The 56,949-nt window shown below is 72.6% G+C and carries 53 protein-coding genes and 1 pseudogene (2 of these 54 cut by a window edge); 19 read left to right on the top strand and 35 right to left on the bottom strand.

Annotation, left to right across the window (positions count from 1 at the left end):
- Together ABZ808_RS25525 and ABZ808_RS25520 are read right to left on the bottom strand one after the other, a co-directional pair.
- Positions 1-328, bottom strand: the beginning of a protein-coding gene (locus ABZ808_RS25525; RefSeq protein WP_357011132.1) for a sulfite exporter TauE/SafE family protein. It extends 590 nt beyond the left edge of the window; only the first 328 of its 918 coding nucleotides appear in the window; the start codon lies at positions 326-328; the stop codon falls past the left edge of the window.
- Positions 329-468: 140 nt separating this feature from the next.
- A complete protein-coding gene (locus ABZ808_RS25520) occupies positions 469-933 on the bottom strand; it encodes an Rrf2 family transcriptional regulator (RefSeq protein WP_357011130.1) in 465 nt (154 codons plus the stop codon).
- Positions 934-1,192: 259 nt separating this feature from the next.
- Here ABZ808_RS25520 and ABZ808_RS25515 point away from each other — a divergent pair, with 259 nt between their 5' ends.
- Entirely contained in the window at positions 1,193-1,855 is a 663-nt protein-coding gene (locus ABZ808_RS25515; RefSeq protein ID WP_357011128.1) for a YceI family protein, read from the top strand.
- Between the two features lie 80 nt (positions 1,856-1,935).
- On the opposite strand, the gene ABZ808_RS25510 is transcribed toward ABZ808_RS25515, so the two are convergent.
- The 3 genes from ABZ808_RS25510 to ABZ808_RS25500 form a co-directional block, all read right to left on the bottom strand.
- Positions 1,936-2,820, bottom strand: a complete 885-nt coding sequence (locus tag ABZ808_RS25510) for an acyl-CoA thioesterase II (protein ID WP_357011126.1) — start codon at positions 2,818-2,820, stop codon at positions 1,936-1,938.
- On the bottom strand, positions 2,817-4,265 hold the full coding sequence (gene pyk / locus ABZ808_RS25505; RefSeq protein ID WP_357011124.1) for a pyruvate kinase: 1,449 nt from the start codon (positions 4,263-4,265) through the stop codon (positions 2,817-2,819). Before pyk ends, ABZ808_RS25510 begins: the two co-directional genes overlap by 4 nt.
- Positions 4,266-4,625: 360 nt before the next feature.
- Positions 4,626-4,991 (bottom strand): YciI family protein, encoded by a 366-nt coding sequence (locus tag ABZ808_RS25500; RefSeq protein WP_357011122.1) that lies wholly within the window; start codon positions 4,989-4,991, stop codon positions 4,626-4,628.
- Positions 4,992-5,268: 277 nt separating this feature from the next.
- On the opposite strand from ABZ808_RS25500, the gene ABZ808_RS25495 reads away from it, so the two are divergent.
- Positions 5,269-6,141: an aldo/keto reductase gene (locus ABZ808_RS25495; RefSeq protein WP_357011120.1), complete on the top strand. Its 873-nt coding sequence runs from the start codon at positions 5,269-5,271 to the stop codon at positions 6,139-6,141.
- 57 nt (positions 6,142-6,198) lie between these two features.
- Here the strand turns inward: ABZ808_RS25495 and ABZ808_RS25490 are convergent, their stop codons facing one another.
- Both ABZ808_RS25490 and ABZ808_RS25485 read right to left on the bottom strand, forming a co-directional pair.
- Entirely contained in the window at positions 6,199-6,984 is a 786-nt protein-coding gene (locus ABZ808_RS25490) for an alpha/beta fold hydrolase (protein ID WP_357011118.1), read from the bottom strand.
- Positions 6,985-7,182: 198 nt separating this feature from the next.
- Positions 7,183-7,761, bottom strand: coding sequence for a helix-turn-helix domain-containing protein (locus ABZ808_RS25485; protein WP_357011116.1), 579 nt, complete (start codon positions 7,759-7,761; stop codon positions 7,183-7,185).
- Positions 7,762-7,981: 220 nt separating this feature from the next.
- Here ABZ808_RS25485 and ABZ808_RS25480 point away from each other — a divergent pair, with 220 nt between their 5' ends.
- On the top strand, positions 7,982-9,448 hold the full coding sequence (locus ABZ808_RS25480; RefSeq protein ID WP_357011114.1) for an MFS transporter: 1,467 nt from the start codon (positions 7,982-7,984) through the stop codon (positions 9,446-9,448).
- 94 nt (positions 9,449-9,542) lie between these two features.
- Positions 9,543-10,529 carry an SEC-C domain-containing protein gene (locus ABZ808_RS25475; RefSeq protein ID WP_357011112.1) on the top strand — a complete coding sequence of 329 codons (987 nt, stop codon included), beginning with the start codon at positions 9,543-9,545 and terminating at the stop codon, positions 10,527-10,529.
- A gap of 176 nt (positions 10,530-10,705) precedes the next feature.
- On the opposite strand, the gene ABZ808_RS25470 is transcribed toward ABZ808_RS25475, so the two are convergent.
- The 4 genes from ABZ808_RS25470 to ABZ808_RS25455 form a co-directional block, all read right to left on the bottom strand.
- Positions 10,706-10,969: a DUF6244 family protein gene (locus ABZ808_RS25470; protein ID WP_357011110.1), complete on the bottom strand. Its 264-nt coding sequence runs from the start codon at positions 10,967-10,969 to the stop codon at positions 10,706-10,708.
- 101 nt (positions 10,970-11,070) lie between these two features.
- Positions 11,071-11,988 (bottom strand): hypothetical protein, encoded by a 918-nt coding sequence (locus tag ABZ808_RS25465; protein WP_357011108.1) that lies wholly within the window; start codon positions 11,986-11,988, stop codon positions 11,071-11,073.
- A 2-nt stretch (positions 11,989-11,990) separates the two neighbouring features.
- A complete protein-coding gene (locus ABZ808_RS25460; RefSeq protein ID WP_357011106.1) occupies positions 11,991-14,546 on the bottom strand; it encodes an FtsK/SpoIIIE domain-containing protein in 2,556 nt (851 codons plus the stop codon).
- A gap of 157 nt (positions 14,547-14,703) precedes the next feature.
- Positions 14,704-15,501 carry an SGNH/GDSL hydrolase family protein gene (locus ABZ808_RS25455; protein ID WP_357011104.1) on the bottom strand — a complete coding sequence of 266 codons (798 nt, stop codon included), beginning with the start codon at positions 15,499-15,501 and terminating at the stop codon, positions 14,704-14,706.
- A gap of 201 nt (positions 15,502-15,702) precedes the next feature.
- Between ABZ808_RS25455 and ABZ808_RS25450 the strand changes: the two genes are divergently transcribed.
- On the top strand, positions 15,703-17,235 hold the full coding sequence (locus ABZ808_RS25450) for a M1 family metallopeptidase (protein ID WP_357011102.1): 1,533 nt from the start codon (positions 15,703-15,705) through the stop codon (positions 17,233-17,235).
- A 175-nt stretch (positions 17,236-17,410) separates the two neighbouring features.
- Here the strand turns inward: ABZ808_RS25450 and ABZ808_RS25445 are convergent, their stop codons facing one another.
- From ABZ808_RS25445 to gltB, 3 genes are all read right to left on the bottom strand, one after another.
- Positions 17,411-18,808, bottom strand: a complete 1,398-nt coding sequence (locus ABZ808_RS25445) for an MFS transporter (RefSeq protein ID WP_357011099.1) — start codon at positions 18,806-18,808, stop codon at positions 17,411-17,413.
- Positions 18,809-18,981: 173 nt separating this feature from the next.
- On the bottom strand, positions 18,982-20,517 hold the full coding sequence (locus ABZ808_RS25440; RefSeq protein ID WP_357011097.1) for a glutamate synthase subunit beta: 1,536 nt from the start codon (positions 20,515-20,517) through the stop codon (positions 18,982-18,984).
- Positions 20,510-25,246, bottom strand: coding sequence for a glutamate synthase large subunit (gltB, locus tag ABZ808_RS25435; RefSeq protein WP_357011095.1), 4,737 nt, complete (start codon positions 25,244-25,246; stop codon positions 20,510-20,512). The genes ABZ808_RS25440 and gltB overlap by 8 nt, the downstream gene beginning before the upstream one ends.
- 146 nt (positions 25,247-25,392) lie before the next feature.
- On the opposite strand from gltB, the gene ABZ808_RS25430 reads away from it, so the two are divergent.
- The gene (locus tag ABZ808_RS25430; protein WP_357011093.1) at positions 25,393-26,238 is read left to right on the top strand and encodes a GNAT family N-acetyltransferase; all 846 of its coding nucleotides are present in this window, start codon (positions 25,393-25,395) and stop codon (positions 26,236-26,238) included.
- A gap of 13 nt (positions 26,239-26,251) precedes the next feature.
- Here ABZ808_RS25430 and ABZ808_RS25425 read toward each other — a convergent pair whose 3' ends face one another.
- Positions 26,252-27,439: an FAD-dependent monooxygenase gene (locus ABZ808_RS25425; RefSeq protein WP_357011091.1), complete on the bottom strand. Its 1,188-nt coding sequence runs from the start codon at positions 27,437-27,439 to the stop codon at positions 26,252-26,254.
- A gap of 16 nt (positions 27,440-27,455) precedes the next feature.
- Positions 27,456-28,640: a prolipoprotein diacylglyceryl transferase gene (gene lgt / locus ABZ808_RS25420; protein ID WP_357011090.1), complete on the bottom strand. Its 1,185-nt coding sequence runs from the start codon at positions 28,638-28,640 to the stop codon at positions 27,456-27,458.
- A 100-nt stretch (positions 28,641-28,740) separates the two neighbouring features.
- Here lgt and ABZ808_RS25415 point away from each other — a divergent pair, with 100 nt between their 5' ends.
- On the top strand, positions 28,741-29,292 hold the full coding sequence (locus ABZ808_RS25415; protein ID WP_357011088.1) for an NUDIX hydrolase: 552 nt from the start codon (positions 28,741-28,743) through the stop codon (positions 29,290-29,292).
- A gap of 144 nt (positions 29,293-29,436) precedes the next feature.
- Here ABZ808_RS25415 and trpA read toward each other — a convergent pair whose 3' ends face one another.
- The 3 genes from trpA to trpC are packed head-to-tail and all read right to left on the bottom strand — an operon-like array spanning position 29,437 to position 32,321.
- Positions 29,437-30,240 (bottom strand): tryptophan synthase subunit alpha, encoded by an 804-nt coding sequence (gene trpA / locus ABZ808_RS25410; RefSeq protein ID WP_357011085.1) that lies wholly within the window; start codon positions 30,238-30,240, stop codon positions 29,437-29,439.
- 1 nt (position 30,241) lies between these two features.
- Entirely contained in the window at positions 30,242-31,480 is a 1,239-nt protein-coding gene (gene trpB / locus ABZ808_RS25405) for a tryptophan synthase subunit beta (protein WP_357011083.1), read from the bottom strand.
- A 37-nt stretch (positions 31,481-31,517) separates the two neighbouring features.
- Positions 31,518-32,321: an indole-3-glycerol phosphate synthase TrpC gene (gene trpC / locus ABZ808_RS25400; RefSeq protein WP_172862221.1), complete on the bottom strand. Its 804-nt coding sequence runs from the start codon at positions 32,319-32,321 to the stop codon at positions 31,518-31,520.
- A gap of 487 nt (positions 32,322-32,808) precedes the next feature.
- Between trpC and ABZ808_RS25395 the strand changes: the two genes are divergently transcribed.
- On the top strand, positions 32,809-33,081 hold the full coding sequence (locus ABZ808_RS25395; protein ID WP_357011081.1) for a hypothetical protein: 273 nt from the start codon (positions 32,809-32,811) through the stop codon (positions 33,079-33,081).
- Between the two features lie 50 nt (positions 33,082-33,131).
- Here the strand turns inward: ABZ808_RS25395 and ABZ808_RS25390 are convergent, their stop codons facing one another.
- From ABZ808_RS25390 to ABZ808_RS25375, 4 genes and pseudogenes are all read right to left on the bottom strand, one after another.
- The gene (locus tag ABZ808_RS25390; RefSeq protein WP_357011079.1) at positions 33,132-33,731 is read right to left on the bottom strand and encodes a Trp biosynthesis-associated membrane protein; all 600 of its coding nucleotides are present in this window, start codon (positions 33,729-33,731) and stop codon (positions 33,132-33,134) included.
- A gap of 55 nt (positions 33,732-33,786) precedes the next feature.
- Entirely contained in the window at positions 33,787-35,340 is a 1,554-nt protein-coding gene (locus ABZ808_RS25385; protein ID WP_357011077.1) for an anthranilate synthase component I, read from the bottom strand.
- 58 nt (positions 35,341-35,398) lie between these two features.
- Complete coding sequence (gene hisI, locus ABZ808_RS25380; protein ID WP_357011237.1) at positions 35,399-35,830, bottom strand: phosphoribosyl-AMP cyclohydrolase; 432 nt, start codon at positions 35,828-35,830, stop codon at positions 35,399-35,401.
- A gap of 168 nt (positions 35,831-35,998) precedes the next feature.
- Positions 35,999-36,829, bottom strand: a pseudogene (locus tag ABZ808_RS25375) (hypothetical protein); the annotation flags it as partial.
- A 29-nt stretch (positions 36,830-36,858) separates the two neighbouring features.
- Between ABZ808_RS25375 and ABZ808_RS25370 the strand changes: the two are divergent.
- The 6 genes from ABZ808_RS25370 (at position 36,859) to ABZ808_RS25345 (ending at position 41,003) form a co-directional block, all read left to right on the top strand.
- On the top strand, positions 36,859-37,629 hold the full coding sequence (locus ABZ808_RS25370) for an ABC transporter ATP-binding protein (protein WP_357011075.1): 771 nt from the start codon (positions 36,859-36,861) through the stop codon (positions 37,627-37,629).
- On the top strand, positions 37,626-38,381 hold the full coding sequence (locus ABZ808_RS25365) for an ABC transporter permease (protein WP_357011073.1): 756 nt from the start codon (positions 37,626-37,628) through the stop codon (positions 38,379-38,381). The genes ABZ808_RS25370 and ABZ808_RS25365 overlap by 4 nt, the downstream gene beginning before the upstream one ends.
- A gap of 53 nt (positions 38,382-38,434) precedes the next feature.
- A complete protein-coding gene (locus tag ABZ808_RS25360) occupies positions 38,435-39,031 on the top strand; it encodes a TetR family transcriptional regulator (RefSeq protein ID WP_357011071.1) in 597 nt (198 codons plus the stop codon).
- Positions 39,032-39,263: 232 nt separating this feature from the next.
- A complete protein-coding gene (locus ABZ808_RS25355; RefSeq protein WP_357011069.1) occupies positions 39,264-39,698 on the top strand; it encodes a hypothetical protein in 435 nt (144 codons plus the stop codon).
- A gap of 4 nt (positions 39,699-39,702) precedes the next feature.
- A complete protein-coding gene (locus ABZ808_RS25350) occupies positions 39,703-40,074 on the top strand; it encodes a sigma factor (protein ID WP_357011067.1) in 372 nt (123 codons plus the stop codon).
- A 71-nt stretch (positions 40,075-40,145) separates the two neighbouring features.
- Entirely contained in the window at positions 40,146-41,003 is an 858-nt protein-coding gene (locus tag ABZ808_RS25345) for an RNA polymerase sigma-70 factor (protein WP_357011065.1), read from the top strand.
- A 33-nt stretch (positions 41,004-41,036) separates the two neighbouring features.
- On the opposite strand, the gene ABZ808_RS25340 is transcribed toward ABZ808_RS25345, so the two are convergent.
- The 3 genes from ABZ808_RS25340 to ABZ808_RS25330 form a co-directional block, all read right to left on the bottom strand.
- A complete protein-coding gene (locus tag ABZ808_RS25340) occupies positions 41,037-41,786 on the bottom strand; it encodes a DUF2470 domain-containing protein (protein WP_357011063.1) in 750 nt (249 codons plus the stop codon).
- 75 nt (positions 41,787-41,861) lie between these two features.
- Positions 41,862-43,643, bottom strand: coding sequence for an ABC transporter ATP-binding protein (locus ABZ808_RS25335; RefSeq protein ID WP_357011061.1), 1,782 nt, complete (start codon positions 43,641-43,643; stop codon positions 41,862-41,864).
- The gene (locus ABZ808_RS25330; RefSeq protein ID WP_357011059.1) at positions 43,640-45,529 is read right to left on the bottom strand and encodes an ABC transporter ATP-binding protein; all 1,890 of its coding nucleotides are present in this window, start codon (positions 45,527-45,529) and stop codon (positions 43,640-43,642) included. The genes ABZ808_RS25335 and ABZ808_RS25330 overlap by 4 nt, the downstream gene beginning before the upstream one ends.
- 161 nt (positions 45,530-45,690) lie before the next feature.
- Between ABZ808_RS25330 and ABZ808_RS25325 the strand changes: the two genes are divergently transcribed.
- The 3 genes from ABZ808_RS25325 to ABZ808_RS25315 all read left to right on the top strand — a co-directional run bounded on the left by ABZ808_RS25325 (position 45,691) and on the right by ABZ808_RS25315 (position 49,365).
- Entirely contained in the window at positions 45,691-46,323 is a 633-nt protein-coding gene (locus ABZ808_RS25325; RefSeq protein WP_357011057.1) for a TIGR03085 family metal-binding protein, read from the top strand.
- A 322-nt stretch (positions 46,324-46,645) separates the two neighbouring features.
- Complete coding sequence (locus tag ABZ808_RS25320) at positions 46,646-47,401, top strand: terpene synthase family protein (RefSeq protein ID WP_357011055.1); 756 nt, start codon at positions 46,646-46,648, stop codon at positions 47,399-47,401.
- A gap of 137 nt (positions 47,402-47,538) precedes the next feature.
- Positions 47,539-49,365 carry a long-chain fatty acid--CoA ligase gene (locus ABZ808_RS25315; RefSeq protein WP_357011053.1) on the top strand — a complete coding sequence of 609 codons (1,827 nt, stop codon included), beginning with the start codon at positions 47,539-47,541 and terminating at the stop codon, positions 49,363-49,365.
- A 94-nt stretch (positions 49,366-49,459) separates the two neighbouring features.
- Here ABZ808_RS25315 and ABZ808_RS25310 read toward each other — a convergent pair whose 3' ends face one another.
- Positions 49,460-50,917 (bottom strand): PLP-dependent aminotransferase family protein, encoded by a 1,458-nt coding sequence (locus ABZ808_RS25310; protein ID WP_357011051.1) that lies wholly within the window; start codon positions 50,915-50,917, stop codon positions 49,460-49,462.
- Positions 50,918-50,976: 59 nt separating this feature from the next.
- Here ABZ808_RS25310 and ABZ808_RS25305 point away from each other — a divergent pair, with 59 nt between their 5' ends.
- Positions 50,977-51,732: a hypothetical protein gene (locus tag ABZ808_RS25305; protein ID WP_357011049.1), complete on the top strand. Its 756-nt coding sequence runs from the start codon at positions 50,977-50,979 to the stop codon at positions 51,730-51,732.
- A 101-nt stretch (positions 51,733-51,833) separates the two neighbouring features.
- The gene (locus ABZ808_RS25300; RefSeq protein ID WP_357011047.1) at positions 51,834-52,295 is read left to right on the top strand and encodes a hypothetical protein; all 462 of its coding nucleotides are present in this window, start codon (positions 51,834-51,836) and stop codon (positions 52,293-52,295) included.
- Positions 52,296-52,301: 6 nt separating this feature from the next.
- Here the strand turns inward: ABZ808_RS25300 and hisF are convergent, their stop codons facing one another.
- The 8 genes from hisF to hisH form a co-directional block, all read right to left on the bottom strand.
- Positions 52,302-53,069 carry an imidazole glycerol phosphate synthase subunit HisF gene (hisF, locus tag ABZ808_RS25295; protein WP_357011045.1) on the bottom strand — a complete coding sequence of 256 codons (768 nt, stop codon included), beginning with the start codon at positions 53,067-53,069 and terminating at the stop codon, positions 52,302-52,304.
- A gap of 76 nt (positions 53,070-53,145) precedes the next feature.
- On the bottom strand, positions 53,146-54,144 hold the full coding sequence (locus ABZ808_RS25290; RefSeq protein WP_357011043.1) for an NADP-dependent oxidoreductase: 999 nt from the start codon (positions 54,142-54,144) through the stop codon (positions 53,146-53,148).
- Between the two features lie 46 nt (positions 54,145-54,190).
- Positions 54,191-54,622, bottom strand: coding sequence for an organic hydroperoxide resistance protein (locus ABZ808_RS25285; protein ID WP_357011235.1), 432 nt, complete (start codon positions 54,620-54,622; stop codon positions 54,191-54,193).
- 5 nt (positions 54,623-54,627) lie between these two features.
- Complete coding sequence (locus ABZ808_RS25280; protein WP_357011041.1) at positions 54,628-55,074, bottom strand: MarR family transcriptional regulator; 447 nt, start codon at positions 55,072-55,074, stop codon at positions 54,628-54,630.
- 84 nt (positions 55,075-55,158) lie between these two features.
- On the bottom strand, positions 55,159-55,548 hold the full coding sequence (locus ABZ808_RS25275; protein WP_357011039.1) for a RidA family protein: 390 nt from the start codon (positions 55,546-55,548) through the stop codon (positions 55,159-55,161).
- Positions 55,545-56,270, bottom strand: a complete 726-nt coding sequence (gene priA, locus ABZ808_RS25270; protein WP_357011037.1) for a bifunctional 1-(5-phosphoribosyl)-5-((5-phosphoribosylamino)methylideneamino)imidazole-4-carboxamide isomerase/phosphoribosylanthranilate isomerase PriA — start codon at positions 56,268-56,270, stop codon at positions 55,545-55,547. The genes ABZ808_RS25275 and priA overlap by 4 nt, the downstream gene beginning before the upstream one ends.
- 14 nt (positions 56,271-56,284) lie before the next feature.
- Complete coding sequence (locus ABZ808_RS25265) at positions 56,285-56,608, bottom strand: hypothetical protein (protein WP_357011035.1); 324 nt, start codon at positions 56,606-56,608, stop codon at positions 56,285-56,287.
- Between the two features lie 36 nt (positions 56,609-56,644).
- Positions 56,645-56,949: the final stretch of an imidazole glycerol phosphate synthase subunit HisH gene (gene hisH / locus ABZ808_RS25260; protein WP_357011033.1), read on the bottom strand. Its footprint extends 328 nt past the window's final position; 305 of the gene's 633 nt are visible here — the last part of the coding sequence; its start codon lies beyond the right edge, outside the window; the stop codon is at positions 56,645-56,647.

The following is a 56,949-nucleotide window of genomic DNA, read 5'->3' as shown; positions in this document are numbered from 1 at the left end:
GCGTGAAGAGGATGCCGGCCATCCACGGCGCGGCCGCCTCGGTCGAGATCGAGCTGAGCAGGGTGGCGCCGGCGAACGCGCCGACCGCGCCGGGAAGGGCGATGCGGGTCACCACCCGCCAGTCGACGTTGCCGAAGCGCCAGTGCGCCACGCCCGCGGCCAGGGTGGTGCCGATCTCGGCCAGGTGCACCGAGGCCGACGCGGCGGCGGGGGCGACCCCGACGAGCAGCAGCAGGGTGGACGAGGTCAGCCCGTACGCCATACCGAGCGAGCCGTCGACCAGTTGCGCCGCGAGCCCGACCAGAGCGAGGACCAGCAGCTTGCGCACGAGCGCCCCCTAGCTTTTCGGCATCTCCTATCAACTTGGTCGACAATGCGCCACGAGGCAGCCGCGGTCAAGTGTCTGATCGGTGGATGGGACGTCGCCGAGCGGTACGGCGGCGCGGCGCGGCGCGACAGGAGCCGGAGTCAGATCCAGGCTCGGGGGTCGGCGACCAGCTCGGTGATCCGGGGAGGCAGGGTGCCGGCGGCCACATCGGCGACGCTGACCAGCTCCAGGATCTCCCGTTCGCTGGCCCGCAGCGCGATCCAGACCTCCTGCAGGGCACGGGCCGGGCCGTGGTAGCCGAGTTGCTCCGGGCGCTGCCCACGGACGTGCGCGAGCGGCCCGTCGATCACCCTGATCACCTCTGCGAGGGAGATCTCCTCGGCCGGGCGGGCCAGCCAGTAGCCGCCCTCCGGGCCGCGCTGGGCGTGCACGATGCCGCCCCGGCGCAGCTGAAGCAGGATGCTCTCCAGGAACTTCGGCGGGATCTCCTGAGCCCGGGCGATCTGGTCGGCCGTGACCGGCCGGCCACGCCCGGGGCCACTGGCCGTCGCGGCGAGTTCGGCGGCCGCGCGGAGGGCATAGTCGACCCGGGCGGAGAGACGCATGTCGGCAAGGTTAGCCCGCTGGTCGTCCGCCCGGACGGGCGGCCCTCGGCCAATCGGTCAGGCATCGACGCATATCTGACGGCGCGGGATTCCGAGGCCTATCGGTGAGATAGGTGACGATTCGCCGCCCTCGGGGGCCCGGGAAGCTGATTCGGCGCGTCCCTATGCTGGGTGGCACGCACGACTGTCTGACCGTATGCGGGGGCTCGGGCAGCACATTGATAAACACCCGGGTTCCATCCGGGGGGAAGGCAACACCATGACCGATGTCGCCACACGCATCTGGGATGGCATGACCATCCCGGTCGCCGGCACCTATCGCCTCGATCAGGCGCACAAGCGGATCGGTTTCCTGTCCCGGCACATGATGGTGAGCCCCGTGCGCGGCGAGTTCGCCGAGGCGACCGCGGAGATCTCCGTGGCGGAGGACCCACTGCTCTCCAGCGTGACCGCTACCATCCAGGCGGCGAGCATCACCACCGGCAGCGCGGATCGGGACACCCACCTCAAGAGTGCCGACTTCCTCGACGTGGAGCGCTATTCCACGCTCGAATATCGAAGCACGGGTATCAACTGGCAGAGCAATGAGGACCCGATTTTCTACTGGGCCCGCCTGCGCAGCAATCGACTCGGTGGACGAGGCAGAGGTCACAATCCGCCACCCCAGCCCGACGCCGGACGATTCGTACTCACCGGCGAATTGACTGTGAAGGGGATCACGCGGGCCGTTGACCTACAGGTGAATTTCGGCGGCGCCCGCCGTGACCCGTACGGACAGAACATTTTCGGTTTCAGCGCGAACGCCGAAATCAACCGGGAGGACTACGGTCTGCTCTGGAATGTCGCGCTGGAAAGCGGCGGTGTTCTGGTCGGCAAGACCGTCCAGATCGAGATCGCCGGCGAGGCCATCCACCAGGCGTGACCCGCGCGACGCCCAACGGTCGTCCCCGCCACGACGCCTCGTGTGTACGAGCGCACACCTGGCGGGGATGACCGCGAGCGTCAGTCGCCGACGCGGCGCAGCAGGCCCTCCTGCACGGCGCTGGAGATCTGCCGGCCATCGGTGGTGAACATCCGGCCGGTGGCCAGCCCTCGCGCACCGGACGCGGACGGGCTCCAGCAGTCGTAGAGGAACCACTCGTCGGCGCGGAACGGCCGGTGGAACCACAGCGCGTGGTCGAGGCTCGCGCCGACCACGCCGCCCGGCCCCCACACTTCCCCGTGCATGGAGAGCACCGAGTCCAGCAGGGTCAGGTCCGACGCGTAGGTGAGCAGGCAGGCGTGCAGCAGCGGATCGTCGGGCAGCTTGCCGTCGACGCGCATCCAGACCCGCTGGTGCGGGTCGGCCGGCCGATCGCCGGGACGGACCCAGCCGGGCTCGCCGACGTAGCGCACATCGATCGGGCGGGGAATCTGACCCCAGATGCCCAGGCGCTCCGGGTAACGGGCGAGCCGGTCCGACATCGTCGGCACGTCCTGCGGAGCCGGCACGTCCAGCGGAGACACGGCCTGATGGTCCAGCCCCTCCTCGGCCCGCTGGAAGGACGCCGACATGAAGAAGATCGGCTTGTCGTGCTGGAGCGCGACCGCGCGGCGGACCGAGAAGGATCGGCCGTCGCGGATGTTCTCCACCTGGTACTCGATGGGCTCGACGGGATCGCCAGGGCGCACGAAGTAGCCGTGCAGCGAGTGCACGAACCGCTCCGGGTCGACCGTGCGGCCGGCGGCGACCAGCGCCTGACCGGCCACCTGGCCGCCGTACACCCGCTGTGGGCCGACCCGGGGGCTCATCCCCCGGAAGGTCATCTCCCCGATCGGATCGAGGTCCAGCACCTCCAGCAGTTGGTCCACGGCGGCCTGGCCGACTGCGGCCTGGCCGTCGCTCACTGCAACGCCCGCGCAGACGCGGCGTCGACCAGCGAGCCCAACTGGTGGACGCGCAGCGTGTTGGTCGAGCCGGGGGTGCCGGGCGGGCTGCCCGCGACGATCACCACGTAGTCGCCCGGGTTGGCCCGGTTGAGGCCGAGCAGCGCCTGGTCCACCTGACGGAACATGTCATCAGTGTGCTGCACGAAGGGCATCAGGAAGGTCTCGACGCCCCAGCTCAGGGCGAGCTGGTCGCGCACCTCGGGGACCGGGGTGAAGGCCAGCAGCGGCAGGTCGCAGTGCAGTCGGGAGAGCCGTCGAACGGTGTCGCCGGTCTGCGAGAAGGCGACAAGCGCCTTGGCGTTGATGGCCCGGGCGATCGACGAGGCGGCCACGGTGAGCGCTCCACCGTGGGTGCGCGGGTCGTGCTGCAACCGGGGCACGCCGATCGAGCCGGACTCGGTCGTCGTGACGATCTTGGCCATGGTGCTGACGGTCAGCACCGGATACTTGCCGACGCTGGTCTCGCCGGAGAGCATCACCGCGTCCGCGCCGTCGAGCACGGCGTTGGCAACGTCGGAGGCCTCCGCCCGGGTGGGCCGGGAATTCTCGATCATGGAGTCGAGCATCTGGGTGGCCACGATGACCGGCTTGGCGTTCTCCCGGCACAACTGCACGGCCCGCTTCTGCACCAGCGGAACCTCGTCCAGCGGCATCTCGACACCGAGGTCACCACGGGCGACCATGACGCCGTCGAAGGCCAGCACGATGGCCTCGAGGTTCTCCACGGCCTCTGGCTTCTCGACCTTCGCCAGCACCGGCCGGAACACGCCCTCCTCGGCCATGATGCCGTGGACGAGCTTGATGTCCTCGGCCGAGCGGACGAAGGAGAGTGCCACCAGGTCGACACCCAGCCCCAGGGAGAAGCGCAGGTCCTCGGCGTCCTTCTCCGACATCGCGGGCACGCTGACCGCCACGTTGGGCAGCGAGACACCCTTGTTGTTGGAGACCGGGCCGCCCTCGGTGACCAGGCAGCGGATGTCGTTGCCGGTGACGTCGGTGACCTCGACGGCGACCCGGCCGTCGTCGATCAGCAGACGGTCACCGGCCCGCACCTCCTGCGGCAGCTTGCGGTACGTGCAGGAGACCCGCTCCTTGGTGCCGACGATGTCATCGCCGGTGATCACGACCGAGTCGCCGGTGCGCCACTCGTGGGGGCCGTCGGCGAACCGGCCGAGCCGGATCTTGGGCCCCTGCAGGTCGGCGAGGACGGCGACCGGCTTACCGGCCGCCTCGGACGCCTCCCGAACCAGTCGGTAGACCGCCTCGTGGTCGGCGTGGCTGCCGTGGCTGAAGTTGAGCCTTGCCACGTTCATGCCGGCCTCGACAAGACCCCGGATGCGCTCCGGGGACGAGGTGGCGGGACCAAGAGTGCAGACGATCTTCGCGCGGCGTGTCACGCCCATCAGGCTAGTCTCTCCTTCAGGTCGGACTCGGGGCCGACCCCTTGCAGGCAGTGGAACTTTTGTCCAACGACGCGTGGTTCGCGTCGGGCCGGCGGGCGGAACCGCACCGGGAACGTTGTGGCGACGGGCAACGGCGACCGCGCGCCGGGAATCGTACGCCTCCATCGGCACCCGCTGTCGGGGTGCTCCCGGCCGAAGCTCACCACCGGCGCACCGACGGCAGCCGGCTGGGCACCTCGGTGAGCAGGTCACGGGGGTCGGAGCGGTGCCGGATGCCCCGGCCCTCGCTGGGCGCGACCGTAGCACCGGCAGGCGGCCGAGCGCCGTCGCCATCACGACAGCCGCCGATGCGTCGGCCGCTCAGCTGCCGGTCTTGACCAGCGGAAACTCCAGCGACCCGGCCGGGCAGAGGAAGGTCAGCACGTCGATCCGGTAAAGGCCGGCCTGCACCGCCGGGTCGGCCTCCAGCACGCTGCGCACGTCGTCGACGCTGCCGGTGCGGGCCAGCCCGAAGCCGATCGGCGGCTCCGGGTTGCTGGTGGTCCCGTCGATCGAGCCGGCGACCAGGACGATGCCGCGGCGCTGCAACGCCTGCATGTGCTCGGCGTGCTCGGCCTGCAACCGCTGCACCGTCTCGGCGGGCAGGGCCCGTCCGGCCGCACCGGGATAGATCACGATGCACTCGTACGTGTCGAGCGCGAAGTCGACCTGCGGCACCTCCGCCATGGTGCTCCCTCCGCCGGCCCGCATCAGCCCGGCCGCCCGAGCCCGCCGCACCGGCACGCGCCCAGCGTCGCACGCCGGCAACGGCGACACCGGCCGCTCGGCGCAACTCACCCTGGTCGGTCCCCGGGTCGAGGGCGACGCCGGCCGGGGCGCGGGGGTGTCGTGTCGCCGCGCACAATCGACCGGGCGGCCGCATGACTCCCCCATCCCGGGGGATGATCACGTGGTGGGAGGGCGCGTCGTCCCCGCCACGACGAAGACGATTGGGGATCCGCGTATGGCGACCGATATCAGCAAGCAGCCCGCGAAGGCGTCCGGCACGTACCGGATCGGGGGCGACATCACCGTCAATCGACTCGGCTACGGGGCGATGCAGCTCACCGGGCCGGGCGTCTGGGGAGACCCGAAGGACCCGGCCGAGGCGCTGCGGGTGCTGCGCCGGGCCGTCGAGCTGGGCGTGACCTTCATCGACACCGCCGACTCGTACGGCCCGTTCGTCTCCGAACTGTTGATCCGTGAGGCCCTGCACCCGTACGCCGACGACCTGGTGATCGCGACCAAGGCCGGCCTGAGCCGCTCCGGTCCCGGCGACTGGCGCCCGCTGGGCCGCCCGGAGTACCTGCGCCAGCAGTGTGAGCTGAGCCTGCGCCACCTCGGCCTGGACAGCATTCCGCTCTACCAGCTGCACCGGATCGACCGGCAGGTGCCGCTCGCCGACCAGTTGGGCGAGCTGGCGCTGCTGCGCGAGGAGGGCAAGATCCGGCACATCGGGTTGTCCGAGGTGACCGTCGAGCAGATCGAGGAGTCCCGGGCGATCACCGAGATCGTCTCCGTGCAGAACCTGTACAACCTCGCCAACCGCAGCGCCGAGGACGTGCTGGAGTACTGCGAGCGCAACGACCTCGCGTTCATCCCGTGGTTCCCGATCGCCACCGGTGAGCTGGCCCGGCCGGGCGGCCCGCTGGACGCCATCTCCACCGGGCACGGCGCGACGCCCGCGCAGCTCGCGCTGGCCTGGCTGCTGCGCCGCTCCCCGGTGATGCTGCCGATCCCCGGCACGTCCTCGGTGGCGCACCTGGAGGAGAACGTGGCCGCGGGCGACGTGCGGCTCACCGACGACGAGTTCGAGGCGCTGAGCAAGGCGAGCTGAGCACCCGCTGCCGGGGTGGGGGTGGTCCCGGCCGGGGCCACCCCCACCCGGGCGAGGTCAGACCGCGAGGCAGTTGGGTCGCACCGGGCCGTCGACCAGGGCGCCGCGCACGAGGGTGTACGCGGTGCCGTCGAGCACCAGGCCGAGGTGCCCGACCACCCGCAACGGGCAGTACGTCTGGATGAGCACGTTCGTGGCACCGTCGTTGACGGCGGCGTTCCCGGTCGGCCGGACCAGCTCGTCCTGCAGGGTCCGGATGGTGGTGTAGCGCACCGCTCCCGGGGTGTCGTCGCCGGCGTTGAGGTCGGCGAGGAACGCGGAGCCGATGGTCATCTGTTGGCAGGCCACGACGCCGGCGCAGTTGCCCAGGCCGAGGAACGCCACGATGTTGGCGACGTACGTGCCGTAGTGCGGCGTGCCCAGGCTGACGTACCGGCCGATGCTGGCGGTGCCGCCGAGCCGTTTGAGGTAGTAGCGGCTGACCAGACCACCCTCGGAGTGTGCGACGACGTCCACGCTCGCCGCGCCGGTGCTGGCGCGCACCCGCTCGACGTAGCTGGCGAACGCGCGGGCCGAGGTGGGGATGTCGCCGAGGCCCAGCCCGGGCAGTTGATAGATGAAGGTCCGGTAGCCGTCGGCGCGCAGCCGGGAGGCGATCGGCTCGTACGCGACGGCGATGCCGCTGAGCCCGCCGACCACGATGACGGGGTTGGCCGCCGCCGCGCCGACCACGGCGGCCGGGGCGGGGGCGGTCGGGGCGGGGGCGGCGGTGGCCGCGGGGGCGGCCGTGAGCACGACGGCGGTGGCGAGGGACAGCACGAGGACGGTCTTTCGGAGCAGCATGGCCGCACCTCCGGGGGGAGGCACCCGGCGAACCGGGCAGGTGGGTGGGGGTGTCCGGTCGACCGTGCGACGATGATGCCCGCAACAATTTAGAAACGTCAATGACTTGTTACGCGCGGGTAACCCGTTGTTCCGACGAGGGTGTAAACGGGCATACCGCCGCGCTCCATATCGGACATGCGCGGGGCCGTCGCCTCGTCAGCCGGCAGCTCCGGCGCGCAGGCCGTCGAGGGCCACACCGAGCACCCGGTCACGCTGCTCGGACGACGGGAACTGGGCCATCGTGAGGCCGCTGATCAGCCGCACCACGTCGTCGAAGTCGATGTCGTCGCGGACCACCCCGGCGGCCTGGGCGCGCGCCATGAGCGGCTGGCCGGCGGCGTAGATCTCGGTGCGGCAGCTCCGGAAAATCTCGGAGTCCTGCAGCAACTGCTCGGCGAGCGCCCGCTTGGTGGCGACGTACGCGACGAACCGGTGCAGCCAGGCGACGAGGGCGTCCCACGGCGGCACCTCGGCGAGGTCCTCGGCGGAGCGGCTGAGGGCCCGGACCTCCTCGACGTAGACGGCCTCGAAGAGGTGCCGCCGGGTCGGGAAGTTGCGGTAGAGCGTGCCGATGCCCACCCCGGCACGCCGGGCCACGTCCTCCAGGGAGGCGGCGGCGCCGTTCTCGGCGAACGCGTCGCGCGCAGCGGCGATCAGGGCGTCGTAGTTTCGCCGCGCGTCGGCCCGCTTGGGTCGCTGCGCGAAGACCTCGGGCACCTGGCCGGCGCTGGTCATGACGTACGTCACCTCACCCTGGTTGCATCCGGAGGGAACCCTCCGCTAGCTTAGTGGAGGCACCCCTCCGGAATGCCGGAGGCCTGCCTCCGCTTAGCTTACCTCGGGAACCCGCCCGATCGCCGCCTGGCCACCCCGATCGCCCGGGACCCGACATCCGGCCCGTCGCGCACGACGGCCGACAAGCCTCCTTCCGTACGTCATCAGGGAGTTTCCTCTCGTGGCAGTGACCTCCCGACGCAGCTCGCGTCGGCTCACCTTCACCGTGCTCGCGGCCGGTGCCGGGTTCTTCGCGATGCTCCAGTCGCTGATCACCCCGGTACTACCGACCATCCAGCAAGACCTGCACACCTCGCAGAACACCGTGACCTGGGTTCTCACCGCCTACCTGCTGTCCGCGTCGATCTTCACGCCCATCCTCGGGCGGGTCGGCGACATGGTCGGCAAGGAACGGATGCTCGTCGTCTCACTCGCCGCGCTCGCCCTCGGCTGCCTGCTGGCCGCGGTCGCGCCGACCATCGGCGTCCTCATCGTCGCCCGGGTCGTACAGGGCATCGGCGGCGCGGTCTTCCCGCTGTCGTTCGGCATCATCCGCGACGAGTTCCCCGCCGCGCGGGTCGCTGGCGCCGTCGCCGCCATCTCGGCGATCGTCGCCGCCGGCGGTGGCCTCGGCGTCGTGCTGGCCGGCCCGATCGTCGCCGCGCTGGACTACCGGTGGCTGTTCTGGATCCCCATGGTCGTGGTCGGGTTGACCGCCGTGGCCGCCCACCTGTTCGTGCCCGAGTCGCCGGTGCGTACCCCCGGCCGGATCGACTGGCGCGCCACCCTGCTGCTCTCCGGCTGGCTGGTCGCGCTGCTCCTGCCGATCAGCCAGGGCGCCGCCTGGGGCTGGACCTCCGCCCGGGTGCTCGGACTGCTGGCGCTGGCCGTGGTGCTCCTGGTCGGTTGGCTGGTCGCCGAGGTGCGCTCGTCCAACCCGCTGATCGACATGCGGATGATGCGCCTGCCCGGCGTCTGGACCACCAACCTCGTCGCCCTGCTCTACGGCGCGTCGATGTTCTCCGTGTACGCCTTCCTGCCGCAGTTCGTGCAGACCCCCACCGTCGCCGGCTACGGCTTCGGCGCCAGCATCAGCCAGGCGGGCCTGCTCATGCTGCCGATGCTGGTCGCGATGTTCGTCGCCGGGCTCGTCGCCGGCCGCCTGCAGGCGGTGTTCAGCGCGAAGGCGCAGCTCGCCACGGGGGCCGCGTTCAACGTGGCCGCCTCCGCGATGTTGGCCGTCGCGCACGACACCCGCTGGGAGGTCGCCGTCGCCGGCGGTCTGGTGGGCCTCGGCATCGGCCTGGCCTTCGCCTCGATGGCCAACCTGATCGTCGGCAGCGTGCCCGCCAGCCAGACCGGCGTGGCGACCGGCATGAACGCCAATATCCGCACCATCGGCGGCGCGATCGGCGCCGCCGTGGTCAGCGGCGTGATCACCGCGAACCCGCAGGCCAACGGGCTACCCCGGGAGGCCGGCTTCACGGCCGGGTTTCTCGTCCTCACCGCGATCGCCCTGGCGGCCGCGCTCGCGGCCCTCGCCGTCCCGTCCGCCCGGCGGGCGTCGGCCGGTCGCCGGCCGTCCACCACGACGTTCGTCGAGTCGGAGCTAGCCGGCGAGTTCGCCGCCCTGCCCGCGACCCGTTGAGCAACACCGGAGCCCGGGGCGGTTCGCCGCCCCGGGTTCCGGCGTGTCCGGGAGTACGCTGGCCGCTTCCCCTTCGCGTCTTCAGGATGAGCCCATGCCCGAACTGCTGACCACCGACCGCATCGACGAGATCGGCGCCCTCGGATCGACCAGCCCGGACCCGGCCTCGCTGGCCGCCGAGCTGGTGAGCGCCGTCGACGAGGGGCGGGTTGCCGACCCCGACGACACCGGGTACGCGCTGCTGGTCGCCGCGGACATCCTGGAGCAGGCCGGCGACCTGGCCGACGCGCTCGCGCTGGCCACCCGCGCCATCGCCGAACAGCCCGACGAGGACGCGTACGCCCGATCGGTGCGCGGCGGCCTGCTGCTGCGCCTCGGCCGCGAGGACGAGGGCCTGGCCGAGTTGACCGACCTGCGGCCCCTGCTGGAGACCAACCCCGACGCCACGTACCTCGTCGACGAGCTCGCCGAATCCGGCCACGCCGAGACGGCGCTGGAATGGCTGACCGCCGCGCTGGACGCGATCCTGGAACGGACCCGGACCCAGCAGCACGCCTCCGAGGACGCGCAGGACGAGGCCGCCGCCATGATCTACGGCCTGACCCAGCGGCGACACGACCTGCGCGAGGAGATGGGCCTGCCGCACGACGAGTACGACAACCTCGCCGACCGGCTGCGCGCCGCGAGCAACCACGCGCTCGACGCGCTCGACGACGGCCCGGCGACGCTGCTGTTCTGGCCGCCGGCGGAGTTCACCGCGCTGCTGCTGCGCTGGCCCGCGCTGATCGACACCTACCCGACCACCTGGGACGAGCACCGCGCCCAGATCGAACGGGCCCTCGCCGAGGCCGCCAACCTGGGCGGCGCCGACCTGGGCGTGGTCGCCGGCACCGTCGCCGGTCTGGCGGCCTTCGCCGAACGCGCCGGCGGCGACCCCACCGACGAGGAAACCCTCGACGAGTACGCCGACAGTCTCGACGAGGCGGGCGTGACAGCCTGGCCGCCCGGCCGCAACGACACCTGCTGGTGTGGCTCGGGCAGCAAGTACAAGAAGTGCTGCCTGCCGCGCTCGCGCGCCTGACGTTCGCCGGAGCCCCCGGCTCCGGGCCATGTCCCTTGTGAGCGTGATGTCTGTGAGACATCTAGATGTCTCACAGACATCACGCTTCCCACCACATCCGGGCCGGACGGCGTCACTCTCCGTATCGGCGACCCGCTGCGCCGGAGGGGCCTGGCTGCGCTGCCACCACCCGTGGGTCAGTTTCCCAACGCGCGGACCTTCGCGATCGTCTCCTGCACGTGCTGCTTGGCCGGGTCGCCGCCCTGCGACGCCTGCGCGAGGGCCTGCCGGTACGCGTCGATCATGCCGACCAGCGGGCCCGCGGCCACGCCTTCCAGCGCTCCGGCGACGAGCGCCCGTGCCTCGGCCGCGTCCTGTGCCGCCGCTGCGGTCTTGGCCTTCGCCTCGTCGAGCTTCTGCGCCGCCGCCGCCAACCTCGCGATGATCTGTGCTGCGCTCACGCGCGCCCTCCCCTGGTCGACCATCGCCTCCACCACCGCACCGGCGGAGACCACATCGGAGCGTACGAGATCCACGCACCCGGCGCGACCAGGCGAGCGCCTCAGCGCAGGGCGCGGAACAGCAGCAGGTAACCGCAGTAGCCCAGCGGCACCAGCAGGAAACAGATCAGGAACCCCAACGGCAGGTAGCGCGGCGGCGTACCGGCGACCATGGCGGGCCTCCCCCACCGGCCGAGCACCAGATAACCGCCGAAGAACGCCAGCGCCGGCAGCCCCGCGCAGATCCACGCGCCGAGGGTGAACCCGTCGACCAGGCCCACCCCGGAGGCGAGCACCAGCGTCAGCATGAGCACCCCGGCGGCTGCCCCACACCCGGCGTAGACGGCGACCGCCCGCGCCAGCGGTGACCACGTCGGCAGGAGCGCCGGCCGCTGGGCCAGCAACTCGGCCTGCTGCCCGTGCCGGTCCGCCTCGTCGGCCATCCGCCGCGCCAGCTCCAGCTCCGTCGCCGGGTCGACCGCCGCCGCGCGTTGCGCCGGCACCCCGACGCCCGCCGGGCTCGTCGCCGTCGGCAGCGCCAGCCGCGCCTCCCCCGCCGGCAGCTCGGGGTACGCCTCGACACCCGACCGCCCCGACACGCCCGCTGCGCCGGCGGACCCACCGTCCCCGGATCCGTGCACCCCGACCGACCCGAACCCCGCGCCAGAGCCCCCGGTCGACCCGAAACGCGGAGCCGGCCCAAAACTCGACGACGGCCCGGAACCCGACGGCCCGGAACCCGGCGGCGGCCCGGACCCGGGCGCCGGGTCCGCGGCAGGGGCTGTCGGGGGCTGGTCGAGGCCGATCGCGCGGCCCAACTGGTCGAGGCGGTGCCCCTGGGCGGTCAACCGCTGGTGCAGGTAGTCGGCGGTGGCGTGCAGGTCACGGCGACGCTCGGACTCGGCCGCGGCGTCCCGCTCGCCGGTGCGGCGCTGCTCGGCGAGCTGTCGGGCCAGCGCCGCGTACTCCTCGAAGGACACCGTCAACGCTCCCCGTCCGGCTCGTGCCCGTCCCGGGCGAAGGGCACGATCAACCTGGTGCGCTGGTCGTGCCGGTCGACAAGCAGCGCCCGGTCGGCGCGCGGCGTGTAGGCCAGGTCGTGCACCCCGAGGTGCAGGGCCAGCTCGGGCCCGGGCACGTTGAGCGCGACGAGGCAGGCGACGTCGTCGCGGTTCTGCGTGCCGCCGAGGTCGTCGGCGAGCCGGCGCAGACCGCGCCACCAGCCGAGCAGGTGTATCCCCTGGGCCGGGCCGTGGCGCAGCAGGGTGCGCAGGTCGTCGAGGCCGGAGCGGAAGGTGACCGGGTCGACCGCTCCGAGGACCGGCGCGGCGGCGTCCATGCCGAACACCACCAGGTATTCGCGGCCGGCGGGCTCGGCGGCCAGCGCGGCGACCCGGTCGCGCAGCCCGGCCGCGTCCAGGCGGTGCACCGGGTGACCGGCGGCGCGCAGGGCGGCTGTGGTCTCGTCGGCGACCGGTTCGGCGGCGCTGACCAGCGAGGCGAGCTGGAACCGGGCGTCACCGGAGATGTGCTGGCGGGCCAGGCTGAGTGTCGCGGCACGCAGCACGTCGGCACCGCCCGGTGTGGTGCCGACGACGGCGAGGTGCCGGCCCGGGGTGCTGTCCATGAGGAAGAGCGCGGTGGTGCCGTGCACGTCGACCGTCCGCCCGACCAGGGCCATCGGGCGGCGGCCACCGGGGCGCAACCCGGCGAAGGTGGGATCGTCCTCGACCCGCGCCGCCTCGTACCCCCTGAAGACCGCCGGTGGCCGCGAGCCCGGCGGCCGGGCCTGCCACAGCTCGTGGCGCAGCGCGGCGAGGTCGGCGGATGCGGCGTGGGCGTCGGGGAAGCGCAGCACCGTGTCGGCGCCGACCGCGCCCGCGGCGGTGTTGACCACGGCGGAGCCGATCGGCAGGGCCGCCGCGGCGTCGTTGAGCGGGTCGAGCACCCCGCCCCCGCCGGGCAGCGCCACCCGGAGCGCGAACTGCCCGAAGATCGCCTCGGCCCGCCCGTAGAGAGCCTCGATGCCGGTCATGCTCTGACTGGCCAGCACCAGGTGTACGCCGTAGGAGCGGCCCTTGCGGGCCAACTCCTCCAGCAGGTCGACGGACTCGCGGGCCAGCGCGTCGTTGCCGGCGAGCAGCACGTGGAACTCGTCGATGACCGCCACGATGCGCGGCAACGCGTTGGCCGACTGCAGGTCGGCCAGCTTGGTGACACCGTGCCGTTTCAGGGTGGTGGCCCGGCGCTGTGCCTCCCGACGCAGCTCGCGCAGCACGGCGAGGCCGTACTCGCGGTCGGATTCGATGCCGACGGCGCGGGCGTGCGGCAGCCAGGACGGGTCACGCCCGGTGGGCACGAACTCGGTGAAGCTGACGCCCTCCTTGAAGTCGAGCAGGTAGAGCTGCAACTCGGCCGGCGAGTAACGCGCGGCCAGCCCGTAGAGGACGTCGAGGAGGAAGACGGTCTTGCCGGCGCCGGTGCGCCCGCCGACCAGCCAGTGTGGGGTGGCGTCGTCGAAGGCAACCGTCAGTGGCGTGTCGAAGGCGCCGGGCATCGGCGCGGAGCCGGCCCGACCGATGACGGTACGCAGCCCGTTGCCGGCGGACTCGGCCCAGCGCCGCTCGGGCAGCAGTTCGGCGAAGGGCAGCGCTTCGGAGCGGCGGGCGGCGGCGCCGAGGTGCTCGGCGAGCGCGCGTACCGAGGCCGGCGGCGGGTCGCCGTCGAGCTGCACCGGTGCGGCGAGGCCCCCGCCGTCGGCGCTGAACGGGGTGCCCGGCGGGTCGCCGACGTGCGCGTACCCCTCGAAGAGCCGGATGGCGGTGGTGCCGCCCAGCGGCGGCGAGGTCTCACCGGGCAGCCGGGACGGATGGCCGGCGAGCAGGACGCAGACGGCGGCGGCCGGGCCGGCGTGGGTGAGCGCGGCGAGCCGGGCCAGCTCGCGCGGCGGTGGGGCGGCGGTGGCCACCACCAGCAGAAGCTGCCGGGTGTGCGGCTCGGCGTGCTGCGCGGCGCGGGCGTGCCGTTCGGCGGCGTCCAGCAGGGCGGTCACCTCGGCGTCGCCGGTGGCCGGCGGGTCGAGCACGCCGGCGTCGAGCAGCGGGCGCAACGGCCCGAAGGTCGCGCCCAACGCGGCGGTGTCGATGCCGGCGACCCGGACCTGGCCGGGCGGCGCGGTGGCGACCAGCCGCAGCACCAGCGCCCGCAGCAGCGCGGCGACCCGGCGGTCCCGGGCGTCGGTGTCCAGCGCCAGGTGGTGCCCGCCGCCGAGCGGCACCAGCACCGGGAAGCCGCCGTCCGGGGTGGACGCCTCGCCGATCCGCACGGCGGCCGGCGCGTCGGTCAGCCCGGTGGCGCCCGGGGTGGGGGTGGCCAGCGCGCCGCCGAGGCGCGCGAGTCGGGCCACCAGGTCGCTCCCGCCGACCGGTGGGGTGGGAGCCGGTGCCGCGCCGAGCGCGCCCCGGGCGGTGTCGAGGTGGGCGCGGGCCGCCCGGTGGGCGGTGGCCGCCTGCCCGTACGCCGACGCGAGCCTGCCCACGCTCTGCCTCCCACGCCACGGCCGTCCGGTTCGCCGAAACCCTAACGGACGGCGGTGACACCGGCACAGTACCGACGCGGGTGTGGACGGGCCGGGTCGGCGCGCGGCGGCCGACGGTCCGGGGTGGACCGTCGGCCGCCAGGGCACGGTGTGCGGGTCAGCCGGTGACCGCGTTCAGCGCCGGCAGGTAGCCGTAGCGGTAGCCGTCGGCGTCCGGGTGGTACGCCTCGATCAACCCGGAGATGTCGTTGATCCACGGGTCGCCGGCGCAGACGCCGTGCCCGGAGAAGTAGCTGCGGGTGTCGGCGAAGGTGGCGCCGGCCGCGCTGGCCCGGCTCGCGGTGACCGAGGCGAGCACGTCGGCTGCCTCGTTGAGGATGGTGCGCTTGTAGGTGCTCATCGCCAACCAGCCGCAGGAGCTCGTCTCGAACAGGCGCGGGTAGCCGAGGACGATCAGTCGGGCGTTGGGCGCCCGGGTGCGGATGGCGGCGTACGTGGCGTCGAGCCGGGCGGGCAGGGTCGAGGTGGCGAAGGTCTTGGCGGTGTTGACGGCGTTGGTGCAGGACGACGTGCTGCCGAACCGGCAGCTGGTGATGACGTTGACGAAGCCGGCGTCGTTGCCACCGATGGTGATGGTGACCAGGGTGGTGCTGGCGCTGAGCGCGCTGACCTGGTCGTTGAGCACGTCGGCGGTGACCGCGCCGCCGCAGGCCCGGAAGTTGAAGCTGGTCACGCCGTGGGCGGCCGCCCAGAGCGGGGCGTACGACTTCTGGCTGCGCAGGCAGCCGGACGAGTCGTACGGGCCGGCGCCGACACCGGAGGAGTAGGAGTCGCCGAGCGCGACGTAGTTGACGGCGGCGGCCTGCGCGGTGCCGGGAACGAGCACGGCGCCGAGGGCGGCGGCGAAGAGTGCGACCAGCGCGGCGAGTGCGCGGGCCAGCGGGCGGTGGGGCATGACGGACCTCCACAGGACAGGGGTGGTGGGATCCTGCGACCGCGCGCGTGGCCAGGGACGAAGCAGTTGTTACTAGGCGGTAATGCTAGCGAAACAAACAGATCAATGGAATAGCCCGTCATCACTGCCTGGCGGGCAGCGACGTTCACAGTTGTCGATTAGGTTGGCGTGGCGTACACCCCGATGGAGGGAGTCCACACCGTGCGACGTGTCCTCACGGCGGCCACCGCCGCCCTGACCCTCACCACCGCCGGCACCATGCTCGCCGGCACTCCTGGCCAGGCCGCGCCGACCGCCTGGGGCCGGCCCGTCGTCACGGTCGCGCCGCAACCCGGCGCGCCCGGCCTGGGCGACAGCTACTTCCCCGACTACGGCAACGGCGGCTACGACGTCTCGCACTACGACGTCCGGCTGCGCTACGAGCCGGCCACCGACCGACTCACCGGCACCACCACGATCCTCGCCACCGCCACACAGGACCTCTCCCGGTTCAACCTGGACTTCCTGCTCGACGTCGAGTCGGTGCGGGTCAACGGCTGGGAGGCCAGCACCAGCACCGAGGGCGTGCACGAGTTGGTGGTCACGCCGGCCCGCACCATCACGCGAGGCCAGCAGTTGACGATCGTGGTGCGCTACGACGGCATCCCGTCGGAGACGCTGGTCGGCGGCTACACCGGCTGGACGCGTACCGACGACGGCGCGCTCGCGGTCAACGAGCCCGAGGCGGCGTGGTGGTGGTTCCCGAGCAACGACCACCCACTGGACAAGGCCACCTTCGACATCTCCGTCTCGGTGCCCACCGGGGTCGAGGTGATCAGCAACGGCGTGCAGCCACGGCCGCCGCTGGCCGAGGCCGGCAACCGCACCCGGTGGATCTGGCGGACCACCTCCCCCACCGCCACCTACCTGGCCTTCATGGCCATCGGCCAGTACGACATCGTCACCGACACCACGCCGAGCGGCCAGCCGGTGATCAACGCGTACAGCACCTCGCTGGGCGCGCTCGGGCCGGCCGCGCGGGCCAGCATCGAGCGGACCGCCGAGATCGTCGACTGGTGCAGCGGGATCTTCGGCCCGTACCCGTTCGAGGCGCAGGGTGGCGTGGCCGGGCCGGTGGACGGCATCAGCTTCGCCCTGGAGACGCAGACCCGACCGGTGTACGGGCCGGGCTTCTGGCGTCGCGGCGCCAACACGTACGTGGTGGTTCACGAGAACGCCCACCAGTGGTTCGGCGACTCGGTGTCCGTTGCCGAGTGGCGCGACATCTGGCTCAACGAGGGCTTCGCCTCGTACGCCGAGTGGCTGTGGTCGGAGGAGCAGTGGGAGGGCACCGCGCAGGAGCTCTTCGACTTCACCTACGCCAGCTACCCGGCCGATTCGGAGTTCTGGCAGGTGCTGCCCGGTGACCCGGGTGCGGCTCGGATCTTCGACAACGCCGTCTACGACCGGGGCGCGATGGCCCTGCACCAGCTACGGCTAGCCGTCGGTGACGACGCGTTCTTCGAGATCCTGCCGACCTGGGCCACCGAGCACCGGTACGGCAACGGCACCATCGCGCAGTTCCAGGCCCTGGCCGAACGGATCTCCGGACTGGACCTGGACGACCTGTTCACCACCTGGCTGTTCACCGCCGGCCGACCCGACGTGGCCAGTGCCGCCCGCAAGGCCGCTCCGCCGGCCGAGCCGAAGTCCTGGGTCAAGATCCGCGAGTCCCACCACCTGCTGTCGCACTAGGCACGACCCGTCGACCCGTCGACCCGTCGACCCGTCGACCCGTCGACCCGGAAGGCCCGCCGCCCACGCGGTGGGCCTTCCGCGCGTCCAGCCTCGACTGGTTGATCGACTCCATATCGCCGACATCGCGGCATCCCGATAACTCGATACCGCGATGTCGGCGACCTGGAGTCGATCACCGCGCGTCGATCACCTGGCGGGACACGGCCGAACCGACCAGCCCCGAGCCGGACACCGCCGAACCGGGCCGGGCGGGTGCGATGGCACAGACCGCGCCGCTCGGCCGGGCGATACGCGCCACCCTGAACGCCACCCGTCGTACCGGATGGCGCGGTTGCGGCACGACCAGCGTGAGGGTGGTCGCGCGGTTGCGCTGGCGGTCCAGGGCGACCGCCGCCGCCACTGTGGCGATCGCCGCGGCGGAACCGGCGAGGATGAGTGTCTGGCGTGGTCCGGCGTGTTCGGCGAGCCAGCCGAGCAGTGGAGCGCCGACCGCGGCGGAGACCGAGCCGGTGACCGCCAGGGCGGCGAGTACCCGGCCCCGCATCGCGCCGTCGGTGTCGAGTTGGGCGCGGGTGCCGACGGTGGTGTCGATGATCACCGCGGCGGCGGCGATCGGCAGGATGATCGCGGCGAAGCTCCAGGTCCCCGGTGCGAGGCCGGCGACGATCTGCAGTCCGCTGGCGAGCAGGCCCGCGGCGACCAGGGTCCGGTAGCCCAGTGAACGCCGACGGGCCGCGACGAACGCGCCCAACACCGTCCCGACGGCGAACACGGTCGACAGGAAACCGTAGCCGGACGCGCCGGCGTCCAGCGGCCCGTCGCTCATCGCCGCCATCGTGACCTGGTAGTTGCGGCCCAGGCTGCCGAGCACGAACGACAGGGCGAGCGCGAGGAGCAGCACCGGCTGCCCGCGCAGGTAGGCGAATCCGGCGCGGGCACCGCCGCGGGTCGGGCCCGCGTCCGGCACCACCTGAGCGGGCAGGGCCCCCGGTCGTATGGCGAACAGCGCCACCACCACGGCGGCGAAGCTCGCCGCGTTGATGCCGAACAGCAGTCCGGGGCCGACGGCGGCCACCACGACGGCGCCGAGGCTCATGCCGAGGATGCGGCCGGCGGAGTTGGTGAGCGAGCCGAGCGCCAGGGCATTGCCCAGCGTCTCCCGGTCCACCAGCGTGGAGGCCCAGCGTCCCATCACCGGGCCCTCGATCGCCGAGACAGCACCGGTGGCCAACGAGATCGCGAAGATCAGCGGCATGCCACCTACCCCGGTCAGGGCGACCGCAGCCAGTCCGGCGGCGAGTGCCGCGTGGGCGACCTGGGCGGCGATCAGCAGCGGTCGGGCGGGCAGACGGTCGGCCAGCACACCGCCCCAGACGCTGAGCAGCAGGGTGGGCGCCGCCTGGAGCAGGACGGTGAAGCCCATGGACGTCGCCGAACCGGTTGCCTTCAGGACGTACCAGTTGACTCCGAGGACCTGCATCCAGGTGCCGATGACGGAGACGAACCCGGCGAGGGCCCAGATCCGGTAGTTGCGGTGGCGCAGCGCGGCGAAGGTGGCACCTCGGGCCACGACGAACCTCCAGCGATCGGCGGCATGATCATTCATGCCGATCGCGGCGCGGTTCGGCAGCCGACAAGTCTTGCCGGCCTAAACCCATTTGCCCAGGTTTGTGAGCGGCTTCACCAGCGGAGACGTCCGGCCGGTGGGCAGCGCTGCCGCCACACCGACCGGACGCACTCAGCTCACCGCGCGGCGAGAGCCTGCGCGGCCGGACCCACCGGGGCCGGCAGAGCACCGACACCACCGAGGTAACCGTGGATGGCGGCGGCCACCGCACGACCCTCGGCGATGGCCCAGACGATCAGCGAGGCGCCCCGGTGCATATCGCCGGCCACGAACACCCCGTCGGCGTCGGTCTGCCAGTCGTCCCGGGCGTCGATGGCGCCTCGCGCGTTACGGGTCACGCCGAACTGGGCCAGCAGCGGCTGCTGCTCGGTGCCCTCGAAGCCGATCGCCAACAGCACCAGATCCGCCGGCAACTCCCGCTCGGAGCCCGGCACCACGGTGACCACCCGTCGGCCGTCGTGCTTCTGCACCGTCACCTCGGCGATCCGGACCGCCCGCACCTGGCCGGTGCCGTCGTCCACGAACTCCTGCACCGCCACCGCGAAGACCCGCTCGCCGCCCTCCTCGTGCGCCGGGTAGCTGCGCAGGAGCCACGGCCAGGTCGGCCACGGGTCCCGCGCCTCGTCGCGCTCGCTCGGCGGCTGCGGGTACAGGTCGAGCTGGTGCACACCAGCGGCACCCTGCCGGTGCGCGACACCGAGGCAGTCAGCGGCGGTGTCACCGCCCCCGATGATCACCACGTGCTTGCCGGCCGCGTCGATCGGCGTGCCGTCCGGCAGCACCGCCCGGGCCGCCCGGCCCTCGCCGGTGACGGCGGTGCCAGGCAGGTCGGTGGCCGCTGCCGCGACCGCGCGATTGGCCGCGACCAGATGCGCCATCGCCTGGTGTACGCCCCGCAGCGCCCGCCCCGGGGTCTCCGGGGTGTCCCGGCCGTGCAACGCGCCGCAGGCCAGCAGCACGGCGTCATGCTCGGCGCGCAACTGCTCGGCGGTGACGTCCACGCCGACGTTCACGCCGGTGCGGAAACGCACCCCCTCGGCGGAGAGCTGCGCCAACCGGGCGTCGATGTGCCGCTTCTCCAGCTTGAAGTCCGGGATGCCGTACCGGAGCAGGCCACCGATCGCGTCGTCGCGCTCGTACACCGTCACCGCGTGACCGGCGCGGGCCAACTGCTGCGCGGCGGCGAGGCCGGCGGGCCCGGAACCGACCACGGCGACCGACCGGCCGGACGGCGCCGGCACCGGGCGGGGCAGGAGGCCACCCGCCGCGGCGGCGTCGGCGATCTCCACCTCCACCTGCTTGATGGTCACCGGCTGCCCACCGGCGATGCCCAGCACGCAGGCCGCCTCGCAGGGCGCCGGGCAGAGCCGGCCGGTGAACTCCGGGAAGTTGTTTGTGGCGTGCAGCGACTCCACGGCGGCGTCCCAGCTGCCGGTGCGGACCAGGTCGTTCCAGTCCGGAATCCGGTTGCCCAGCGGGCAGCCGTCGTGGCAGAACGGGATGCCGCAGTCCATGCACCGGGTCGCCTGCTCGCGGACCAGTTCCTCGCCGGCCGGCGGGTACACCTCACGCCAGTCGCTGATCCGCACCGACACCGGACGGCGGGCCGGCAGTCGCCGGTCGTAGCGCAGGAAACCGTTCGGGTCAGGCACGGGCCACCTCCTGGGCAACCACCCGCGAAGCGGGCGGCACGGGCGCGGCCGAGGGTGCGCTGAGCGCGCCCATCACCGCGTCGTCGACGTCGAGGCCGGCGGCTTCGGCGGCCCGCATGATCTCCAGCACCCGGCGGTACTCGCGGGGCACCACCGCGGTGAACTCGGCCACCGCCTCCGGCCAGCGCTTGAGCAAATCCTCGGCGACCGCCGAACCGGTCTCGGCCACGTGCCGCTGGACCAGCTCGTGCAGCAGGGCCTGCTCCTGCTCGCCCAGCGGCGTCAGGTCGACCAGCTCCGCGTTGACCCGGGACCGGTCCAGCCGGTGCACGAACGCCGTACCGCCGGACATGCCGGCGGCGAAGTTACGGCCGGTCGCGCCGAGCACCACCACCGTCCCGCCGGTCATGTACTCGCAGCCGTGGTCGCCGACACCCTCGACCACCGCGGTCGCGCCGGAGTTGCGCACCGCGAACCGCTCCCCCACCCGGCCACGCAGGAAGACCTCGCCGGCGGTGGCTCCGTACAGGATGGTGTTTCCGGCGATGATCTGGTCCTCGGCACGGTTGCCCGGCGCGGCGTCGGCGTCGAGGAACGGCGCGGCGGCGTCCGGGCGGACGATGATCCGCCCACCGGAGAGGCCCTTGGCCACATAGTCGTTGGCGTCGCCGTGCAGCCGCAGGGTCACCCCGTGCGGCAGGAACGCGCCGAACGACTGCCCCGCCGTGCCATGCAGCACGAACTCGATGGTGTCGTCGGGCAGGCCTGCGCCACCGAACCGGCGGGTCACCTCACCGCCGAGCATCGCGCCGACGCTGCGGTGCTCGTTGCGCACCGCCACCTCGACACGTACCGGCGTCACCTGGGCGGAGTCCCAGGCCTCGGCGCTGGCCGCCTCCGCCCGGGACTCCGCAGCGGAGAGCACGGGGCGGGCGAATGCGATCAGCTCGTTGTCCAGGGAGTGCTCCAGGCCGTGGTCCTGGGCGCGCACGCCACGCCGGGCGGCGCCGGCGGGCAACTCCGGCAGGTGCAGGACCGGCGCCAGGTCGAGCCCGTGCGCCTTCCAGTGCGTGACCGCCGGGGCCACGTCGAGCAACTCGGTCTGCCCGATCGCCTCTTCGATCGATCGGAAGCCCAGCTCGGCCAGGTACCCGCGGACCTCCTCGGCGAGGAACAGGAAGAAGTTCTCCACGAACTCCGGGGTGCCGGTGTACCGCTCACGCAGCACCGGGTTCTGGGTGGCGATGCCCACCGGGCAGGTGTCCAGGTGGCAGACCCGCATCATCACGCAGCCGGAGACGATCAGCGGCGCGGTCGCGAAGCCGAACTCCTCCGCGCCGAGCAGCGCCGCGATCAGCACGTCCCGACCGGTCTTGAGCTGGCCGTCGACCTGCACGGTGACCCGGTCGCGCAGCTTGTTGAGCAGCAGCGTCTGCTGCGCCTCGGCCAGCCCCAGCTCCCACGGGGTGCCCGCGTGCTTGAGCGAGTTCAGGGGGGACGCGCCGGTGCCGCCGTCGTGACCGGAGATCAGGATGACGTCGGCCTTGAGCTTGGCCACCCCGGCGGCGACGGTGCCGACACCCACCTCGCTGACCAGCTTGACGTGCACCCGGGCGGCCGGGTTGACGCACTTCAGGTCGTGGACGAGCTGGGCCAGGTCCTCGATGGAGTAGATGTCGTGGTGCGGCGGCGGGGAGATCAGGCCGACGCCGGGGGTGGCGTGCCGGGTCCGGGCGATCCACGGCCAGACCTTGTTGCCGGGCAGTTGGCCGCCCTCGCCGGGCTTGGCGCCCTGGGCCATCTTGATCTGGAGGTCGTCGGCGTTGACCAGGTATTCGCTTGTGACACCGAACCGGCCACTGGCGATCTGCTTGACCGACGAGCGGCGCAGCGGGTCGTGCAGCCGATCGACGTCCTCGCCGCCCTCGCCGGTGTTGGATTTGCCGCCGAGGCGGTTCATCGCGATGGCGAGCGTCTCGTGGGCCTCCGCCGAGATCGACCCGTACGACATGGCGCCGGTGGCGAACCGCTTGACGATCTCGGTGGCCGGCTCGACCTCCTCGATCGGCACCGCCGGGCGGACCCCGGTGCGCAGGGTGAACAGCCCGCGCAGCGAGCCGGCCTGCGCGGCGAGCGCGTCGACCTTCGCCGTGTACTGCCGGAAGACGTCGTACTGCCGGCTGCGGGTGGCGTGCTGGAGCAGGAAGACCGTCTCCGGGTTGAACAGATGCAGCTCACCCTCACGACGCCACTGGTACTCGCCGCCGACCTCCAGCCGGTCGGAGACGGCGGTGCCGGCCGGCGGCCAGGCCAGCGCGTGCCGGGCGGCCACCTCGGCGTGCACGCCGGCCAGGCCCACCCCGCCGATGCGGCTGGGGGTGCCCCGGAAGTAGCGGTGGATCAACCGGGTGTCCAGCCCGACCGCCTCGAAGACCTGAGCACCGCAGTACGACGAGACCGTCGAGATGCCCATCTTCGACATGATCTTCAGGACGCCCTTGCCGAGCCCCTTGGCGTAGTTGCGCACCGCGGCAGCCGGTTCGACACCGGTCAGCGCGCCGGTGGCGATCATGTCCTCCACCGACTCGAAGGCCAGGTACGGGTTGACCGCCGCCGCACCGTACCCGATCAGGACGGCCGCGTGGTGCACCTCCCGGCAGTCGCCGGACTCGACGATCAGCGCCGCCTGCGTGCGGGTCTGCTCCCGCACCAGGTGCTGGTGCACGGCCGCGGTGAGCAGCAGCGACGGAATCGGCGCGAGATCGGCGTTGGAGTCCCGGTCGGAGAGCACCAGGATGCGGACGCCGTCCTCGATGGCCTCGGAGACGTGCCGGCAGATCTCGGTGAGCCGGGCCTTGATGCCGGCGGCACCCTCCCGGATGCGGTACAGGCCGGAGACCCGGACCGCCTTGAAGCCGGGCAGGTCACCGTCCTCGTCGATGGAGAGGATCTTCGCCAGCTCGTCGTTGTCGATGATCGGATGCGGCAGCACGATCTGCCGGCAGCTCGCCGCACCCGGGTCGAGCAGGTTGCCCTCCGGCCCGATGGTCGACGCCAGGCTGGTCACCAGCTCCTCACGGATGGCGTCCAGCGGCGGGTTGGTGACCTGGGCGAAGAGCTGGTGGAAGTAGTCGTAGAGCAGCCGCGGCCGGGTGGACAGCGGCGAGATCGGGGTGTCGGTGCCCATCGAGCCGATCGGCTCGGCGCCGGTACGGGCCATCGGCGCGAGCAGGATCTTCAGCTCCTCCTGCGTGTAGCCGAAGGTCTGCTGGCGGCGCCGGACCGAGTCGTGGGTGTAGACGGTGTGCTCGCGGGCCGGCAGATCGTCGAGCTCGATCAGCCCGGCGTGCAGCCACTCGTCGTACGGCTGGGCGGCGGCCAGCTCGGACTTGATCTCGTCGTCGTGCACGATCCGGCCGGCGACGGTGTCGACCAGGAACATCTTGCCCGGCTGGAGCCGCCCCTTGGCGACCACACGCGCCGGGTCGAGGTCGAGCACGCCCGCCTCGGAGCCCAGCACGACCAGGCCGTCGGCGGTCTGCCACCAGCGCCCCGGGCGCAGCCCGTTGCGGTCCAGCACCGCGCCGACGATCTCGCCGTCGGTGAACGCCACCGACGCCGGCCCGTCCCACGGCTCCATGAGGCTCGCGTGGAAGCGGTAGAAGGCCCGCTTGTCCGGCTGCATGCCGGGGTCGTTCTCCCACGCCTCGGGGATCATCATGAGCACCGCGTGCGGCAGGCTCCGACCGGCCAGGTGCAGCAGCTCCAGGACCTCGTCGAAGTTCGCCGAGTCGGAGGCGGCGGGGGTGCACACCGGAAAGACCCGCCGGATGTTGCCCGGCAGGTTCGGCGAGCGCAGCAGCGCCTCGCGGGCCTGCATCCAGTTGCGGTTGCCCCGGATCGTGTTGATCTCGCCGTTGTGGGCGATGAACCGGTACGGGTGCGCCAGCGGCCAGGACGGGAACGTGTTCGTGGAGAACCGGGAGTGCACGAGAGCGATAGCGCTGTCCACGCGCTCGTCGCGCAGGTCCGGGTAGAACGCCGGGAGCTGGTCGGGCGTGAGCATGCCCTTGTAGATCATGGTCCTGCTGGACAGCGACGGGAAGTACGCCGGCACGCCCCGCTCGGCGGTCTCCCGCTCGGCCTGCTTGCGCAGGCAGAACGCCACCCGGTCCAGGTCGATGCCGCGCAGCGGGGAGCCGGCCCGGCCGGCGGGCGAGTCGGTGAGCCGGTGCGCGGCGAGGAAGACCTGCCGGACCCTGGGCATCGCCGCCAGGGCGGTCTCGCCGAGCCCGGTCGGCTCGATCGGCACGTCCCGCCAGCCGAGGAGGTCAGCCCCCTCGACGACCGCGTACTTTTCGATGACCCGGCGGGCGCGAGCCTCGGCGGCGTCGTCGTCGGGGAGGAAGACCAGGCCGGTGGCGTACTCGCCGGCTGGCGGAAGCGTGACGTCGGCCACCGCGCGCAGGAACGCGTCCGGGACCTGGATCATGATGCCCGCGCCGTCGCCGGTGTTCGGCTCCGCGCCCCGGGCGCCGCGATGGTCCAGCCGGCAGAGCGCTCCGAGCCCGTTGGCGACGACCGAGTGCGACCGCCGGCCGTGCAGGTCCGCTACGAAGGCCACTCCGCAGGCGTCGTGCTCCTGCGCCGGGTCGTAGAGACCCTGGGCGGACGGGCGGGGGCCGGGCGTCGGCAAAGCCTGTGGGCTCTGCGGGTACGGAAAGGCCACCGGGCCTCCTGTCGTCACTCAGGTTGGATCATGGTGAGGGACGACGTCGGCCCGTGGGGTCTATTGAGTCTACGTTAGGGGGGTAAGCGCAAGGGCACTCAAGATTGATCACACCGTCCAGAGTCTGGGACGTGTAGTCTCGCGCGGTGGATCCGCTACACAAGGACGTCTTCGACCGTTTGGAACGCTTCTACGACGCTGTGCCCCGGGACGTCGCCGGCGCGGAAGAACATGGCGCGTTGGTGCTGTTCGTCCGCGAAGGCGCCGGCTGGCCGTTCTACGCCCGGCCCCGGATCGGCGCCAACGAGCCGCCGTCCCTGGCCGACATTACCTCGGTGCGGGAGCGACAGCGCACGTTGGGCCTGCCCGAGGCCTTCGAGTGGGTGCACGACACCACCCCTGACCTGCTGGCGGTCGCCCGCTCTGCGGGGCTGAGCGTGCTGGAGGCGCCGCTGATGGTGCTCGATCCGGCCGCGCTGCCGGACCCGGCGACGCTGTCCGACGTACCGGTGCGGGTGCTGGCGGCGGACTCACCCGACTTCGCCGCCGACGTCGCCGCACGGCGGGCGGTGGCCGCCGTGGCGTTCAGCGCGGCCGGCACCGCGCCCGGGGAGGCCGGGCCGGCCGAACGGGACGCGGCGGTCACCGAGCTGGAGCTGGCCGCGCTGGACGAGGAGCGTGCCCGGATCGCCGACGGCCGACGGATCTCCGCCCTGGCCGGCACGCCGACCGAGGGTGCGCTGGCCAGCGGCATGGCGATGCGGGTGGGCGACGTCGCGGAGATCGCCGGGGTGGCCACGCTGCCCGTCGCCCGCCGTCGCGGGATGGGCGCCGCGCTGACCGCCACCCTCGCCCGGGAACTGCTCGCCGCCGGCACCGACCTCGTCTTCCTGTCCGCTGGCAGCGAGGAGATCGCCCGGGTCTACCTGCGGGTCGGCTTCCGGCGCGTCGGCACCGCCTGCATTGCCGAACCCGCCGCCCTCATCCCCTGAGCATCGGGACGGGTCACGCCGGCGGGCGCCACTGGGCGGCGGAGGCGGCGGCGCTGGAGAGCAGCCGCGAGTTGATCGTGCCGAGTGCGGCGTCCCGGGCGCGCAGCGCCAACCGGCCCCGGGTCTGGAGCACCGCCGACATGCGCCGGGTCTGCCGGACCACCGTCGCCGCCCGGGGGCGACGCACCCGGTCGTACGCCTGCACCGCGTCGGGCAGTCGGGCCTCGCGCAGCAGTGAGGCAAGCGTGGCGGCGTCCTCGAACGCCAGGCACGCGCCCTGGCCGAGGTGCGGCGGCATGGCATGCGCCGCGTCGCCGAGCAGCACCACGCCGCCCGGCCCGGCCGGGAAGCCGTACGCGCGGGGCAACGGGCGCAGCTCACGGACCTCCTGCTGGACGAGGTCGGTCGGGTCGGTGGCGTCGAGTAAATCGGCGATCGGCGCCGGCCAGCCCGCGTACCAGCGGCGCAGCAGGGCTAGCTGGGTCTCCGGCGGCTCCGGACGGGGCGCGCCGGCCGCGGTGGCCACCCAGTAGATGCCACCCCGGGTGGAGCCGCCCGAGGAGCCGCGCTCGCCCAGCGAGGCGGCCACGAAACGGTAGCCCGCGCCGAGGACCTCACCGGCGATCGGCTGGTCGGCGGGCAGCCGGGGTGCCCGGTACCAGGGGATGACGGCACGCCAGGCGGCGCAGCCGGAGCTGACCACCCTGGATTCGGGGGCCAGTTGACGGCGGATGACGCTGTCCGTGCCGTCGGCGGCGACCACCAGGTCGGCCTCGATGGTGTGCCGTCCGTCGCTGACGCCCGGCCGCTCACCCGGCTCGACCCGGACGTGGCGCACGGTCACGCCGGTGCGCAGTTCGACGCGCTCGCCGAGCCCGGCGATCAACGCGTCGTGCAGGTCCTCCCGGTGCACCACCACCGGCATCCGCTCGACGGACGTCGGTCGAGGCTGCACCAGCCAGTGCCCGTCCGGGCGGCGGACACCGCCGTCGGGCAGCGGGGTGGCGATGGCGGCCAGGCCGGCGCCGAGGCCGAGAGCCTGCAACGCGCGCACACCGTTGGGCCAGAGCACGACGGCGGTCGGCTCGGGACGGACCCGCTCGGCGCGGTCCAGCAGGGTGACCTGCCAACCGGAGCGGGCCAGCGCGCCAGCGACCGCGAGGCCACCGACCCCGGCACCGACCACCACCGCGCTGCGCATCGGTATCGGCCCCCGCTCAGCTGTCCCGGTCGGCGGGGCGTGCGCCGGTGGCGTCGGCCCGGTCGCCGTCGAGTGCCTCCCGCGTGCCGGCCGCCGTGCCGTCGGTCGGCGTTCGGTCGCCGGTCGCGGCCCCGCCGGTCGGCTCGTCGCCCTCGGCGCTGACGTCGTCGTCGGCCGGCTCGGGCGGTGCCACGCCGGTGTCCCGCCAGGCGTGGAACTGCTCTTCGCTGACCACCCGGTAACCCTCCGGGGCGGCAGCCTGCGCGCCGGTCTCCCGCTCGGAGAGGTCGACCTGGGACAGGTCGGACGTCGCGGACGGGGTCGGCGTGGCCGCCGCGCCGAGCGGGATCAGATACTCCCGGGGGCCGCGGACCCGCACGAAGTAGATCAACGCGCCGAGGAAGACCAGGGTCGCCGTCCAGACGTTGAGCCGGACACCGAGGATCTGGTTGGCGTCGTCGGTGCGCATCAGCTCGATCCAGAACCGGCCGACGGTGTAGCCCATCACGTAGAGCGCGAACGCCCGGCCCCGTCCGAGCCGCAGCTTGCGGTCCAGGATCAGGACCAACGCGACCACGCCGAGGTTCCACAGCGCCTCGTAGAGGAACGTCGGCTGGTAGAGGCCCGGTTCGAGGATCGGCTGGCCCGCGTCGTCCCGCAACGCGTGCCCCGGATTGTCCGGGTCCATCCGGTGGATCTCCAGACCCCACGGCAGGGTGGTCCGGCCGCCGAACAGCTCGTTGTTGAACCAGTTGCCGACCCGCCCGACCGCCTGGGCCAGCGGCAGCCCGGGGGCCAACGCGTCGGCCACCACCGTGAACGGGATGCCGAGCTGCCGGGCCGCGATCCAGGCGCCGACCGCGCCACCGGCGACCGCGCCCCAGATGCCGAGACCGCCCTCCCAGATGGCGAACGCCTTCATCGGGTCACCACCGGCGCCGAAGTATTTCTCCGGTGAGGTGAGCACGTGGTAGATCCGGGCGCCGATGATGCCCGCGGGCACTGCCCAGACGGCGATGTCGAGCACCGCTCCCGGCGCGACACCCCGCTGGCGCAGGCGGCGCTCGGTGACCCAGCAGGCCAGCACGATGCCGACGATGATGCACAGCGCGTACGCCCGGATCGGAACCGGCCCGAGCTGCCAGACCGCGGTGCTGGGACTGGGCAGGGCCGCCTGGGGGGACAGCGAGGCGTAGGTCACGGGTGCACACGCTACCGCTGTCCGCCCCCACAGCGGCACCCCGGGCCACCGGTGGCCATCCCGATGACTTCTGGTTTGCGCCGCCGTAGGCTCTTTGTCCATGAGCACGCTCACCTGGGCGGTCGCCGCGGTCGTCACCGACGACACCGGCCGGGTGCTGCTCTGCCGGCAGGGCGAGCGCCGGTACGCACTGCCCGGCGGCCGGCTGCGCCCGGCGGAGAGTCCGGTGCGGGCGGCGCTGCGGGACATCCGCGCCGAGACCGGCTGGGAGATCGAACTGGTCGACCTGGTCGGGGTCTACCACCTGAGCAGCCCCACGGCGAACACGCTGGCCGGGCGTGCCGGGCCACTGCCGGACATCCTGGTGCACGTGTTCCGCGCACGCGCGGCGGAGATCGGGCCGAGCGCCGACCCGCCGCCGGGCTGCCGGCTGTCCTGGCACACCCCCACCGCGCTGCCCGAGGCGGTCACCCCGCTGACCCGAGCAGCCGTCGCCGACGCGGTCGCCGGCCGCTCCGGGGTGCTTCGCGACGGCTGGGGGACGCCCGGCTCCCCGGATCCGGCAGCGCCACCGGTAGCTGCTCACGCCAACGCGGGGCAGCCACCGGAGCAGCGCAGCGCAGTGGCGCCAGGCCCGCCACTGCGACAGTGACCGCACCGGCCCCGCACGCACCTCGGTGCGTCCTCTGCCTGCGGGCAGGCGACCCGGCGGGCATCACGCGATCGAGCACCTACGCCCGCCCTGGCGTCGCGCAGCGCCTGGACGGCGGCGGAGGGCGGCCGAGCACCGCAGTGGTCAGCGGACGGGGTTGCGGACGCCCTCGGCGAGTTCGGCACTGAGGGTACGCAGCGCGGCCAGCCCCTCGGCCTCGGATGGCGCGTCGAGCAGGCAACGGATCAGCGCGCTGCCGACGATCACTCCGTCGGCGTACCCGGCGACCGTGCCGGCCTGCGCGCCGGTGCCCACGCCCAGACCGACACCGACCGGCAGGTCGGTGACCGCGCGGACCCGGGAGACCAGGGTGGGAGCGGCATCGGAGGTACGCGCACGGGCGCCGGTGACCCCCATGACGGCGGTGGCGTAGACGAAGCCACGGCAGTGCTCCACTGTCATCGCCAACCGGGCGTCGGTGGACGACGGCGAGACCAGGAAGGTGCGGTCCAGCCCGTGCGCGTCCGAGGCGGCCAGCCACTCGTCCGCCTCGTCGGGGATCAGATCCGGGGTGATCAGGCCGGTCCCGCCGGCGGCGGCGAGGTCGCGGGCGAACACGTCCACCCCGTACCGCTCGACGGGGTTCCAGTAGGTCATGGTGACCACCGGCGCGCCGGTGGCCGCGACCGCCTCGATGATGCGCAGCGTGTCCGCCGTACGGACGCCGCCGGCCAGCGCGATGTCGCTGGCCTTCTGGATGACCGGCCCGTCCATCACCGGGTCGGAGTACGGGATCTCCACCTCGATGACGTCGACGCCGGCCTCGACCATCGCCGTCATGGCCGCGATGCTGCCCTCGACGGTCGGGAACCCGGCCGGCATGCAGCCGACCAGGACGGCCCGTCCGTCGGCTCGGGCCTTGTCGAAGGCCACCCCGATCCGGCTCATCTCACCGCTCCTTGTCGAGGATGCCGAAGTAGTCCCCGGCGGTGTGCACGTCCTTGTCGCCCCGCCCGGAGAGGTTCACCACGATGGTCGGCTCCCGGCCCAGCTCGGCGGCGAGCTTCGGGGCCAGCGTGACGGTGCCGGCGAGCGCGTGCGCGCTCTCGATCGCCGGGATGATCCCCTCGGTGCGGCAGAGCATCTCGAACGCGGCCATCGCCTCGTCGTCGGTGACCGGCAGGTAGTTGGCCCGGCCGGTGTCGTGCAGCCAGGCGTGCTCCGGCCCGACGCCCGGGTAGTCCAGGCCGGCAGAGATCGAGTGCGACTCCAGCGTCTGCCCGTCGGCGTCCTGCAGCACGTACGTGCGGGCGCCGTGCAGCACGCCCGCGGACCCGCCGGTGATGCTGGCCGCGTGCCGGGTGGTGGTCACCCCGTCGCCGCCGGCCTCGAAGCCGTACAGCCGCACGTCCTCGTCGCCGACGAAGGCATGGAAGATGCCCAGCGCGTTGGAGCCGCCGCCGACGCAGGCGGTCACCGCGTCCGGCAGCGCGCCGGTGAGGTCGAGACACTGCTGGCGGGCCTCGTCGCCGATGCCACGGACGAAGTCTCGGACCATCGCCGGGAACGGGTGCGGCCCGGCGGCGGTGCCGATCAGGTAGTGCGTCTCGTCGACGTTGGCAACCCAGTCACGCATCGCCTCGTTCATCGCGTCCTTGAGGGTGCGCGAACCGGTGGTGACCGGGACGACGGTGGCGCCGAGCATCCGCATCCGGGCCACGTTGAGGGCCTGCCGCTCGGTGTCGACCTCGCCCATGTAGACCACGCACTCCAGGTCGAACAGGGCGGCCGCCGTCGCGGTGGCCACGCCGTGCTGACCGGCGCCGGTCTCCGCGATCACGCGGGTCTTGCCCATCCGCCTGGTGAGCAGCGCCTGGCCGAGCACGTTGCGCACCTTGTGCGCGCCGGTGTGGTTGAGGTCCTCGCGCTTGAGCAGCACGCGCGCCCCGACCTTCGCGGAGAACCGCCGGGCCTCGTAGAGCAGCGACGGCGTACCCGCGTAGTCCCGCAGCAGCGCGCCGAACTCGGCCCGGAAAGATTCGTCGGTCATCGCCGTGCGCCACGCCCCGTCGAGCTCGTCCAACGCGGCCACCAGGGCCTCGGGCACGAACCGACCGCCGAAGCGGCCGAAGTGGCCGGCGGAGTCGGGCTGCGAGCCGGCCACCGGGGCCAGCGCATCGGCGCTCATCGGAAATCCTCTCGGTGGGGCGTCACACCGGCGCGGGTCAGCGCACCGGCCGGGGCGTTGCCGGGTGGTTGCCGGCGTTGACCAGCTCGGCGACCGCCTCGCGGGGGCTCTTCTGGGTGACCAGGCCCTCGCCGACGAGGACCGCGTCGGCGCCCGCGGAGGCGTACCGGATCAGGTCGTGCGGCCCACGGACGCCCGATTCGGCGATCTTGACGACACTGCTGGGCAGGCCGGGCGCGATCCGCTCGAACACCGACCGGTCGACCTCCAGGGTACGCAGGTCGCGGGCGTTGACCCCGATCACCTGCGCGCCGGCCTCCAGGGCACGGTCGGCCTCCTCCTCGTCGTGCACCTCGACGAGAGCGGTCATGCCCAGCGACTCGATCCGCTCCAGCAGGCCCATCAGCACGTTCTGTTCGAGCGCGGCGACGATCAGGAGGACCAGGTCTGCGCCATGGGCGCGTGCCTCGTGCACCTGGTAGCTGGAGACCACGAAGTCCTTGCGCAGCACCGGCACGGTGACCGCGGCCCGGACGGCCGCGAGGTCGTCCAACGAGCCGCCGAACCAGCGCCCCTCGGTCAGCACGCTGATCGCCCGCGCACCGCCGGCCGCGTAGTCGACGGCGAGATCGGCCGGATCGGCGATCTCGGCCAGCCGGCCCTTCGACGGCGAGGAGCGCTTCACCTCGGCGATGACCGCGACGCCGGGCTTACGCAGCGCCGCGTACGCGTCCAGCGGCGGCGGCGCCGCCGCTGCCAGTTCACGGATCCGCTCCAACGGAACCTGCTCCTGGCGTCGGGCGACGTCCTCGCGCACGCCAGCCAGGATCTCGTCGAGCACGCTTACGGACGCTGCCTGACCGGCGTCGTCCCCCTCCGCGTGCGCATGCTCAGCAGTCACCAACGGACTCCCCTCTCCGGGTGTCATGGGCCGATGCTAGGGGCAGCCGACCGACGCCGGGAGGCCGGGGGTATGGCGCTGCTCACGAAAAGGGCTGCGGCATAATGGCCGACTTGCCGTGAACGGGATGTCACGCAGCGCCACCTCCGGTATCGACCGCCGCCATCCGACGGGAGCCCGGCGGCACCGGTCGAACCGGGCCGACCCATCGATCATGCCACTAGTTCCGGGTCGACGCCCGCCCACAACGACGTCGATCGATACTGTGAGCGAACTCAAGGCCGAACGGCCGGTCCCAGGTCAGGGCCGGGACGAGACAGTTGACCGGGCGGTCACCCCGGCGAAACGTCAGCCGGTCAGCATCGTCCTCGGGCAGACTCGATGGCGACCTGCCCGACCGTCGCCAACTCCTCGTGTGGGGTGACCAATGAGCATTGCCGAGCCGAACCCGAGCATCGGGCTGACCACCATCTCGCGGACCGTGGCGTCACTTGCCGTCGGGGTGGTGCACACCCTGGAACGGGCCGTCGTCGGCGAGGCCCGCGTGCGCACAGCGCGCGGCAACGCCTGGGAGGCGGTCTGCGCCGACCGAGCCCGCGCCGACAAGCGCGCCGAACTGGACCGGCTGGTGGCCGAGCTGGCCGCCGCCCGCGCCGCCGCACGCCGCCAGCAGCAGCGGGAGCACCAGCCCGTCGGCTGACCAACCCTCAGGGGCCACACCGGCTGCGCGTCGAGCCGACGGCCGTCGGGTCAGCCGGCCGTCGGATCCTCGCCCCGGTCCAGCGCGTCCCACGCCTCGGTGGTCCGCCGCCCGGCCATCGGGCCGGGCGGTGCGACCGCCGCAGAATCACTCTCCGTGACGGTTCGCGTCGGCCGCTCGTACCGGGCGCCCATCGCCGGCCAGGCGCCGCCCCGCAGCGCGGTCCACCCACCGCCCACGGCGGCCAGCAGGCCGCCCAACAGGCAGAGCGCCGGCCACTGCCGGCTCACCACACCGTCGAGGTCGGCGACCAGCCCGTACCCGCCGCCGACCGCCACGGCCAGGCCGAGCACCCCGAGCAGCACACCCACGATCCGGCGCAGCCAACCCCGGGTGGCCAGCACCGCGCCCCCACCGGCCAACGCGACCAGAGCCAACGCCGGCAGCCACGGCAGCAGGGCAGCCCCACTGCGAACCTCGCGCACCGGCGGCAGCGGAGCCGGGCGCACGGTCAACTCCACCGACCAACTCCGGGTCGCCGCCCACAGCGCCAGGGCCGCGCCAACCAGGCCGAGCAGCACCGCGTACGTCAGCTGACGCCGACCCGACGCAGCCCGACCCCCGGCCTCCAGCCGGTCGCCAACACTCATCGGGTCTGCCTTTCGTTCGCGACTGCGGGGCTCCGCTGCGCTGCACTCCTCGCGCTCACCGGGCCGGCCGTAACGTTTCGGCGGCTGCTATCGCAGCCAGCACGGCCGCGGCCTTGGCGCGGGTCTCCTGGTCCTCGGCGACCGGATCCGAGTCGGCGACCACCCCCGCGCCCGCCTGCACGTACGCGCGGCCGTCGCGGATCAGCGCGGTCCGGATGGCGATCGCCATGTCCAGGTCACCGCCGAAGCCGAAGTAGCCGACCGTGCCGCCGTAGAGGCCGCGTCGGACCGGCTCCAACTCCTCGATGATCTCCATGGCGCGCACCTTGGGCGCACCGGACAGCGTGCCGGCAGGGAAGGTCGCGGCGAGCGCGTCGAACGCGCCACGATCGTCACGCAGCGTGCCGGTCACGGTCGACACGATATGCATCACGTGGCTGTACCGCTCGATGGTGGCGAACTCGGGCACCTCCACGCTGCCCGGCTCACAGACCCGGCCCAGGTCGTTGCGGCCCAGGTCGACCAGCATCACGTGCTCGGCCCGTTCCTTCGGGTCGGCGAGCAGTTCGGCGGCGAGCCGGGCGTCGGCGGCCGCGGTGCCGCCACGCGGCCGGGTGCCCGCGATCGGGTGCAGCAATGCCCGCCGTCGCCCGTCCGAGCCGGCGGTGACCTTCAGGTGCGCCTCCGGCGACGAGCCGACGATGTCGAACCCGTCGAAGCGCAGCAGGTACATGTACGGGCTGGGGTTGCTGGTGCGCAGCACCCGGTACACGTCCAGCGGATCGGCGTGGGTCTCCCGCTCGAAACGCTGCGACAGCACGATCTGGAAGCACTCGCCGGCCCGGATCGCCTCCTTGGCCGCCTCCACCGCCTTCGGATAGCCGCCGTCGGGCGTACGGCACCGGACCTCACCGGCCGGCGGACGCTCGACCGTGGAGATCATCGGCGGGATGGGTCGGGACAGCGCGGTGGTCATCGCGTCGAGCCGTCCCACCGCGTGGTGATAGGCGGCGGTGACCTGCGCATCGCGGTCCGCGGTGTCCATCGGCGGCAGCACCGCGTTGGCGACCAGGATCGCCGAGCCGTCGTAGTGGTCGAGCACCACCAGGTCGGTGGCGAGCATCATGCCCAGTTCCGGCACGCCGAGGTCGTCCTCGGTCAGCTCGGGCAGCCGCTCGAAGCGGCGGACGAAGTCGTAGCCGAGGTAGCCGACCATGCCCCCGGTCAGCGGCGGCATTCCGCCGGCCTCGTCGCCGACCGGGCCGGCCAGCGCCGCGACGGTCTCCCGCAGCACCTCCACCGGGTCACCGCCGGTGGGCAGCCCGGCCGGCGGCTGGCCGAGCCAGGTCGCCACACCGTCGCGCTCGACGAGCGTGGCGCTGCTGCGCACGCCGATGAACGAGTACCGCGACCACGCCATGCCGGCCGAGCCGACGCCCTGTTCGGCCGATTCGAGCAGGAACGTGCCGGGGCCGCCGGCCAGCTTGCGGTAGACCCCGACCGGAGTCTCCGCGTCGGCCAGCAGGCGCCGGATGACCGGCACCACCCGCCAGCGTGCCGCCAGCTCGGTGAAGGTGACCGGGTCGGGGCTCACCGCGCCGTCGGTCATGGCTGAGCCTGCCTTTCGTTCGCGGCGGCGGGGCTGCGGCGCGCCGCGTCCCGCGCGGTCACCGTGCCTCCGGGCTGGTGACGGGCAACTCGGTGAAGAAGCAGGTCCGGTGCCCGGTGTGGCAGGCCGCGCCGACCTGTTCCACGCTGACCAGCAGCGCGTCCCCGTCGCAGTCCAGGGCGACGGAGCGGACGTACTGGTGGTGCCCGGAGGTGGCGCCCTTGACCCAGTATTCGCGCCGACTGCGCGACCAGTAGGTGGCCCGGCCGGTGGTGAGGGTGCGGTGCAGCGCCTCGTCGTCCATCCAGGCGACCATCAACACCTCGCCGGAGTCGTGGGCGCGGACCACGGCGGCGACCAGGCCGTCGGGGGTACGGCGCAGCCGTTCCGCGATGGCCGGGTCGAGCCGGGACGGCCGGGCCGGCACGGCAGCCGACGCGCCGCTCGGATCGCTGGGGACGCCGGTCAGCGGCGCGTCAGGTACGGGCACAGTGACCCATTGTCCCGCACGCGGCGCGGGCACCGGCGACGGCTCCCACCGGAGGTGGACCGGCCGGGCGAGCTGGGCCACGTAACGGTCCAGCCGGCCGTCGACCAGGGCGTCCGCCAGGTCGGTGCCGGCCGCTTCGGCGATCTCCTCGGCGTACGGCCGGACCAGCGGCAGGATGCCGGCGACCAGCCGTACGGCGGCGGCCCAGAGCTGCCCGCTGGCCCCCGGGCGCAGCCCGAGGCAGAGCAGCATGTCCTCCCGGTAACCGGGCGGGGCGACCGGCAGCTCCAGGGCCGCCGCGAACGCCGCCCGGCGGGAGTGCACCCGCACCGAGGGGTTCGCCGGGCGCAGCACCGACGGGCACAACCGCGCCAGGTCCGCCACGGCGAGCCGGACCCCGACGCGGTCGTCGGCGGCCCGTGCGGCGGCGGCCTTGCCCAGCACGGCGATCAGCTCCTCCAACCGGGGCGGTTCGGCGGGCTGGCAGAGCACCGGCAGGTCAATGCGGGGCCGCCAGTGCGGGTCGGCCCAGAGCAGCCGGGCCGGCGCGGTGACCGGCAACCCGAACGCCCAGTCGGCCGGCTCGCCGAGCCGGTGCACCCAGGAGCGGACGTCACGCGCGGCCACCGAGACATGGGTGACCCGGCCGGCGGTCTCGGTCAGGTATGCACGGCGGGCAGCGTACGGTGCGCCCCCGACGAGCACGTCGAGGTCGACGTCGCTGTGCGCGGTGGCCGCCCGGCGGGCGTGACTGCCGCGCAGCAGGATGCCGACGACCGGCCGGTCGGCAGCCTGCCGCAGACGCGCGGCCCAGTCCTCAAGAAACCCGCCGTGCGGTAACGGAGCGTGACCCACCGCGCCATCGTGCCGTACGTCCGTTCGGTACGCAATGCCCGATGGCGGACCTGCTGTCCGATCCGGAGCGTACTGCCCGTTCTTCCGTTGGGTGCGGTAGGCCGCATTGCGTGGGCTCGATATCTCATCTAGCGTTGAGTTCATCGGGTGTTGAATTTCATCGGAGGTACGGAATGACCGACGCGATAGCGGTCCGTGACCTGGTGGTCGACCGGGGCGGCCGGCGGGTGCTGGACGGCATCAGCTGCACCGTTCCGCGCGGCGCCGTCACCGGGCTGCTCGGCCCCAGCGGCAGCGGCAAGACCACGTTCCTGCGCGCGGTGGTCGGCGTGCAGGTGGTCACGTCCGGGACGGTGACCGTGCTGGGCCAGCCGGCTGGTGCTCCCGCGCTGCGGCACCAGGTCGGCTACCTCACCCAGGCGCCGAGCGTCTACGCCGACCTGACCGTGCGCGAGAACGCCCGCTACTTCGCGGCCCTGCACGGACGCGGTCGCGCCGAGGCGGACCAGGCGGTCACCGATGTCGGGCTGGCCGCCGCAGCCACCCAACTCGTTGGCACCCTCTCCGGCGGCCAGCGCAGCCGGGCTTCCCTGGCCTGCGCCCTGGTCGGCAACCCGGAGCTGGTCATCCTCGACGAGCCGACAGTCGGCCAGGACCCGGTGCTGCGCGCCGACCTGTGGGCCCGGTTCCACGCGATGGCCGCCGCCGGCACCACCCTGCTGGTGTCCAGCCACGTGATGGACGAGGCGGCGCGCTGCGACCGGCTGCTGCTGATCCGCGCGGGACGGCTGATCGCCGACGACAGTCCGGCAGCGATCCGCGCGTCCGCCGGGGTGGACGACCTCGACGAGGCGTTCCTGCGGCTGATCCGCGCCGAGGAGGCCCGCTCCGGCCCGACGGAAACCCTCGGCCGGACCTCGGGCACCGGACGGGAGGCGTCGTGAACCCGCGGATCCTGGCGGCCACCACCGGTCGCATCCTGCGCCAACTCCGGCACGACCGGCGCACCATCGCGCTGCTCCTTGTGGTTCCGACCGCCCTGCTCACCCTCGTCTACTTCATGTACGTAGACCAGCCGACCCCGCCCGGACAACCGTCCACGTTCGACCGGGTCGCCCTGGTGATGCTGGGCGTCTTCCCCTTCGTGATCATGTTCCTGGTGACCAGCATCGCCATGCTCCGGGAACGCACCTCCGGCACCCTGGAGCGCCTGCTCACCACCCCGCTGGGCAAGCTCGACCTGCTCTTCGGGTACGGCATCGCGTTCGGCTTGGCCGCCGCAGTGCAGGCCACGGTCGCCGCCGGTGTGGCGTACTGGATCTTCGATCTGGAGACGGCCGGCAGCAGCGGTCTGGTGATCGGGATCGCGGTCGTCAACGCTGTGCTCGGCGTCGCTCTCGGGCTGCTCTGCAGCGCCTTCGCCCGCACCGAGTTCCAGGCAGTACAGTTCCTGCCGGTCGTGGTGATCCCTCAACTGCTGCTGTGCGGCCTGTTCGTGGCCCGTGACCAGATGGCCGGCTGGCTCCAGGCGCTCAGTAACGTCTTCCCCCTGTCGTACGCCGTCGAGGCGTTGCAGGAGGTCGGCGCGCATGCCGAACCGACCGGCACGATGTGGCGGGACGTGGCGGTGGTGCTCGGCGCGGTGGTGTTGGCGCTGGTGCTCGCGGCGGCCACCCTGCGCCGACGTACCGGCTGAGACCTGCGCGGCCGTGGTGCGGCTACGCCTGTGGAACCAAACGAAGGGCGACGATGACGCGGCGAACCGGTCGGCGACCCGGCAACCCGGGCACCCGGGAGGCGATCCTCGACGCGGCACGCACGGCGTTCGCCGATCGTGGCTTCGACGTCGCCTCGATCCGTGCCATCGCCAGCGCGGCGGGGGTCGACCCGGCGCTGGTGCATCACTACTTCGGCAGCAAGGACCAGCTGTTCCTCGCCGCGATGAACTTCCCGGTCGACCCCGGTCAGCTGGTGCCGACGGTGCTCGCCGGCGACGAGGACGGCGTCGGCGAGCGGCTGGTGCGCAACTTCCTCGGCGTGTGGGACTCTCCGGCCGGTACTGCGGCGCAGGCGCTGCTGCGCTCCGCCGTGAGCAACGAGTGGACCGCCCGCCTGCTGCGCGAATTCGTCACCACCCAGGTGCTGCGGCGGGTGCTGGAGCAGCTTGACGTCGACAGGGACGAGCTGCCGCTGCGCGGTTCCCTGGTGGCCACCCAGATGATCGGCCTGGCCCTGATGCGCCACGTCGTCCGGATGGAGCCGGTCGCCTCGGCGGACCCGGAGACCCTTGTCGCCGCCATCGGCCCGACCATCCAGCGGTACCTGACCGGGCCGCTGCCGACCTAGGCGATCAAGGCCGCGGTCCGGGGGTGGACCGAGCGGGCGCCGCGATTCGTGACAGCGGGGCCTGCCGCTCGGCGACCTGTCACGAATGAGAGAGCTGTTCGGTCCATACCTGGTGACAACCCGCCCACCACCGGGCGCTGGTGTCCGACGCGTCTGGTTGCGTCGGCTGGCGTCTCTCGGGGCGGCGACACCTCCGGACGTCGGGCCGGGACAGCGCAGGGAGGCAGCACCCGTGACCATCATCATCCGCATCGCGTTGGCGGTCTTGTTCGTCGACGAGCTCGTCGTCGGGGCCTGGAACGCGATATGGCCGGCGAGCTTCTACACGGACTTCCCCACAGTGGACCTCACGCCGCCGTTCAGTGAGCACTACGCGCGGGACTTCGGCACCGCGACACTGGCGATCGCGCTGCTGCTGGGCATCGCGGCAGTCAAGCCCAAGGCCCATTTCGTCATCCCCGCCGCGGCAGCCTATTCGATCTTCGCGGTGCCGCACTTCTTCTACCACCTGACGAACCTGGAGAACGCCACAGTCGGTGAGGCGATCCTCCTCACCACCGCAAACGCGGCCGTGGCGTTCCTCGGCCTGGTGATCATCCTGCTGACGGTGCTGCGTGACCGTCGAGCGGCTCAGCGCGGCCTCGTGCCGGCTCCGATCGCCCACTGACGCGATGCCAGCCCCTGTTCCCGAACACGCCCGGCCACCTGATTCAGCTGCCCTACCCAGCGCGTTCTGCGCCGTCGTCGCCGAACGACGCTTCCTCAAGAACCTCGCATATCGCCTGCTCGGCTCGGCCGGCGCCGCGGAACGCGCGGTACGGGAAACGTACGTCCGCTGGTACACGATGCCGGACGACCAACAGGACAGCATCGACAGACCAGTCACCTGGCTCGTCGGCACGCTCGTGCGGATCTGTGTCGATCTGCTCGAATCGTCTCCGCTCCGTGCCGGCGAGCAGACCGCCGGCCGAGCCGGTCGCCCTCATCTCGCGGGCTCTCCGCCTCGACAGTGGCGCGTCTGGCGGGATGCTCCGAGGCTGTAGTACGGCCGGACCGGGGTATCCACGTTTGCCCTGGTACTCAACAAGCGGATATTGCTGGAGAAAAGGGGACAGTGATCGACGCGCTAGGGGTGTTCGCAGCGGTCCGTCCCCGGCTCTTCGGCATCGCCTACCGGATGCTCGGCAGCGTCGCGGAGGCGGAGGACGTCGTGCAGGACGCCTGGCTCCGGTGGCAGCAGACCGATCACAGCCAGGTACGGGACCCGATCGGGTTCCTGGTCACGACGACCTCCCGCCTTGCCCTGAACGCCGCGACATCGGCTCGCGCCCGACGCGAGTTGTATCCCGGTCCGTGGCTGCCCGAGCCCGTCGACACCTCCGCCGACCCACTATTGCGGGCCGAACGGAACGAGTCGCTCGAACTTGCCGTACTGCTCCTGTTGGAACGGCTCAGGCCGGCCGAGCGGGCGGTGTACGTGCTGCGCGAGGCGTTCGACTACCCGTTCCGGCGGATCGGCGAGGTGCTCGGCATCAGCGAGGCGAACGCGCGGCAGCTCGGCCGACGCGCCCGTCAGCACCTGGCCCAGGAGCGGCACGATCCGGTCGCCCGCGCGGACCACGGCCGTCTGCTGCGGGCCTTCCTCGCCGCCGCCCGGTCCGGGGACCTGGGTCAGCTCGAGAAACTGCTCACCGAGACGACCATCTCCTACGCCGACGGCGGCGGCACCGTCCGGGCCGCACCGGTACCCGTCGTCGGACGCGACAACGTCGCGCGTTACATCGTGGGGCTGGTCCGGAAGTTCGGCAGCGACCTGTCGCTGGAGATCGTCGAATCCAACGGCCAGGCGGCGATCCTCCTATCGCGGGCCGGAACAGCTGCCGCGATTGTCACTATCGATGCCTCACCCGCCGGAATCGAACAAGTGCTGATCATCCTCAACCCGCAGAAACTCACCCAGTTCCAGCGATGACCACGCCGGTGCCGGGCGGCGGTGGGCCGCCGATCAGCGGGGCGGACGCGCCTCGGCCCGGCGGCGCAGCGTCGGAAGCAGCCCGTCCAGCTCGTCCGGGCCGGCCACCGGGCACGGAAAGGCCAGCCGGACACGACGGCGGGCGCCGGGGCGACCGAGGGCGACCACCAGACCGTACCGATCGATGCGGACCACCCGCGGCGGCCCGTCCGGGGTCTGCTCGGTCAACCCGAGCTGCTGACGCAGGTAGTCGGTCACCTCGGCGGTGTCGCGATCGGCGAGATCGGCCAGGAGCAGCGCCTCCACCGGGTGCACCGGGTCCGGCTCCGCCTCGGCGTACTCCCCCGGGTCGATCCGCTGCACGACCCCGGCCCGCTCCCAGCGGACCTCGGCCACCTCGAAGCGGAACAGCCGGAACCGGGTCCCCACGTCGAGCAGGTCACCTGTCGGCTCGACCGTGGCGAAGTCGACAGCCGCGGAGCGCGCCTCGTCCCCGTGCAGTTCGGCGGCCCAACCGGAGACCCAGGCCCGGCCCAGCCCGGGGGCGCCGGCCGCCGGTGGCAGGTCGAGCACGTCTAGGACCACCGCGACGTCGGTGTTTCCGCCGTCGGGCTGCAACGCGGCGGCGAGGTGGCTGGCGATCGGCACCAGCAGCAGAACCCGCCCGTCGGGGTCGGTCACGTGCCGGGCGTGGTGCGGGCCCGGCCGGTGGGCCAGGTGGATGAGGCCGGGCAGCCAACCGGCGACGAGAGTACGAACGGTCTCGGCAGGACTGGGCCGCATGGGCACCTCCTTTGGTTAGGCTTACCTAACTCGGAGCGTAGAGCACCCAGCCCACCACGTCCACCTGCGCCTCCGTTACCGGGTCTGCTCCAGCCAGGACGCGTACAGCAGGCCGTAGACCGAATCGGCATCCCGAACCAACTCGTCATGCGGGCCGCGCTGCACGATCCGCCCCCGGTCCACCACGATCACCTCGTCGGCCGCCTGCGCCGTGGAGAGCCGGTGCGCGATCGCGAGCGTCGTACGACCCCGCGTCACCGCCTCCAGAGTGCGTTGCAGGCGCACCTCCGTCGCCGGATCCACCGCGCTTGTCGCCTCGTCCAACACCAGCAGATCCGGGTCCGCCACGTACGCCCGAGCCAACGCGACCAACTGCCGCTCCCCGACGCTGAGCGCCTCACCGCGCTCACCGACCGGAGTGTCCAGGCCGGCCGGCAGGCCATCCAGCCAGTCCGCCAGGCCCAGCTCGGTGAACGCGGTGCTCAGCTGCTCGTCGGTCAGGTCCGGCCGGGCGAAGCGGACGTTGTCCCCCACCGTCGCGTCGAAGAGGAACCCGTCCTGCGGCACCATCACCACCCGGGACCGCAGCGATTCGAACCGAACCTGCGACAACGGCACCCCCGACAGCAGCACCGCACCCGCCGACGGGTCCATCAACCGGGTCAGCAGCTTCGCGAAGGTCGTCTTGCCGCTGCCGGTCTCCCCCACCACCGCCACCCGGCTCTTCGCCGGGATCTCCAGGTCGATGTCGTGCAGCACCGGTGGGCCACCCGGATAGGCGAACCGCACCCCGGCGAACCGGATGTCCAACGGACCACCCGGCAGATCCCGCCCCTGCTCCCCCGGGTCGGCCACGTCCGGAGCGACGTCCAGGACGTCCAGCACCCGCCGCCAACCCGCGATCGCGTTCTGCGCCTCGTTCAGCACCTCCGTGGCGATCTGCACCGGCTGGATGAACAGCGTCACCAGGAACAGGAACGCGGTCAGCTGCCCGATCGACAGCGTGCCGTCCACCCCCAGCGTCACCCCGAGCACCACCACGCCGGCCAGCGCCACCCCGGCCGCCAGCTCACCGACCGAGCTGCCCACGATGCTGATCCGGATCGCCCGCTGCTGCGCCTGACGCTGACTGTCGATGGCGTCGTCCAACCGCCGCGCGGTACGCCCCGCGATGCCGTACGCCCGGATCACCGGCGCGCCCACCACGCTCTCACCGATCGCGCCCAGCAGCGCCCCGGTGCGCTGACGCACCGTCGCGTACGCCGCGCCGAGACGGCGCTGCAACTGCCGGATGATGAACACCGCCGGCAGGAACGCCACCAGCACCACCAGGGTCAACTGCCAGGAGTACGCCAACATGACGGCCGTCGTCACCACCAGCTGACCCAGGTTGACCAGCAGGATCACCCCGCCCCACTGGAGGAACTGGGTGATCTGGTCGACGTCGCTGGTCACCCGCGAGACCAACGAACCACGCCGCTCCGACTGCTGGTGCAACATCGACAGGTCGTGCACATGCCGGAACGCCCGCGTCCGCACATTTGCCAACGCCGTCTCGCTGACCGTGAACAGCCGACGCATCATCAGGTAACCGCAGACCGTGGTGACCGTGAGGATCGCCGCGGTGATCGCCACCACCGACCAGACCACGTTCAGGTTCAGGCCACCGATGATGCCCCGGTCGATGCCCTGCTGCACCGCCACCGGCACAGCCACCCGGCCCACCATGTAGACCAACGCCAGGGCCAACGTGACCGCGAGCCCCGTCCGCAGCTCCGGCGAGAGCGCCAACCCGCGCCGGAACGTCTGCCAGGTCGTCTCGGACTTCGCCGCCCGCTCATCAGTCTGCGCGCTCACCGAACCGGCCTTTCGTTCTCGATCTCCAGGCCCGACGGCAACGGCGCGACCTCGTCGTACGCGCGCTCCTGCGCCCGTTCGACCTCCGCCTGCTCGTAGGCGGTGACAAGGTCCACGTACCCGGGCACAGTCGCCAGCAACTCGGTGTGCGTGCCCCGGGCGACCACCCGGCCCTGCTCCACGTAGATGACCTCGTCGGCCAGCGCGATGGTCGCCCGGCGGTACGCGACGACCAGGATCGACGCGGCCTGCGCTCCCGGCTCGCCCGCCGACGAGCGCAGACCGGCCAGGATGGCCGCCTCCACGCGCGGGTCCACGGCGCTCGTCGCGTCGTCGAGCACCAGCAGACGTGGGCTCCCGGCCAACGCACGGGCCAGGGTGAGCCGCTGCCGCTGCCCACCGGAGAGCGAGGTGCCGCGCTCGCCGACCATGGTGTCCAGTCCGTCGGGCAGCGCCGCGACGAACCCGTCCGCCTCGGCCAGCCGCAGCGCCGCCCAGACGACCTCGTCGTCGATGCCCGGCCGGTCGAGGGCGATGTTGGCGCGGACGGTGTCGTCGAAGACGAACGGCACCTGCGCGACCAGGGCGACCGTGCCCGCCAGCGACGCCGCCGTCAGGTCGCGCACGTCCACCCCGTCCAGCTCGACGGTGCCGGCGTCCGGGTCGACCAGGCGCACCGCCAGCGAGGCGATGGTGGACTTGCCGGCGCCGGTCGGCCCGACCAGGGCCACCGTCCGGCCGGCGGGCACGGTGAAACCGACCTCGCCGAGCACCTGCGCGCCGGTCTGGTGCGCCTCCGCCGGCGGGTACGAGAAGTGCACGTCCGTGAAGGTGAGGGTGGCCGGGCCGGAGATGGCCGGGTCGAGCACGCGGGACCCGTACGGCATCTCGCCGGTGGCGTCGAGCACCCGGCGGACCCGGTCCCAGCCGGCGACGCTGCGCGGCAGCTCGGCCAGCACCCAGCCGATGGCCCGCACCGGGAAGGCCAGCACGGTGAAGAGGAAGGCGACGCTGACCAGCTCGGTGACGCTGATCGCGCCCTGCCGCAGCCGGAACGCCCCGACCACCAGCACCGCCAGGGTGCCGAGGCTGGGCAGGGTCTCCAGCAGCGGGTCGAAGACGCCGCGCAGCCGGCCGACCGAGATCAGCGCGTCCCGCAGTTCGCGGGCACGACCGGCGAACCGGGCGGTCTCCTGCGCCTCACGGCCCATCGTCTTGACCACCAGCGCGCCGTCGAAGCTCTCGTGGGCGATCTCGCTGACCTCGGCGCGCAGCCGCTGCGCCCGGGCCTGTCGGGGCGCCATCCGGCGGGAATAGACCACGTTGAGCGCGAACAGCGCGGGAAAGACCGCGAGACCGACCAGGGCGAGCGCCCAGTCGGTGGCGAACAGCGAGACGATCGCGCCGACCAGCATCACCAACGTGCCGACCGCGAAGGGCAGCGGCGCGATCGGATACCAGGCCGCCTCCACGTCAGAGTTGGCGTTGGAGAGCAGCGTGCCGGTGGCGTTGCGGTGGTGCCAGGACAGCGGCAGGTCCAGGTACCGGCGGGTGACCCGGCGTCGGTAGGCGGCCTGTAGGCGGTACTGCATGTAACCGGCGCCGAGCCGGCGGCCGAAGATGCCCACCACCCGCAGCACGCTGATCCCGAACAGCGCGACCGCGGCCAGCGCCAGGGTGCCGGTGGCCACCTGTCCGCGGGCGATGGCCGGTATCACCACGTCACCGACGACCCCGCCCACCACGTACGCGCTGGCGATGACCATCCCGCCGAACAACACGCTGCCGACCACGGCCACCGCGAATATCCGTGGCTGTTCCCGGATCGCCTGCCGGAGGACTCCCAGCCCTCGGCCGAGCACGTCCCGACTTGTCCCGCTCGCCACGCCATCCCCCGCCGTAAGCCACAATTATCTCCCTCATCCTTACCGGTCTCCGCCAACACGACGACCCGGACCGGATATGTCGACGGTCACGTACCGGACGGCGCGCCAACCGGGAATATGCCCGACGCGCGGTGCGGGGCATCCGGGCCTACGATCGGGCCATGCCGCCGCGGTACGCCCGAGCCGAGCGCGAGTCGCTGGCCGATCTCCTGCTGGCCCTCGGGCCGGACGCCCCGACCATCAACGAGGGCTGGGCGACCCGTGACCTCGCCGCGCACCTGGTGCTGCGTGAACGCCGACCGGACGCGGCCGGCGGGATCCTGCTGGCGCCGCTGCGCGCGTACTCCGAACGGGTCCGTCGCCGGATCGCTGCCCGGCCCTACCCGGAGCTGGTGGCGCAGGTGCGCCGGCCGCCGGTGTGGAGCCCGGTCAGCAACCCGTTGACCGACGAACTGGTCAACACGGTGGAGTTCTTCATCCACCACGAGGACGTGCGGCGGGCCGCATCGGGGTGGCAGCCGCGCGAGTTGCCACGTGGCCTGCAGGCCACGCTCTGGAAGCGGGCCGCCCCACTGGCCCGGATGACGCTGCGCCGCTTTCCGGCCGACCTGTACGTCCAGGCGCCCGGTTACGGCGAGATCTCCGTCGGCCGTGGCGGCGAGCCGCTGCGGTTGGTCGGCGCCCCGGCCGAGTTGACTTTGTTCCTCTCCGGGCGGCAGAGGGTGGCCCGGGTTCAGCTGGATGGTCCGGCGGCGTCCGCGCGGCAACTGCGTGACGCCAGCCTGGGTATGTGACTGTCTGTACCGAATCGGTCGCGGAACTTCCACGGATTGCGCACTCCCAACGATGCGCAACGATGCCTTCTCCCGTACGCTTCACCGCGCCGTTCCGCGCCGGGGCGGCATGAAGTGGGGGCGGAGCATGCGTAGTTTCGCGATTTCGGCGCTACGGGAACCTTCCTTTGTGGGAGGGCGCCATCAGGCCACGGATCGGGTGGCGAACGAGAGCGTCGAATGGGCGCGCACGTTCGGGCTGGTCGATTCCGGACATCGGGTTCATCGATTGCAGCGGGCGGATGCCGCCGGCCTAGCCGGCCGGGCCTGCCCAGACGGGCCAGTGGAGGGGGTACGGCTACTCGCCGACCTGATCTCCTGGCTCTTCGTCATGGACGACGCCTGCGACGAGGACGGCCTCGGGACCAACCCGGGCCGGTTGGCGCCGGCCATCGGGGCTCTCCTCGACGTGCTGGACCGGTGCGGTGATCCGGCCGCGCCACCGCCGACCGGAGCCGGTCCGCTGGGGGCCGCGCTGCACGATCTGTGCCGCCGGACCCGGGCGCAGGGCCGCTCGGCGCTGCTGCTGCGGTTCGTCAGCCAACTGCGCGAGTATCTGCTGGCGCTGCTCTGGGAGGCGGCCAACCGGGAGCGCCAGCGGGTCCCCGGGGTCACGGAGTACGTCCAGCTGCGGCGACACATCGGCGGCGTCCACCCCTGCCTCACCCTGACCGACCTGGCGTCGGGGCGACCACCGGGGCCGACGCGGCGCGCCGATCCGGCGCTGACGGCTCTGGACCTGCTGGCGGTCGACCTGGTCTGCTGGTGCAACGACCTCTTCTCCTACGGCAAGGAGAGTCGTTCCGACCCGGACGCGCACAACCTGGTGACGGTCATCGCCCAGGAGGGCGGTCTGGATGAGGCGGACGCGCTGCGAGCTGCCGCGGACCGTTTCAACCGAGGGTTGGCGGCGTACCTGGATGCCGAGGAGGCGCTGCTGGCCAGCGGTGACGACGGGCTGCACGAGCCGCTCGCGTCCCGACGCAACTGGGTGCGTGCCACCTACGACTGGTCAGTGATGGCTGCCCGGTACGCCTGAATCATCGGAACCGGTTGGTGGGACAGGCAGCCGCATGATCTCCAGGGCTAGCCGATGCACGGTGCCAGGCAATACTCTTCGGTAACCGTTTTGACGTGACAACCGTCACGCCACCACCCCCGAAGGCGGCTACAGCGATGGCTCTCGATGTACCGTACCGCTCCATCCCGGACATGTTTCTCAAGCGCGTGTCGGCGACCCCCGACCAGCACGCCTTCGCGTCACCACTGCCCGACGACTCGGGCCCCAACTGGCTGACCTGGGAGCAGGTCGGTCAGCGCGCCAAGGCGGTCGCCGCCGGCCTGCACGCGCTCGGCGTCGGCCAGGAGGATCCGGTCGCGATCCTCGCCAGCACCCGACTGGACTGGGTGGTCGCCGACCTCGGCATCATGTGTGCCGGTGGGGCGACCACCACCGTTTATCCGACCACCGAGCCGGGGGACGCGACGTTCATCATCGCCGACTCCGGCTCGCGGGTGCTGTTCGCGGAGAACCCCGCCCAGGCCGCGAAGATCGCGGGAGCGGCCCTGCCCGCGCTGACCCACGTGGTGCTCTTCGACGGTGCCGCCGACCCCGCCGCGGCGGTGCCCCAGCTCACCCTCGCCGAACTGGAGGAGCGGGGCGCCGTCGCGCTGGCCGCCGAGCCGGATCTGATCGACATGCTCGTGGCCGGCATCGGCCCGGACCACCTGGCCACCCTGATCTACACCTCCGGCACCACCGGTCAGCCCAAGGGCGTCGAGCTGCTGCACGGCGGCTGGTGCTGGGAGGCTGTGGCGCAGGCCGAGGTCGGGCTGCTGCGCGACGACGACCTGCAGTACCTGTGGCTGCCGCTGGCCCACTCGTTCGGCAAGACGCTGCTCTGCGGCGCCATCCACGTCGGGCTGCCGACCTACGTCGACGGTCGGGTGGAGAAGCTGGTCGACCTGTTGTCGGTGATCCGTCCGACGCTGATGTGCGGCGCTCCCCGGGTGTTCGAGAAGGTCTACAACCGGGCCGTGACCACCGCGCAGGGCGCCGGCGGCGCGAAGGCGAAGATCTTCGCCTGGGGCGTCCGGGTCGGCAAGGAGAAGGTGGCCCTGGAGCAGGCTGGCAAGCCGGTGCCGGGCGGGCTGAAGCTGCGGTACGGGCTGGCCGAGAAGCTGGTGTTCAGCAAGCTCCAGGCCCGCCTCGGCGGCCGGATGCGGGTGCTGGTCTCCGGTGCGGCTCCGCTCAGCCCGGAGATCGCCACCTTCTTCGCGGCGGCGAACCTGCCGATCTCCGAGGGCTACGGCCTCACCGAGACCAGCGCCGGCAACTTCGTCAACCCGCCGTCGGGGCTGCGGATCGGCACGGTGGGCCAGGCGATGGGTGACCTGGAGTGCCGGATCGACACCGACGGCGAGATCCTGGTGCGTGGTCGGCCGGTGATGCGCGGCTACCACAACCTGCCGGAGGAGACCGCCGCCGCGTTCACCGAGGACGGCTTCTTCCGTACCGGCGACATCGGCACCCTCGACGAGCAGGGCTACCTTCGGATCACCGACCGCAAGAAGGACCTGGTCAAGACCTCGGGCGGCAAGTACATCGCGCCGTCGCACATCGAGGGGATGTTCAAGGCGATCTGCCCGTACACCTCACAGGCGGTCGTGGTCGGTCAGGCCCGCAACTTCTGCACGATGCTTGTCACGCTGGACCCGGACGCGATCCAGGGCTGGGTCGCCGGCGGCCCGCTGGAGGGGCGCAGCTACACCGAGATCGTGACCTCGCAGGAGGCCCAGACGATGGTCGAGGGGTACGTCGCCCAGCTCAACGCCAAGCTCAACCGCTGGGAGACCATCAAGAAGGTGGCGATCCTGCCGCGTGACCTGACCATCGAGGACGGCGAGATCACCCCGTCGTTGAAGATCAAGCGGCGTGGGGTGGAGAGCAACTTCGCCAGCGAGATCGACAAGATGTACTCGGGCACCCTCGCAGAGCTCTGAGTCGACCGCCGGTGGCTCGGCACCGCTCGGGTGCGGAGCCACCGGCGACTCAGCCGGCACAGGCGATGGTCGGGGCTCAGGCGACGGGTCGGGCTCAGGCGATGACGGAGGGCTCTCGCCACCGCTGCCGGCCGGCGCGGTCCAGGTCGTAGCGGACCGTGGCGATCCGCCCCACGGCCTCCACCAGGTCGGTGGCCGGCAGGGTGAACGGCAGCCGCAGGAAACGCTCCAGGGTGCCGTCCAGACCGAACCGGGGGCCGGGCGCCAAGCGGACTCCGACCTCCTCGGCGGCCCGGGCCAGCGCGCTGGAGACCGGGCCGTCCAGCTCGGCCCAGAGTGTCACGCCGCCGCGCGGGATGCTCACCCGCCAGTCCGGTAGCTGGTGCGCCAGCGCGCCGAGCAGCGCGTCGCGTTGGGCGGCGAGTTGGACCCGGCGGGCCGCGACGATCGCGGCCGCGTCGTCGAGCAGGTGCACCGCTACCAGCTGGTCGAGCACCGGGCTGGACATGTCCACGCCGACCCGGACGGCGGCCAGTCGCTGCACCTGCGGCGCGGAGGCGCGGACCCAGCCGATCCGCAGGCCACCCCAGTACGGCTTGCTCATCCCACCGATGCTGACCACCCGGGAGTGCCGGTCGAACGCGGCCATCGGCGGGGGCAGCTCGGTGCCGTCCAGCGGCAGGTCCACGAAGGACTCGTCGACGATCAGGTCGGTGCCGACGGCGTGGGCGGCGGCCACCACCCGCTCGCGCAGCGCGGACGGCATCAGATGCCCGGTCGGGTTCTGGAACTCCGGGATCAGGTAGGCCAGCTTGGGCCGGGTCTGCCGAAGGCTGCCCAGCAGCAGGTCGGGCTCCCAGCCGCCGGCGTCGACGGACAGCCCGTGGGTGGTGATCCGGGCCCGCCGGCCGGCCAGGGCGGCGAGCGCGTTGGGGTACGTCGGGGACTCGACCAGCACGCTCCCGCCGGGGGGCAGGGCGAGCCGCAGCACCAGGTCCAGGGCGTGCTGGGTGCCGCTGGTGACCATGATCTGGTCGGCCGAGGTGGGCAGGCCCCGGGCGGTGTAGCCGTCGGCGATCGCCTCGCGCAGCTCGATGATGCCGGTCGGGTGGTAGCCGGCCCCGCCCAGATAGCGGGGCAGGTCCTCGGTGGCGGCCCGAGCCGCGCCGAGCAGTTGCGGCGGGGCGGCCAGCGCGGCGACGCCGAGGTCGATCATCTCCCGGTCGTCCAGCGGGGTCCAGAGCCCGGTGCTGGCCACCCGGTGGTTGGCGGGCAGCATCGTCCAACTGCCGGCGCCCCGACGGCTGGCCAGGTGCCCGGTCTCGCGCAGCTCCCGGTAGGCGGCGGTGACCGTGGTACGGCTGATCCGCAGCGCCTCGGCCAGCTCTCGCTCGGCCGGGAGGCGGACGCCCAGCGGCAGCCGGGCGTCGGCGAGCAGCCCGCGCACCGCGCCGGCCAGGGCCGCGTAGTCGGGGCTGCGGCGGCGGCCCGGCAGGGCATGCCACTGCCCGAGCAGGCGGGCCAATTGGACGCCTCTCACCTGACCTGCCATAGCCACTCCTCGGATATTGGCTTCTTCCTCCGGGAGGATTGGCACCTAGGGTGGCATGCATGGCACTGATTGGCAATCTGCGGCATCGGCCGGTGCGGCGACTCACCCAGCTCTACGTCGGGCTCGTCCTCTACGGGGTCAGCATGGCCCTGATGATCCGCTCCGACCTGGGCCTCAACCCGTGGGACGTGTTCCACCAGGGGTTGTCCGAGCTGACCACGCTCTCCTTCGGCACCGTCACGATCCTCGTCGGTGTCGTGGTGCTGCTGCTCTGGATCCCGCTGCGACAGCGGCCCGGCCTGGGCACGGTCAGCAACGTGGTCGTGATCGGTCTGGTCGTGGATGCCACCCTGGCCCTGCTGCCAGGCGGTGGACCGCTCGGCGTGCGGATCGCGCTGCTGATCACCGGGATCGTCGGCAACGGCGCGGCGACCGCCCTCTACCTTGGCGCCCATCTGGGCCCCGGCCCGCGCGACGGGCTGATGACGGGCTTCGTGGCCCGTTGGCCCGGTCGGTCGGTCCGGCTGGTGCGTACCGCCATCGAGATCATGGTGCTCGCGCTGGGCTGGCTGCTCGGCGGCACGGTAGGCGTGGGCACCCTCGCCTACGCGCTGGCCATCGGCCCGTTGACGCAACTGTTTCTCCCGCTGTTCGCGGTGCCCACAGCGGACACCGCCGCAGACCACCCGACGGACGCCACGCCCGCACCGGCCGTTGCCGCAGACCACCCGTCGGACGCCGCGCCCGCGCCGGGCAGGCAGAGCGTCGGGCCGTCCGCCACGGAAGGTGTCGAGCCGGTGGCGCCGGCCGGCTGAGCCCTCACCGACGGTCCCCGGGCCGGCACGCCACGGGGTGTAATAGCGCACGTTCGCGGGTGGGTGTTCCCTTCCGCGACGCTCGCCGTCATCATCTCTGCATGGGGGACAACGGTTGGCGTTGGACGGACGCCTGGATCTTCGTGTCGCTGGTGATCGCGAGCGGAGCCGGGCGGCACCGACGGTCCGCGACCAGCCGCCGTCCGGAGGGCGTCCGTCTGACCGACGTGCTGTCCACCGCCGATCACCTCAACCACGCGATTCCACAGCGGCACGAGGTGGAGGCCGCCGTCCAGCGGTTGGTCGGCGCCGGGCTGGTCACCGTCGCCGACGGCTGGTTCCGGATCACCGCCGAGGGCGAGCAACTCTGGCGTACCCGGCCGCGTGCCGGGGTGGCGACCATGGTGGACACGGTGCAGGGTGTGTTGAGCCGCCGCCGCGAGCCCGGTCGCGCCGACTGGATCCTCGACGAGGAAGATCACGCGGCGGCCGTGCAGGAATACACCGTCCGCTCGATCCCCACGCCCCGCCGGTCACCGGAGGGGCACCCCGGCGGGCACTGACCGGGCTCAGCGCACCGGGTGACCGCTGCGGCGCAGCGCGTCCTTGACCTCGGCCACGGTCAGCTCACCGAAGTGGAAGACGCTGGCGGCGAGCACCGCGTCCGCGCCGGCCCCGATCGCCGGCGGGAAGTGCCCCACCTCGCCGGCGCCGCCACTGGCCACCACCGGCACGTCCACCACGGCCCGCACCGCGCCGATCAACTCCAGGTCGAAGCCCGCCTTGGTGCCGTCGGCGTCCATCGAGTTGAGCAGGATCTCCCCCGCGCCCAGCTCAGCGCCCCGCCGCGCCCACTCCACCGCGTCGATGCCCGTGCCACGCCGACCGCCGTGCGTGGTGACCTCGAAGCCGCTGGGCGTGCCGCCGGCCGGCGCGCGGCGCACGTCGAGGGAGAGCACGAGCACCTGCCGGCCGAACCGGTCGGCGATCTCGGCGATCAGCTCCGGTCGGGCGATGGCGGCCGTGTTCACGCCGACCTTGTCGGCGCCCGCGCGCAGCAGCGTGTCGACGTCGGCGACCTGCCGGACCCCGCCACCGACGGTCAGCGGGATGAAGACCGACTCGGCGGTGCGGCGCACCACGTCGAGCATGGTGCCCCGGTCGCTGGACGACGCCGTGACATCGAGGAAGGTCAGCTCGTCGGCGCCGGCCCGGTCATAGGCGGCGGCCAGCTCCACCGGGTCGCCGGCGTCACGCAGGTCGAGGAAGTTGACCCCCTTGACCACCCGTCCCGCGTCCACGTCCAGGCAGGGGATCACGCGCACCGCCACCGTCATGCCGCGAGCCTATCCTCCGCACGCGGGGCGGTGGCAGACCTGTGAGGCCGGCCACCGCCCCGCGTCGGATCGGGACTCACACCCGGACGAGCATCTTGCCGAGGTTGTCGCCGCGCAGCAGGCCGAGGAACGCCGCCGGGGCGTTCTCGATGCCGTCCACGATCGTCTCGTCGTAGGACAGCGTGCCCTCGCGCAGCCAGCCGGCGACGTCACGGACCAGCGCCTCGCGCAGGTGGCCGTGGTCGCCGACCAGGAAGCCGCGCAGCGTGAGCCGCTTGCCGATGACCAGCGCCAGGTTGCGCGGTGCGGCCGGCGGCTCGGTGTCGTTGTACTGCGCGATCATGCCGCAGATGGCGGCCCGGCCGTGCAGCTTCATCGCCGAGATCGCCGCCTCCAGGTGGTCGCCACCGACGTTGTCGAAGTAGACGTCGATGCCGTCCGGGGCGGCCGCCCGCAGCGAGTCACGGACCGGGCCGTCGTGGTAGTCGAACGCGGCGTCGAAGCCCAGCGCCCGCAGCCGTTCGACCTTGGCCGGCGAGCCGGCGCTGCCGATCACCCGGCCGGCGCCCTTGAGCTTGGCGATCTGACCGACCAGGCTGCCCACCGAGCCGGCCGCGGCGGAGACGAAGACCGTCTCGCCGGGCTTCATCGCGGCCACCTCCAGCAGCCCGGCGTACGCCGTCAGACCGGGCATGCCCAGCACGCTCAGGTACGCGCTGACCGGGGCGAGGCTCGGGTCGACCTTGCGGGCGGAGCTGGCGTTGAGCAGCGCGTACTCCCGCCAGCCCAGCCCGTGCAGGACGGTGTCGCCGACGGCGACGTCCGCCGCCTCACTGGCCACCACCTCGCCGATCGCGCCCCCGTCGAGCGGCGCGTCGAGGGCGAACGGCGGCACGTACGACTTGACGTCGTTCATTCGCCCGCGCATGTACGGGTCGACGGACATGTACTGGTTGCGGACCACGATCTGGCCCGGGCCGGGCGTCGGCACGTCGGTCTCGACGAGCCGGAAGGTGTCCTCGGTCGGCCAGCCGTGGGGGCGGCTGGCCAGGTGGATCTCGCGGTTGCTGGTCACGGGGTGGGTGTCCTCTCGTCCGCGGTCGGGGGCTGGGCGGGCGACGTCACGCGGGCAGGGTCTCGCGGACGGTCAGCGCGACGTCGATGTTGCCGCGGGTGGCATTGGAGTAGGGGCAGACCTGGTGGGCCTGCTCGACGATCTGCTCGGCGGTCTCGCGGGACACCGCGGGCAGGTCGACGACGAGCTGCACGGTGAGCCCGAAGCCACCGCTGCCGCTCGGGCCGATGCCGACCTCGGCGGCGACGACGGAGCCGGTCACGTCGGCCTTGGCCCGGCGGGCCACCAGCCGCAGAGCGCCGTGGAAGCAGGCCGCGTAGCCGGCGGCGAAGAGCTGTTCGGGGTTGGCGGCGCCACCGGTGCCACCCATCTCCTTCGGCACGGCGAGGTCGAGCGTGAAGGTGCCGTCGGAGGTCTCGACGTGGCCGTTCCGGCCGTCGCCGCTGGCCGTCGCGGATGCGGTGTAGAGAACCTGCATGATGCTCACTGCTCCTTCTGTCGATGGATGGTGTCGGTGACCCGGGTGAGGGTGTCGCGTAACGCGACAAGCTCACCGAGGCCCAGCCCGGTGGCCTGCGCGATCCGCAGCGGGACGTCGCAGAGCTGCTCCCGCAGCGCCCGGCCCGCCTCGGTGAGGCCCACCTCGACCCGCCGCTCGTCGCGCGCCGACCGCCGCCGCACCACCAGGCCCGCCGTCTCCAATCGCTTGAGCAGCGGGGAGAGGGTGCCGGAGTCGAGCCGCAGCTCGGCGCCCAGCTCGGAGACCGTGGGGGCGTCGTCGGGGCGTTCCCAGAGCACCAGCAGCACCAGGTACTGCGGGTAGGTGAGCCCGAACTCGTCGAGGATCGGCCGGTAGACGTCGGTGAGGGCGCGCGACGCGGCGTAGAGCGCGAAGCACACCTGCCGGCGCAACAGCAGATCATCGGTCACCGGGGAACCGTAGCCCACAACTGAATTGTGCACAACTTATCGGGCCGCGAAACGGCCGGGATGACGGTCACCGTCGGGCCGACCTCAGCGATCGCCGAGGTACGCCTCCAACTCCACCTCGACCAGATGCTCCGGATCCAGCAGACCGGCCACCACCACCAACGTCGCGGCGGGCCGCACCGCGCCGAAGACCGCGTTGTGCGCCCGGCCCACCTCATCGGCGTGCAGCCGGTCCGTCACGTACATCCGGGTCCGGACCACGTCGCCCGGCTCCGCCCCCACCTCGGCGAGCGCGTCCAGCGCGATCCGCAGCGCCTGCGCGGTCTGCGCGGCGGCGTCACCGACGTGCACCACCCGACCCTCCACTGTGGCCGTGCAGCCCGCCGTGAAGGCCCGGTCGCCGGCCCGGACCACCCGTGAGTAGCCATACTGCTGCTCCCACGGGCCGCCCGAGCCGAGGCGGGTGACCGTCACGCCTCGGCCAGCGTGCGCAGCGCCTCGGCCACGGTGAAGGCACCCGCGTAGAGCGCCTTGCCGGCGATCACGCCCTCCACCCCGAGCGGCGCCAGCGTGGACAACGCCCGCAGATCGTCCAACGTGGACACCCCGCCCGACGCGATCACCGGCCGGTCGGTACGGGCACACACCTCGCGCAGCAGCTCCAGGTTCGGGCCGCGCATCGTGCCGTCCTTGGTGATGTCGGTGACCACGTACCGGGTCGCGCCCGCCTTGTCCAGCCGCTCCAGCACCTCGTACAGGTCGCCGCCGTCGCGGGTCCAGCCCCGCGCCGACAGGGTACGACCGCGCACGTCCAACCCGATGGCGACCCGATCGCCGTACTCCCCCAACACCCGGTCACACCACTCCGGGTCCTCCAGGGCGGCGGTGCCGATGTTCACCCGCGCCGCCCCCGTGCCCAACGCCGCGCGCAGCGACTCGTCGTCGCGGATGCCACCGGACAACTCCACCTTCACGTCCAACTGACGCACCACCTCCGCGAGCAGGTGCGCGTTGGTGCCCCGACCGAAGGCCGCGTCCAGGTCGACCAGGTGGATCCACTCGGCGCCGTCGCGCTGCCACGCCAACGCCGCGTCCAGCGGCTCGCCGTAAATGCTCTCGCTGTCGGCGGCGCCCTGCACGAGCCGGACAGCCCGGCCGTCGGCGACATCCACGGCGGGTAACAGGGTGAGGCTCAAGGTCTTCTCCTCGATCAGGTACGGCGGTCCAAGGCGATCACCACGATCGCCGGCAGTACGAGCAGCAACAGCACGATCAGCGCGATACGCAACGCCAGGTTGTCGACGAACGTCCAGATCAGAATCATCGCCGCCCCGGTGAGCAGCACGATCGCGGCCCGCTCACCCCGGGTGTGCCGGGCCAGCCGACCCGACCGGCCCCGCCGCACCTGCGGCGTCAACCGGCGAACCAGCGCCCGACGGCGCTGCCGGCGGGCCACCCGACGCTGCCGGACCACCCGTTCCCGGGCCAGCACCGCCTCCCGCTCCGCGCGGCGACGGGCGCGTTCCCGGCTCACCGCGACACCCCGCGACCAGGCAGCGGGCGACTGCGCTCAGTCACCACTGGGCAGCGTGGCAAGCCAGTTGCGCAGCAGCGCGGCACCGGTGTCGGCGGACTTCTCCGGATGGAACTGAGCAGCCGACAGCGGCCCACGCTCCACCGCGGCCACGAAGTCGGTGTCATGGTGGGCCGTCGTCACCGTGGCGCCGGACGCCGCCAACGCCGCCGGGTCACCCATCGCGTACGAGTGGACGAAGTAGAAGCGGCTCCCAGCCGGCAGGCCCGCGAACAGCACCGAACCCCGAGCCGCCCGCACCGTGTTCCAGCCCATGTGCGGCAACCGGGCAGCGGCCAGAC

Origin of the sequence: Micromonospora sp. NPDC047527 (assembly GCF_040643015.1) — a bacterium.
In the GTDB taxonomy this organism is placed as follows: domain Bacteria; phylum Actinomycetota; class Actinomycetes; order Mycobacteriales; family Micromonosporaceae; genus Micromonospora.
Note: the sequence above shows the minus strand (reverse complement) of the source record. Positions and strands in the feature narration are given on the sequence as shown.

What these genes read in the sequence shown, in the direction of transcription:
- ABZ808_RS25475 (WP_357011112.1), top strand. Translation starts at nt 9,543, where the DNA reads ATGCCCGAACTGCTGACCACCGACCGCATCGACGAGATCGGCGCCCTC.
- ABZ808_RS25360 (WP_357011071.1), top strand. Translation starts at nt 38,435, where the DNA reads ATGACGCGGCGAACCGGTCGGCGACCCGGCAACCCGGGCACCCGGGAG.
- ABZ808_RS25495 (WP_357011120.1), top strand. Translation starts at nt 5,269, where the DNA reads ATGGCGACCGATATCAGCAAGCAGCCCGCGAAGGCGTCCGGCACGTAC.
- trpB (WP_357011083.1), bottom strand. Translation starts at nt 31,480, where the DNA reads ATGAGCGCCGATGCGCTGGCCCCGGTGGCCGGCTCGCAGCCCGACTCC.
- ABZ808_RS25395 (WP_357011081.1), top strand. Translation starts at nt 32,809, where the DNA reads ATGAGCATTGCCGAGCCGAACCCGAGCATCGGGCTGACCACCATCTCG.
- ABZ808_RS25300 (WP_357011047.1), top strand. Translation starts at nt 51,834, where the DNA reads ATGGGGGACAACGGTTGGCGTTGGACGGACGCCTGGATCTTCGTGTCG.
- trpA (WP_357011085.1), bottom strand. Translation starts at nt 30,240, where the DNA reads ATGAGCCGGATCGGGGTGGCCTTCGACAAGGCCCGAGCCGACGGACGG.
- ABZ808_RS25370 (WP_357011075.1), top strand. Translation starts at nt 36,859, where the DNA reads ATGACCGACGCGATAGCGGTCCGTGACCTGGTGGTCGACCGGGGCGGC.
- ABZ808_RS25455 (WP_357011104.1), bottom strand. Translation starts at nt 15,501, where the DNA reads ATGCCCCACCGCCCGCTGGCCCGCGCACTCGCCGCGCTGGTCGCACTC.
- ABZ808_RS25425 (WP_357011091.1), bottom strand. Translation starts at nt 27,439, where the DNA reads ATGCGCAGCGCGGTGGTGGTCGGTGCCGGGGTCGGTGGCCTCGCGGTC.
- ABZ808_RS25310 (WP_357011051.1), bottom strand. Translation starts at nt 50,917, where the DNA reads ATGGCAGGTCAGGTGAGAGGCGTCCAATTGGCCCGCCTGCTCGGGCAG.
- ABZ808_RS25520 (WP_357011130.1), bottom strand. Translation starts at nt 933, where the DNA reads ATGCGTCTCTCCGCCCGGGTCGACTATGCCCTCCGCGCGGCCGCCGAA.
- ABZ808_RS25350 (WP_357011067.1), top strand. Translation starts at nt 39,703, where the DNA reads ATGCCAGCCCCTGTTCCCGAACACGCCCGGCCACCTGATTCAGCTGCC.
- ABZ808_RS25490 (WP_357011118.1), bottom strand. Translation starts at nt 6,984, where the DNA reads ATGCTGCTCCGAAAGACCGTCCTCGTGCTGTCCCTCGCCACCGCCGTC.
- ABZ808_RS25415 (WP_357011088.1), top strand. Translation starts at nt 28,741, where the DNA reads ATGAGCACGCTCACCTGGGCGGTCGCCGCGGTCGTCACCGACGACACC.
- ABZ808_RS25325 (WP_357011057.1), top strand. Translation starts at nt 45,691, where the DNA reads ATGCCGCCGCGGTACGCCCGAGCCGAGCGCGAGTCGCTGGCCGATCTC.
- ABZ808_RS25340 (WP_357011063.1), bottom strand. Translation starts at nt 41,786, where the DNA reads ATGCGGCCCAGTCCTGCCGAGACCGTTCGTACTCTCGTCGCCGGTTGG.
- ABZ808_RS25500 (WP_357011122.1), bottom strand. Translation starts at nt 4,991, where the DNA reads ATGGCGGAGGTGCCGCAGGTCGACTTCGCGCTCGACACGTACGAGTGC.
- ABZ808_RS25285 (WP_357011235.1), bottom strand. Translation starts at nt 54,622, where the DNA reads ATGCAGGTTCTCTACACCGCATCCGCGACGGCCAGCGGCGACGGCCGG.
- ABZ808_RS25305 (WP_357011049.1), top strand. Translation starts at nt 50,977, where the DNA reads ATGGCACTGATTGGCAATCTGCGGCATCGGCCGGTGCGGCGACTCACC.
- pyk (WP_357011124.1), bottom strand. Translation starts at nt 4,265, where the DNA reads ATGGGCGTGACACGCCGCGCGAAGATCGTCTGCACTCTTGGTCCCGCC.
- ABZ808_RS25315 (WP_357011053.1), top strand. Translation starts at nt 47,539, where the DNA reads ATGGCTCTCGATGTACCGTACCGCTCCATCCCGGACATGTTTCTCAAG.
- ABZ808_RS25485 (WP_357011116.1), bottom strand. Translation starts at nt 7,761, where the DNA reads ATGACCAGCGCCGGCCAGGTGCCCGAGGTCTTCGCGCAGCGACCCAAG.
- hisF (WP_357011045.1), bottom strand. Translation starts at nt 53,069, where the DNA reads ATGACGGTGGCGGTGCGCGTGATCCCCTGCCTGGACGTGGACGCGGGA.
- ABZ808_RS25385 (WP_357011077.1), bottom strand. Translation starts at nt 35,340, where the DNA reads ATGACCGACGGCGCGGTGAGCCCCGACCCGGTCACCTTCACCGAGCTG.
- ABZ808_RS25390 (WP_357011079.1), bottom strand. Translation starts at nt 33,731, where the DNA reads ATGAGTGTTGGCGACCGGCTGGAGGCCGGGGGTCGGGCTGCGTCGGGT.
- ABZ808_RS25515 (WP_357011128.1), top strand. Translation starts at nt 1,193, where the DNA reads ATGACCGATGTCGCCACACGCATCTGGGATGGCATGACCATCCCGGTC.